The organism is Streptomyces sp. NPDC018031 (genome assembly GCF_044327625.1).
Taxonomy (GTDB): domain Bacteria; phylum Actinomycetota; class Actinomycetes; order Streptomycetales; family Streptomycetaceae; genus Streptomyces.
On the sequence record NZ_JBIRFT010000008.1, the window covers coordinates 1 to 57,671 of the forward strand.

Annotated in this window: 44 protein-coding genes (1 of these 44 running past the window's edge); 21 read left to right on the forward strand and 23 right to left on the reverse strand. The window is 75.0% G+C overall.

All coding sequences use genetic code 11. From position 1 onward, the window contains the following. Window positions 1-373 precede the first annotated feature (373 nt). Window positions 374-1,393, forward strand: a complete 1,020-nt coding sequence (gene trpS / locus ACH4B3_RS19500; RefSeq protein ID WP_398464195.1) for a tryptophan--tRNA ligase — start codon at window positions 374-376, stop codon at window positions 1,391-1,393. Window positions 1,394-1,478: 85 nt separating this feature from the next. Here the strand turns inward: trpS and ACH4B3_RS19505 are convergent, their stop codons facing one another. Next, window positions 1,479-2,453 carry a GlxA family transcriptional regulator gene (locus ACH4B3_RS19505; protein ID WP_398464197.1) on the reverse strand — a complete coding sequence of 325 codons (975 nt, stop codon included), beginning with the start codon at window positions 2,451-2,453 and terminating at the stop codon, window positions 1,479-1,481. A gap of 844 nt (window positions 2,454-3,297) precedes the next feature. Here ACH4B3_RS19505 and ACH4B3_RS19510 point away from each other — a divergent pair. Beyond that, window positions 3,298-3,921, forward strand: a complete 624-nt coding sequence (locus ACH4B3_RS19510; protein WP_398464199.1) for a cysteine hydrolase family protein — start codon at window positions 3,298-3,300, stop codon at window positions 3,919-3,921. A 681-nt stretch (window positions 3,922-4,602) separates the two neighbouring features. On the opposite strand, the gene proC is transcribed toward ACH4B3_RS19510, so the two are convergent. Continuing rightward, the gene (gene proC, locus ACH4B3_RS19515; protein ID WP_398464201.1) at window positions 4,603-5,412 is read right to left on the reverse strand and encodes a pyrroline-5-carboxylate reductase; all 810 of its coding nucleotides are present in this window, start codon (window positions 5,410-5,412) and stop codon (window positions 4,603-4,605) included. A 408-nt stretch (window positions 5,413-5,820) separates the two neighbouring features. Here proC and ACH4B3_RS19520 point away from each other — a divergent pair, with 408 nt between their 5' ends. Together ACH4B3_RS19520 and ACH4B3_RS19525 are read left to right on the forward strand one after the other, a co-directional pair. Next, window positions 5,821-6,225, forward strand: coding sequence for a hypothetical protein (locus ACH4B3_RS19520; protein ID WP_398464203.1), 405 nt, complete (start codon window positions 5,821-5,823; stop codon window positions 6,223-6,225). Window positions 6,226-6,872: 647 nt separating this feature from the next. Further along, the gene (locus ACH4B3_RS19525; protein ID WP_398464205.1) at window positions 6,873-8,378 is read left to right on the forward strand and encodes a SulP family inorganic anion transporter; all 1,506 of its coding nucleotides are present in this window, start codon (window positions 6,873-6,875) and stop codon (window positions 8,376-8,378) included. A gap of 172 nt (window positions 8,379-8,550) precedes the next feature. Here ACH4B3_RS19525 and sigJ read toward each other — a convergent pair whose 3' ends face one another. Together sigJ and ACH4B3_RS19535 are read right to left on the reverse strand one after the other, a co-directional pair. Beyond that, window positions 8,551-9,456, reverse strand: a complete 906-nt coding sequence (gene sigJ / locus ACH4B3_RS19530; protein ID WP_398464207.1) for an RNA polymerase sigma factor SigJ — start codon at window positions 9,454-9,456, stop codon at window positions 8,551-8,553. 584 nt (window positions 9,457-10,040) lie between these two features. Further along, on the reverse strand, window positions 10,041-10,559 hold the full coding sequence (locus ACH4B3_RS19535; protein ID WP_398464209.1) for a hypothetical protein: 519 nt from the start codon (window positions 10,557-10,559) through the stop codon (window positions 10,041-10,043). A 346-nt stretch (window positions 10,560-10,905) separates the two neighbouring features. Between ACH4B3_RS19535 and ACH4B3_RS19540 the strand changes: the two genes are divergently transcribed. Then, window positions 10,906-13,071, forward strand: a complete 2,166-nt coding sequence (locus ACH4B3_RS19540) for a PQQ-binding-like beta-propeller repeat protein (protein WP_398464211.1) — start codon at window positions 10,906-10,908, stop codon at window positions 13,069-13,071. A gap of 235 nt (window positions 13,072-13,306) precedes the next feature. Here ACH4B3_RS19540 and ACH4B3_RS19545 read toward each other — a convergent pair whose 3' ends face one another. Beyond that, window positions 13,307-13,708 carry an SH3 domain-containing protein gene (locus ACH4B3_RS19545; RefSeq protein ID WP_398464213.1) on the reverse strand — a complete coding sequence of 134 codons (402 nt, stop codon included), beginning with the start codon at window positions 13,706-13,708 and terminating at the stop codon, window positions 13,307-13,309. A 237-nt stretch (window positions 13,709-13,945) separates the two neighbouring features. On the opposite strand from ACH4B3_RS19545, the gene ACH4B3_RS19550 reads away from it, so the two are divergent. After that, on the forward strand, window positions 13,946-16,162 hold the full coding sequence (locus ACH4B3_RS19550) for a serine/threonine-protein kinase (protein WP_398464214.1): 2,217 nt from the start codon (window positions 13,946-13,948) through the stop codon (window positions 16,160-16,162). A gap of 94 nt (window positions 16,163-16,256) precedes the next feature. Here ACH4B3_RS19550 and ilvD read toward each other — a convergent pair whose 3' ends face one another. The 4 genes from ilvD to ACH4B3_RS19570 all read right to left on the reverse strand — a co-directional run bounded on the left by ilvD (window position 16,257) and on the right by ACH4B3_RS19570 (window position 20,689). After that, complete coding sequence (gene ilvD, locus ACH4B3_RS19555) at window positions 16,257-18,098, reverse strand: dihydroxy-acid dehydratase (RefSeq protein WP_398464216.1); 1,842 nt, start codon at window positions 18,096-18,098, stop codon at window positions 16,257-16,259. Between the two features lie 178 nt (window positions 18,099-18,276). After that, the gene (locus ACH4B3_RS19560; protein WP_398464218.1) at window positions 18,277-18,912 is read right to left on the reverse strand and encodes a TetR family transcriptional regulator; all 636 of its coding nucleotides are present in this window, start codon (window positions 18,910-18,912) and stop codon (window positions 18,277-18,279) included. Beyond that, entirely contained in the window at window positions 18,909-19,757 is an 849-nt protein-coding gene (locus ACH4B3_RS19565) for a sugar phosphate isomerase/epimerase family protein (RefSeq protein WP_398464220.1), read from the reverse strand. Before ACH4B3_RS19565 ends, ACH4B3_RS19560 begins: the two co-directional genes overlap by 4 nt. Beyond that, a complete protein-coding gene (locus ACH4B3_RS19570) occupies window positions 19,757-20,689 on the reverse strand; it encodes a Ppx/GppA family phosphatase (protein WP_398464222.1) in 933 nt (310 codons plus the stop codon). Before ACH4B3_RS19570 ends, ACH4B3_RS19565 begins: the two co-directional genes overlap by 1 nt. 118 nt (window positions 20,690-20,807) lie before the next feature. Between ACH4B3_RS19570 and ACH4B3_RS19575 the strand changes: the two genes are divergently transcribed. Beyond that, window positions 20,808-21,746 carry a hypothetical protein gene (locus ACH4B3_RS19575; protein ID WP_398464224.1) on the forward strand — a complete coding sequence of 313 codons (939 nt, stop codon included), beginning with the start codon at window positions 20,808-20,810 and terminating at the stop codon, window positions 21,744-21,746. A gap of 347 nt (window positions 21,747-22,093) precedes the next feature. On the opposite strand, the gene ACH4B3_RS19580 is transcribed toward ACH4B3_RS19575, so the two are convergent. After that, window positions 22,094-23,878, reverse strand: a complete 1,785-nt coding sequence (locus ACH4B3_RS19580; RefSeq protein ID WP_398464226.1) for a sigma-70 family RNA polymerase sigma factor — start codon at window positions 23,876-23,878, stop codon at window positions 22,094-22,096. A 376-nt stretch (window positions 23,879-24,254) separates the two neighbouring features. Between ACH4B3_RS19580 and radA the strand changes: the two genes are divergently transcribed. Both radA and disA read left to right on the forward strand, forming a co-directional pair. Continuing rightward, window positions 24,255-25,724 carry a DNA repair protein RadA gene (radA, locus tag ACH4B3_RS19585; RefSeq protein ID WP_398464228.1) on the forward strand — a complete coding sequence of 490 codons (1,470 nt, stop codon included), beginning with the start codon at window positions 24,255-24,257 and terminating at the stop codon, window positions 25,722-25,724. A gap of 160 nt (window positions 25,725-25,884) precedes the next feature. Continuing rightward, window positions 25,885-26,943 carry a DNA integrity scanning diadenylate cyclase DisA gene (gene disA / locus ACH4B3_RS19590; protein WP_398464635.1) on the forward strand — a complete coding sequence of 353 codons (1,059 nt, stop codon included), beginning with the start codon at window positions 25,885-25,887 and terminating at the stop codon, window positions 26,941-26,943. Window positions 26,944-27,066: 123 nt separating this feature from the next. On the opposite strand, the gene ACH4B3_RS19595 is transcribed toward disA, so the two are convergent. After that, entirely contained in the window at window positions 27,067-27,879 is an 813-nt protein-coding gene (locus ACH4B3_RS19595; RefSeq protein WP_398464229.1) for a hypothetical protein, read from the reverse strand. Between the two features lie 173 nt (window positions 27,880-28,052). Here ACH4B3_RS19595 and ACH4B3_RS19600 point away from each other — a divergent pair, with 173 nt between their 5' ends. Next, window positions 28,053-28,754: a phosphatase PAP2 family protein gene (locus tag ACH4B3_RS19600; RefSeq protein WP_398464231.1), complete on the forward strand. Its 702-nt coding sequence runs from the start codon at window positions 28,053-28,055 to the stop codon at window positions 28,752-28,754. A 215-nt stretch (window positions 28,755-28,969) separates the two neighbouring features. Here ACH4B3_RS19600 and ACH4B3_RS19605 read toward each other — a convergent pair whose 3' ends face one another. Together ACH4B3_RS19605 and ACH4B3_RS19610 are read right to left on the reverse strand one after the other, a co-directional pair. Beyond that, window positions 28,970-29,698, reverse strand: coding sequence for a response regulator (locus tag ACH4B3_RS19605; RefSeq protein ID WP_398464233.1), 729 nt, complete (start codon window positions 29,696-29,698; stop codon window positions 28,970-28,972). A 250-nt stretch (window positions 29,699-29,948) separates the two neighbouring features. Then, the gene (locus ACH4B3_RS19610; protein ID WP_398464234.1) at window positions 29,949-31,988 is read right to left on the reverse strand and encodes a sensor histidine kinase; all 2,040 of its coding nucleotides are present in this window, start codon (window positions 31,986-31,988) and stop codon (window positions 29,949-29,951) included. 320 nt (window positions 31,989-32,308) lie between these two features. On the opposite strand from ACH4B3_RS19610, the gene ACH4B3_RS19615 reads away from it, so the two are divergent. The 5 genes from ACH4B3_RS19615 (at window position 32,309) to cseC (ending at window position 37,452) form a co-directional block, all read left to right on the forward strand. After that, window positions 32,309-33,343, forward strand: coding sequence for an A/G-specific adenine glycosylase (locus ACH4B3_RS19615; RefSeq protein ID WP_398464236.1), 1,035 nt, complete (start codon window positions 32,309-32,311; stop codon window positions 33,341-33,343). 478 nt (window positions 33,344-33,821) lie between these two features. After that, entirely contained in the window at window positions 33,822-34,382 is a 561-nt protein-coding gene (locus ACH4B3_RS19620; RefSeq protein WP_398464238.1) for a SigE family RNA polymerase sigma factor, read from the forward strand. Then, window positions 34,370-35,227, forward strand: coding sequence for a hypothetical protein (locus ACH4B3_RS19625; protein WP_398464240.1), 858 nt, complete (start codon window positions 34,370-34,372; stop codon window positions 35,225-35,227). The genes ACH4B3_RS19620 and ACH4B3_RS19625 overlap by 13 nt, the downstream gene beginning before the upstream one ends. 8 nt (window positions 35,228-35,235) lie before the next feature. Next, a complete protein-coding gene (gene cseB / locus ACH4B3_RS19630; protein WP_398464242.1) occupies window positions 35,236-35,943 on the forward strand; it encodes a two-component system response regulator CseB in 708 nt (235 codons plus the stop codon). Between the two features lie 213 nt (window positions 35,944-36,156). Continuing rightward, a complete protein-coding gene (gene cseC / locus ACH4B3_RS19635) occupies window positions 36,157-37,452 on the forward strand; it encodes a two-component system sensor histidine kinase CseC (protein WP_398464244.1) in 1,296 nt (431 codons plus the stop codon). A gap of 124 nt (window positions 37,453-37,576) precedes the next feature. Here the strand turns inward: cseC and ACH4B3_RS19640 are convergent, their stop codons facing one another. Next, complete coding sequence (locus ACH4B3_RS19640) at window positions 37,577-38,410, reverse strand: M23 family metallopeptidase (protein WP_398464246.1); 834 nt, start codon at window positions 38,408-38,410, stop codon at window positions 37,577-37,579. 1,595 nt (window positions 38,411-40,005) lie between these two features. Between ACH4B3_RS19640 and ACH4B3_RS19645 the strand changes: the two genes are divergently transcribed. Genes ACH4B3_RS19645 through ACH4B3_RS19655 form a run of 3 tightly spaced genes read left to right on the forward strand, consistent with a single transcriptional unit; the run spans window position 40,006 to window position 46,808 of the window. Then, the gene (locus tag ACH4B3_RS19645) at window positions 40,006-43,077 is read left to right on the forward strand and encodes an NACHT domain-containing protein (protein WP_398464248.1); all 3,072 of its coding nucleotides are present in this window, start codon (window positions 40,006-40,008) and stop codon (window positions 43,075-43,077) included. Window positions 43,078-43,107: 30 nt separating this feature from the next. Beyond that, a complete protein-coding gene (locus ACH4B3_RS19650) occupies window positions 43,108-43,452 on the forward strand; it encodes a trypco2 family protein (protein WP_398464250.1) in 345 nt (114 codons plus the stop codon). After that, a complete protein-coding gene (locus ACH4B3_RS19655; protein WP_398464252.1) occupies window positions 43,449-46,808 on the forward strand; it encodes an NACHT domain-containing protein in 3,360 nt (1,119 codons plus the stop codon). The genes ACH4B3_RS19650 and ACH4B3_RS19655 overlap by 4 nt, the downstream gene beginning before the upstream one ends. Before the next feature lie 106 nt (window positions 46,809-46,914). Here ACH4B3_RS19655 and ACH4B3_RS19660 read toward each other — a convergent pair whose 3' ends face one another. Beyond that, on the reverse strand, window positions 46,915-49,434 hold the full coding sequence (locus ACH4B3_RS19660) for an ATP-dependent Clp protease ATP-binding subunit (protein ID WP_398464254.1): 2,520 nt from the start codon (window positions 49,432-49,434) through the stop codon (window positions 46,915-46,917). A 450-nt stretch (window positions 49,435-49,884) separates the two neighbouring features. Here ACH4B3_RS19660 and ACH4B3_RS19665 point away from each other — a divergent pair, with 450 nt between their 5' ends. Then, complete coding sequence (locus ACH4B3_RS19665) at window positions 49,885-50,478, forward strand: SCO3374 family protein (protein ID WP_398464256.1); 594 nt, start codon at window positions 49,885-49,887, stop codon at window positions 50,476-50,478. Here the strand turns inward: ACH4B3_RS19665 and ACH4B3_RS19670 are convergent. The 7 genes from ACH4B3_RS19670 to ACH4B3_RS19700 form a co-directional block, all read right to left on the reverse strand. After that, on the reverse strand, window positions 50,409-50,744 hold the full coding sequence (locus ACH4B3_RS19670; RefSeq protein ID WP_398464258.1) for an Lsr2 family protein: 336 nt from the start codon (window positions 50,742-50,744) through the stop codon (window positions 50,409-50,411). The two genes, ACH4B3_RS19665 and ACH4B3_RS19670, sit on opposite strands and share 70 nt — an antisense overlap. 249 nt (window positions 50,745-50,993) lie before the next feature. Next, the gene (locus ACH4B3_RS19675) at window positions 50,994-51,512 is read right to left on the reverse strand and encodes an amino-acid N-acetyltransferase (RefSeq protein WP_398464260.1); all 519 of its coding nucleotides are present in this window, start codon (window positions 51,510-51,512) and stop codon (window positions 50,994-50,996) included. A 22-nt stretch (window positions 51,513-51,534) separates the two neighbouring features. Next, entirely contained in the window at window positions 51,535-51,930 is a 396-nt protein-coding gene (locus ACH4B3_RS19680) for a BlaI/MecI/CopY family transcriptional regulator (protein WP_398464262.1), read from the reverse strand. Between the two features lie 176 nt (window positions 51,931-52,106). Beyond that, complete coding sequence (locus tag ACH4B3_RS19685; RefSeq protein ID WP_398464264.1) at window positions 52,107-52,286, reverse strand: hypothetical protein; 180 nt, start codon at window positions 52,284-52,286, stop codon at window positions 52,107-52,109. Between the two features lie 148 nt (window positions 52,287-52,434). Next, complete coding sequence (locus tag ACH4B3_RS19690; protein WP_398464265.1) at window positions 52,435-53,394, reverse strand: hypothetical protein; 960 nt, start codon at window positions 53,392-53,394, stop codon at window positions 52,435-52,437. A 101-nt stretch (window positions 53,395-53,495) separates the two neighbouring features. Beyond that, entirely contained in the window at window positions 53,496-55,208 is a 1,713-nt protein-coding gene (locus ACH4B3_RS19695; RefSeq protein WP_398464266.1) for a hypothetical protein, read from the reverse strand. Between the two features lie 329 nt (window positions 55,209-55,537). Beyond that, complete coding sequence (locus tag ACH4B3_RS19700; protein WP_398464267.1) at window positions 55,538-56,137, reverse strand: TetR/AcrR family transcriptional regulator; 600 nt, start codon at window positions 56,135-56,137, stop codon at window positions 55,538-55,540. A 119-nt stretch (window positions 56,138-56,256) separates the two neighbouring features. On the opposite strand from ACH4B3_RS19700, the gene ACH4B3_RS19705 reads away from it, so the two are divergent. After that, window positions 56,257-56,718: a nuclear transport factor 2 family protein gene (locus ACH4B3_RS19705; protein ID WP_398464269.1), complete on the forward strand. Its 462-nt coding sequence runs from the start codon at window positions 56,257-56,259 to the stop codon at window positions 56,716-56,718. Continuing rightward, window positions 56,718-57,329: an anthrone oxygenase family protein gene (locus tag ACH4B3_RS19710; protein ID WP_398464271.1), complete on the forward strand. Its 612-nt coding sequence runs from the start codon at window positions 56,718-56,720 to the stop codon at window positions 57,327-57,329. Before ACH4B3_RS19705 ends, ACH4B3_RS19710 begins: the two co-directional genes overlap by 1 nt. A gap of 159 nt (window positions 57,330-57,488) precedes the next feature. Here ACH4B3_RS19710 and ACH4B3_RS19715 read toward each other — a convergent pair whose 3' ends face one another. Next, a protein-coding gene (locus ACH4B3_RS19715; protein WP_398464273.1) for a type III pantothenate kinase crosses the window boundary here: on the reverse strand, window positions 57,489-57,671 show its final stretch. The gene runs 615 nt beyond the window's last position; only the last 183 of its 798 coding nucleotides appear in the window; its start codon lies off the right edge, out of view — the gene reads right to left on this strand; it ends in the stop codon at window positions 57,489-57,491.

Below are 57,671 nucleotides of genomic sequence, written 5' to 3' on the forward strand. Positions count from 1 at the left end.
GAGCTTTTCGTTCCGGAATTCGGCATGCCGAAGTCGTTCCCGATTGAGGGCCGTGCAGTAGTGGTTTGCCGCCGGTGCGGCTCGAGGCGCTGCCCCGTCGGTCCTCGCGGACCCCGTGACAACTCGAAGAACACTACATCACGCCTGGACGCGCTTCAAACCTGTGGCCGCGAACTTCTTCGGCGCGTAGGGTCGGCGGCATGACGAAGCATGCGCACACCCTCCTGTGGTGGGCCGCCTGACGGCGGCCGACCCACGCGCATGCACTGACACGGCCGCCGCTCCGGCGGCCGTTCGCGTATCCCCCCGCAGCCGGCCCCCCGGGTCGCGGCGGCCCCGAGACGGATCGAATCGGGAGACTGCGATGGCAGGGATGGCGGAGCGCCCACGGCGGCGGATCTTCAGCGGGCTCAAGCCGACCGGGCACCTCACCTTGGGCAACTACCTCGGCGCGGTGCGCCGCTGGGTCGAGGAGGACCAGTACCGGGCGGACGCGCTGTTCAGTGTGGTGGACCTGCACGCGCTGACGGTGGAGCACGACCCGGCGCGGGTCCGGCGCCTCACCCGGCAGGCCGCGACGCTGCTGCTGGCGGCGGGGCTGGACCCGGCGCACTGCACCCTGTTCGTGCAGAGCCATGTGGACGAGCACGCACGCCTGTCGTACCTCATGGAGTGCACGGCGAGCGACGGCGAGATGCGCCGGATGATCCAGTACAAGGAGAAGACGGCGCGGGAGACGGACCACGGCCGCGGGGTGCGGCTGTCCCTCCTCACCTATCCGGCGCTGATGGCCGCCGACATCCTGGCCTACGGGACGGACGAGGTGCCGGTGGGCGAGGACCAGACCCAGCACGTCGAACTCACCCGCGACCTCGCGCTGCGGTTCAACCAGCGGTACGGGCCGGTGTTCACGGTGCCCCGGGCGACCCGGCCGCGGGTGGCCGCCCGGGTGATGGACCTGCGCGACCCCACGTCGAAGATGGGCAAGTCGCACGCCGAGACGAGCGGCATCGTCTACCTGCTGGACGAGCCGGACGTGGTCCGCAGAAAGGTGATGCGGGCGACCACCGACAGCGGCGCGGCGGGCGATGTCCGGTACGACCGGGAGAGCCGGCCCGGGGTGGCGAACCTCCTGGACATCCTCGCCGCGTGCACCGGCGGCGAACCCGGGACGCTGGCCGCCGGCTATTCCTCCTACGGCGCACTGAAGAAGGACACGGCGGACGCGGTGGTGGAGACCCTGCGCCCGTTGCGCGCGCGGCACGCGCTGCTGTGCGCCGACCCGGGCCAGGTCGAGGCGGTGCTGCGGGCCGGCGCGGAACGGGCGCGGGAACTGGCCCGGCCCAGGGTGGACGCCGCCTACGCGGCGGTGGGACTGCTGCCGCCCGGGTGAGGACGCCCGGGGGCCGGGCCCGGGGGCCGGCGGGCCGGCCGCGGGCCACCGGGGACCCGGCGGGAGTCAGAGAGGGGCACGGGAGTCAGAAGGGGCCGGCGTACCGGGTGCCCGCCGAGAACGCGGCCCGGTAGTCGCGCGGGGTGGTGGCGAGCCGGGCCGCGAAGTGCTGCCGCATGGTGATCTCGCTGCCGAAACCCGCCCGCCGGGCCACCTCCGGGACGGCCAGATCGGTGCGCTCCAGCAGCTTCTGGGCGGCCGCGAGGCGCTGCTCCAGCAGCCAGCGGAGCGGCGTGGTGCCGGTGGTGGCGGTGAAGTGGCGGGCGAACGAACGCGGGGACATCGCCGCCCACTCCGCGAGCCGGGCGACGGTGAGCGGCTCGTGCAGGTGGCGGAGCGCCTTCTCGCGTACCGCCGCGAGCGCGTCGGCGCCGCGGTCCTCGACGGCTGTGGGTCGCTCGATGAACTGGGCCTGGCCCCCGGTGCGGAACGGTGCGGTGACCATGGCGCGGGCGATCGCCGCCGCGGCCTCCGCGCCGTGGGCGACCCGGACCAGATGGAGGCAGAGGTCGATGCCCGCGGCGGTGCCCGCCGAGGTCCACACCCCTCCGTCCTCGATGAACAGGGCGTCCGGCTCGACCCGCACCGCGGGATGCAGCTCCCGCAGCCGGTCGGTGAGGTACCAGTGGGTGACGGCACGCCGCCCGTCCAGCAGGCCCGCCTGGGCCAGCACGAAGGCACCGGCGCAAAGCGCCGCCACCGGGGTGCCGGCGGCGTGCGCCCGGCGCAGCGCGGCGAGCACCGGCTCCGGCGCCCGGACCGCCGGCTCCTCCACACCCGGCACCAGGACCAGGTCGGCGGTGGCGGCCCAGTCGAGGGTGCGGTCGGGGGTGAGGCCGAGTCCCCCGCGCATCGCAACCGGCGCGGGGTCGGCGGCGACCCGGCGCAGCTCGAAGGCGGGCACGCCCCGGCTGCCCCGGTCGCCGCCCCAGACCTCGGTGATCACCGAGACGTCGAAGGAGCGGATACCGGGGAAGGTCATCAGGGCCACGCGGTACATGGGCCGGAGTCTGGCAGGAACCGGGAGGGGCCGGGAGGGCCGGGTGCAGTACGGGACCGCCGGACGCGGGGCGGGGCCGGGACCCCTGAAGCCGAGGCCCCGGCCGGGGGGCGCGCGGGGCGGGGCCGGGACCCTTGAAGCCGAGGCCCCGGCCGGGGGGCGCCAAGTGCGTGTGCGCTCCCCCCGCGCGCCCCATACGCCTCGCGCGCGACTTCCCCGAGAGGAGCGGACGTCGCTAGCTTCAACGTTAAAGGAACGCCGCCAGGGGAGCTACATGGCTGAGTGTCCGAAATGTGGACGTGAGAAAGCTGCGTTCAGCGAGTGGGACTGCGGGTACTGTGCCGGTCAGGAGATCGGCGCCGCCTACCACAGAGGCGGGTTACCCGAAATCGAGAGGGTGACCGAGCAAAAGCGCGCGCAGAACGCGAGCGCGGGAGGCGGCTGCCTCGTTGTGCTCTTCACCGGCGGTGCGATCACAGCCGCCATGGAAATGATGCAACGCCTGGCCTGAACGCGCGCAAAGCCCGCGGATAGGCTTCACGGCCGCTGGCGGACCTCCGCGGCGGGGGCACCGGGCCGGGGCCGGGCGCCGGAAGGAGCCGGACGGCCGGAGCGGCCGGGGCGCCGGGGAGGGCCGGGGCGCCGGCTTCCGCTCACCGGCCCGTCCGCGCGGTTGCCGCGCCGGCCCGTCCGCGCGGTCGCCGCATGCCAACCGGTCCGCACGGTGTGCCGCGCGCCGGTCGGTGTCCCGTGGCTGCGGCGGCCGGAAGCCTGGCAGTAATCCATCGTTCCTCGGCATTGCTGCCACTGTGCGGCCGGGGCGGGTCTCGCCAGGATCATGGGCATGGAGACCGTGGAGAGTGCGCTGAGCGCCGGGTTGGACGAGAACGCCGCGCTGGTCGTGGTGGATGTGCAGAAGGGGTTCGAGGAGGAGTTCTGGGGGCGGCGGAACAATCCGGAGGCGGAGCGGAACATGGCCCGTCTGATCGACGTCTGGCAGGCCACCGGCCGCCCGGTCGTGTTCGTCCGCCATGACTCGCCGGCCGGCTCCGGCTCGCCGCTGCGGCTGGGGCACACCGGCAACGACTTCAAGGACTTCGTGGCCGAGCGCCGGGGGCGGGGCAGCGGGCCGGAGCTGCTGGTGACCAAGTCGGTGAACTCGGCCTTCTACGGGGAGCCCGACCTGGACGCCTGGCTCAAGGGCACCGTCGGCGGCGGGCGCCGCGGGCAGATCGTGGTGGCGGGGATCCAGACGAACATGTGCAACGAGACCACCGCGCGGATGGGCGGGAACCTCGGCTACCAGGTGTTCTTCCCGCTGGACGCGATGCACACCTTCGACCTGGCCGGGCCGTTCGGCTGGACCGCCACCGCGGACGAGCTGACCCGGGCCACCGCGGTGAGCCTGCACGGCGGACGCTTCGCCCGGGTGGTGACCACGGAGGAACTGGTGGCGGCGGCCCGCTGACCGAGGCACGGCCCGAGCACCGCGGCCGATGCACGGCCGGATGTCCCGGCCGACGGACGGCCCGCGCCTCCCGGCCAACGGCCCGCCGGGCACCCGGGCCGAGGGGCGCGAGTGGCCTGGGCCCGCCCGCGGGGACGGCGGTCGGCCCATCCGGGCGGCGGCCTCGGTGGGCCGGGCCGCTGTGGGCCGGGCCCCGGCAGGCCGGGCCACGGCGCGGGCCACGACCCGTGCCGCGTGGTCCCCCGGCGGGCCGGGGTGCCGTGGCCGGATCCGCCCGGCGGAGCGGATCCCGGAGGCCGGGCCGGGCCGGACGGCGGGGGGATGGCGGTTCGCGCCGAGCGGCGGGGACGGGCGGCGGGCCGCACCGGCACGGGGGCGGGTGGCGGGGGACCCGCCCGCGGACGGCGGCGCGGCCCGCCCTCGCAGACAGGCTGCCGGCCCGCCCTCGCCCACGGTCGGCCGACCCAGCCTCGCAGACGGGCGGCCCGGCCGAGCCGGATGGGGGGCCGGGTCGGATGGGGGCCGGGGTCGGACGGGGGGGGGTCGGGCCGGACGGGGGCTCGGGCAGGGTTGGCCCCGGGCCGGGAGCGGACCACCGGGCCGGGAGCGGCCACCGGGCCGGAACGGCCACCGCGCGGGAGCGGGCCACCGGCCGGAGCGGCCACCGCGCCAGGGGAGGGGTCAGCCGGTGCCGGAGGCCAGTTCCCGGCTGCGGTCCCGGGCCGCTTCCAGGGCCGCGATCAGCGCGGACCGCACCCCGTGGCGTTCCAGTTCCCGGATGGCGTTGATGGTGGTGCCGGCCGGGGAGGTGACCGCCTCGCGGAGTTTGACGGGGTGTTCACCGCTGTCCCGCAGCATCACGGCGGCGCCGATCGCCGCCTGGACGATCAGGTCGTGCGCCTTGTCGCGCGGCAGCCCGAGGAGGATCCCGGCGTCGGTCATGGCCTCGACGAGGAAGTAGAAGTACGCCGGACCGGATCCGGAGAGCGCGGTGGCGGCGTCCTGCTGGGCTTCCGGCACCCGCAGCGTCTTGCCGACCCCGCCGAAGATCTCCTCGGCGTGGGCGAGGTGCTCGGCGGTGGCGTGGGTGCCCGCCGAGATGACCGACATGGCCTCGTCGACCAGCGCCGGGGTGTTGGTCATGACCCGCACCACCGGGGTGCCGGCGGCGAGCCTGGCCTCGAAGAACCCGGTGGGGATGCCGGCCGCGCCGGAGATGACCAGGCGGTCCGCCGGGACGTGCGGGGCGAGTTCGTCGAGCAGCGCGCCCATGTCCTGCGGCTTGACCGTGAGGATGAGCGTGTCGGCGGACTTGGCGGCCTCGGCGTTGGAGACGGTCTCCACGCCGTAGCGGGTGCGCAGTTCCTCCGCGCGCTCCGCCCGGCGGGCGGTGACCAGCAGGTCGGAGGGCGCCCAGCCGCCTCGGATCATTCCGCTGAGCAGGGCCTCGCCGATCTTTCCCGTGCCGAGCACGGCGACCTTCTGCGTCATGGTGTCGCTCACCTCATCCGCTGCGGTGCGTACCCCTCGCCGGGGGTGCGGTACGTGACGCCCCGGCCCGTCCGTACGGCGTCATCGGCGTCCGTGACGTCCTGTCTCCTGTGACATCGGCGGCGTCGCCCTCATCCTCGCATCCGGCGGCGGGCCGCCGCCGGAGCGGGGTGGCCCCGGGCCGCGGCCCGTCCGCCCCCCGTCCGACGTGGCGCGCGCCGGTCCCGCCACCCGGACGGGCGAGTCGGGCCCAGGCGTCCGCATCGCCCGCGGGGGTACCGGAGCGACGCGGATCCCGTCCCTTCCGGTGACTTCTCGTTCACAGTTTGGTTACGCAACGACTTGCACAATGCAACGGCCTTCTGACCAGAATGGCGTTGGAGTCGATGCGCGCCGGAGGGGGTGACCATGACGACGATCGGGCGAGTCGGTCGTGCACTGATCACCGCCGTCGCACTGTTCCTCGCCGTCTTCCTCGCGATCGACACCGCCGCCGCGAACTCCCCACTCCTGACGGGCGGTACGAGCCGTTCCGCCGTCGGGGCGGGCACCGCTCTGGAGGCCGCCACCCACCGGGCCGTCCCGGACGCGGGGCTGCTGCATCCCGGTGACGAGAACTGCGAGGGCCGCCGTGTCGGGCGTGCCCCGGCCGGCGCACCCGCCGCCGTCGGCAAACCCGCATGTGTGTGCGATTGCGACGCCAACTTCGCGGCCGGCACCACCTCCCTCACCGGGCCGTCCATAAAGCACCACTCCGTACCGGTGTCGAGATCAGGCGAACTCGCCATCGCGCTCCAGACCTTCCGCTGCTGACGGCGTGGCCGGGCCGCCGCGGCCGACCGATGTCCGCGCGGCACCCGGCCGAGGGCCGGCACAGCCGGATTCCAGGACGCGCACTTCTCCCCGCGCACGCCGGGGCGCCCCACCCACCCCGGCGTGACCGGCCGGGCACCGGCAGGCGCTCCGTACCGGACCCGTCGGGTACGGACGTGCTCCGGTTTCCGCCACGCCCCTGATCACCCGCCTCCCCGGGCACCGCTGCCCGCCTCGCGCGCGAGGCGCGGACGGGATGGCCACGGGGCCGGGCGCGCACCGTGCCCCGGACCCACCGGGCGGAGGCGGACGGGGAACCCCGGTGCCACGGCGGTGGCCGCGCACCGGGGCGACGCGGCGTCCCCGGAACACCGACCGCTGCGCGTACCGCCACCCGGCCGGCTCCGCACCCCCGGCCCGCCGTTCCTCCCTCGCTCACACCCCTTCGGCCGACCACCCGCTCGGCCCGGCTCGGCTCAGCCCGCCCGTACGACGAGGTACGGCCGGTGCCGCCGGTGACGGCCGCGCATGATCCTCACCACCCGCACCGCCCGCCCGTGTACGGAACAGCGCACGGGTGACTCCCGATCGAAGCTGCGATGCGCCGCGTCCGGACCATTCCGCCGGACGCACTGGAGGCGACCTTCATGCCCAGCAAGCCCCGAACTCTCCTCGACCGATTCCGCGGAGCCGGTGGTGCCGGCACACTCCGCGCCGACTTCACCGCATCCCTCGTCGTGTTCCTCGTCGCGGTGCCGCTGTGCGTCGGTGTCGCGGTGGCCTCCGGCGTCCCCGCCGAACTCGGCCTGATCACCGGCATCGTCGGCGGCCTGGTCACCGGCCTGATGCCGGGCAGCAGTCTGCAGGTCAGCGGGCCGGCCGCCGGGCTGACCGTGCTCGTCTACGAAGCGGTGGACGAGTACGGGGTGGCAACGCTCGGCGTGCTGGTCCTGGCCGCCGGGGTACTGCAACTGGCGATGGGCCTGCTGCGGCTGGGCCGCTGGTTCCGGGCCATCTCGGTGGCCGTGGTGCAGGGCATGCTCGCCGGCATCGGGCTGGTGCTGATCGCCGGTCAGCTGTACGCGCTGGCCGATGCCAAGGCTCCCAGCAGCGGCGTCGACAAGATCACCGGGGTGCCGGAGCTGATCTTCGACTCGGCCCGCTCCCAGTCCGGCCTGGAGGCGCTGGCGGTGGGCGTCGGCACCGTGGCGGTGCTGGTGCTGTGGCCCCTGTGGCGGCGCGGCGCGAAGGTGCTGCCGGCGCCGCTGGCGGCCGTCGCGCTCGCCACGGTGGCGGTCGCCGCGCTGGACCTGTCGGTCGCCCGGGTGGAGGTGCGGGGACTGCTGGACGCGGTGCAGCCGCCGGGCGGCGACGCGTTCGCCGAACTCGCCGGCATCGGCGTGCTCGGCACCGTGGTGGCCTTCACGCTGATCGCCTCGGCGGAGAGCCTGTTCAGCGCGGCGGCCGTGGACCGGCTGCACGACGGGCCGCGCACCGACTACGACAAGGAGCTGATCGCGCAGGGGGCGGGCAACACGGTGTGCGGGGTGCTCGGCGCGCTGCCGATGACCGCGGTGATCGTCCGGAGCGCCGCCAACGTGCGGGCGGGAGCGAGGACCAAGGCCTCGCGGGTGCTGCACGGCGGGTGGCTGCTGGTGTTCGCGGTGCTGTTCCCCGCCGCGCTGGGCGTGATCCCGGTCTGCGCGCTCGCGGGCGTCCTGGTGCACGCGGGCTGGAAGCTCATCCCGGTGCGTGACCTGGTGCCGCTGTGGCGGGAGCACCGGGGCGAGGCGGTGGTGCTGATGTCCACCGCCGGGGCGATCGTGGTGACCAACATGTTCGAGGGCGTGCTGATCGGCCTGCTGATGGCGGTGGCCAAGACCGCGTGGGAGACCTCGCACGTGCACGTGGAGGTGACCGGGCTGGAGGGCGACGGGCCGGTACAGGCGCGGATAGTGGGGAACGCGACGTTCCTGCGGCTGCCGAAGCTGCTGGACGAACTGGAGGCCCTGCCGAACGACCGCGAGGTCCAGCTGGACATGCGCGGGCTGCGCCATGTCGACCACGCCTGCCGTACCGCGCTCACCGCCTGGGCCGAGCGGCACAACGCGGTGGTGGAACAGCCGCTGCACAGCCCGGGGGTCGCGGCGTAACGCACGGCCCGGCGGGCGGCCGGTCTGCCGGGCCGTACCGGTCCGGCAGACCGTGCCGTGCCGCGCCGCGTGCCCGCGCCGGCGGACCGTGCCGCGTGGCAGGCCGTGCCCGGGCGCGGTGGGAAGGTCTCCGGCGCGCCCGGGCGGGGTCACAGCTCGTCGAGGTGGCGGTTCACAGCTCGTCGAGGTCCAGGTGGCGGAGCTTCTCGGGGTTGACCACGACGTCGATCTCGGTGATCCGGCCGCCGTCGCCCAACGTGAACGCGATGATGCCCGCCCGCGGTCCGTCCGGCTCCACCCAGACGAGGCCCGGCGCTCCGTTCACGTCCCGGACCGTCAGCCGCGTCCGCCCCGGGGTGTAGCGGCGCCCCAGGGCCCGGGTCAGCCGGGCGACGTTGTCCTGGCCGACCACCGGGCGGCGGGCCGCCCCCCTGACCTTGCCGCCGCTGTCCGCGAGCCAGACCACCCGCGGGTCGAGCACCCGCATCAGCCCCTCGATGTCCCCGCCCACGACGGCGCTGAGGAAGGCGTCCACCGCGCGGCGGTGCTCCGCCCGGTCCACGTTCCGCCGGGGGGCCTCGTCCCGGACGTGCCGGCGCGCCCGGGACGCCAGCTGCCGCACCGCCTCCGGGGTCCGGCCCACCACCTCGGCTATCTCCGCGAACGGCACCGCGAACACGTCGTGCAGGATGAACGCGGTGCGCTCGGCCGGGGTCAGCCGCTCCAGCACCGCCAGCAGCGCCATGCCCACCGATTCGTCCAGGGTGACCCGGTCCTCCGGGGCCGCCGGGCCGATGGCGTGGACGGGACCGGCACCGTCCAGCACCGGCTCCGGCAGCCAGGGGCCGACGTAGGTCTCCCGGCGGGCGCGCGCGGAGCTGAGCTGGTCGTAGCAGATCCGGCTGACCACGGTGGTGAGGTAGGCGCGCGGCTCCTCGGCCGCCCCGTCGGGCAGCGCGTGCCAGCGCAGCCACGCCTCCTGCACCGCGTCGTCCGCGTCGGCGACGGAGCCGGTGATGCGGTACGCCACCGCCCACAGGCGGCCCCGGTGTGCTTCGAACTCGGCCGGCTCGGCCATGGTCACGGTCCTCTCGTGCGGGCGGGTCTGCGCTCTCCCGGTGGGGGACGGGACAGCCGGCCGGATCGTGACATCCGCGGTCGGCCGCGGTGGCACCCGCCCCGGCCGCCGCGGCGGCCTACCTGCCCGTTCGCCCGCGTCCCCGCCCCGGACACCGGACACCGGACACCGGCGGCGTCCCGCCGTCGCGGGGTCGCAGGGTCGCGGGCGACGCGCGCGGCGCGGTGCAACGGTGGCACGGCGGCACGGTGGCATGGCGGAACGGTGGCGCGGTGGCGCGGCGGGACAGCAGGGCTGCCGACGTGGCCGGGGCGACCGCGGTCACCGGGACAGCCGGGGGCCGGAGGCCCGGGGCCCCGCGGGCACCGGAAGTTTGCCAGGGCCGCGAGGCACCGGAGTGCCAGGGGCGCGGAGGCGCCCGGACCGCTAAGGGGCCGGAGTCCGGGGGCGCCGGGGCGCCGACGTGCCGGGGCGACCGCGGGCACCGGAACCGCACGGGGCCGGCGGCCCGGGGCCGCCAGGGGCACCGGAGTGCCGGGGCCGCGACGGCACCGACGTGCCGGGGCCGAACCGTCGGGGGTGCGTCAGCGGCGCTTCCGTTTGCGGGTCTGTTCCCCCGCCCCGCGCCCGGCCGGGTTGCCGGTACGGGCGGCACGCCGACGCTCGTGGGCGGCGCGCTCAGCCTCGTACTCGGCGCGCAGCAGTTTCTCCCCGGGCGCCTCGGTGAGGCTGCGCACGAAGTAGGCGAGCAGCACTCCGACGAAGCCGATCGCCCGGATGCTGCGCATGGACTTCTCGGCGGCCTCGTCCGCGAGCGGCTCCGGGCGCTGCCGGAACCCGGTCCAGGTGCGTCGGAACGCCAGCGCGCTGCAGATCGCGAAGGCGGCGACGAGCAGGGTGTTCACCAGGCCGCCGGCCTCGGCGATCGTCACGCCCTGCACGGCGAACCGCAGCACCAGGGCTCCGGCCGCCGCGGCGGCCAGCGAACCGGCGGCGACCGCCACCCGGCGTGCCGCGTATCCGCCGTCGTGGTGCACCCACGTCGTCCCGAAGAACCGGAGGGGTTCCGGCTGGGGCCCGTCCGGTCGCTGGTCCTCGCTCATGGCTCCGATTATTCACCCGCCTCCCGGGGCGCCGGTCGCCCGCCCGCGGGGCGCGTCCGGACACCGGCCGGCCGGCGGCCCGGCCCTCCTGCCCAGGCCCGGCTGGGCCCGGCCCTCATCCCCGTACCCGGCTCGGCCCGACCCCCGTACCCGCACCCGACCCGGCCCGGCCCCCGTACCCGCACCCGGCTCGGCCGGCCCCCGTACCCGCACCCCACCCGGCCCGTACCCGCCCCGCCCGTCGTGCGCCACTCGGCCCGGACCGGTCTGCGGCCTCCTGGGTGCCCCCCTTAACCTGGACACTCGCTGGGTGTACGGGGGGCCTGGGGCGCGGGGAGGAGAGAGGGTGCCGCTGAACTCCGGGGATCCGGAATCGATAGGCGACTACCGGCTGGAGGACCGTCTGGGCTCCGGCGGTATGGGGGTGGTCTATCTGGCACGCTCGTCGTCCGGCCGTCGGGTCGCGGTGAAGGTGGTCCACGAGCAGTTCGCGCAGGACGAGGAGTTCCGGATCCGGTTCCGTCAGGAGGTGGCGGCGGCCCGGCAGGTCAGCGGCGCGTTCACCGCCCCGGTGGTCGACGCCGACCCGGACACCGACCGGCCCTGGATGGCGACCCTCTACGTCCCCGGGCCCACCCTCGCCGAGCGGCTGTCCCAGGACGGCCCGCTGGACTCCGTCCAGCTGCGGGGGCTGGCCCTGGGGCTGGCCGAGGCGCTGCACGACATCCACCGGGCCGGGGTCGTCCACCGCGACCTGAAGCCGGCGAACGTGCTGATGGCCCAGGACGGGCCGCGGGTGATCGACTTCGGGATCTCGCGCGCCGGGGACAACCAGGCGCTGACCGTCACCGGCCGGGTGATGGGCACACCGCCGTTCATGTCCCCCGAACAGCTGTCCCGGCCGCGCGAGGTGACCCCGGCCTCGGACGTGTTCTCGCTCGGGGCCCTGCTGGTGTACGCCGCGACCGGACGCGGCCCGTTCGACGCGGACAGCCCGTACATGACCGCCTACCAGGTCGTGCACGAGCCGCCCGCGCTGGACGACCTGGCCGAGCCGCTGCGCCTCGTCGTCGCCGACTGCCTGGCCAAGGATCCGGCCGCCCGGCCCGGGCTGCCCGAGCTGTCCCGGCGGCTGCGCGACCTCCCCGGCCACGGCAGCCCGCGCGCCGGGGGCGCGGACGCCTCCGGGGGCACCGGCGCCAGTGCCGCGGCACCCGCCGAGTACGAGCACACCAGCGCGGGCCGGCGACGGCGGCGCACGATGCTCGCGGCCGGGGTGGCGGTGGCGTCGCTCGCCGCGGTCGTCGGCGGCGTCCTGGTGTACACCTCGTCCGGTGACGGGGTGCGGACCAGCGCGAACGCCGCGGCCCGGGACGTGCCGGTGCCCCGGGGATGGCACCCGTGGCAGCTGGACCTGTCCAAGGCGGCCGGCACCAAGCCGTACGACAGCGACCTGTCCCCGCGCTGCCTGGCCGCGGACACCACGCTGTACTGCGGTGGTACCGGCTTCCGCACGCTCCGGGTCGACGGGCTCGCCGGGCGGGTCGACTGGCGGGCGAAGGGCCTGCTGCTGGAGTCGCAGGCCGCCGACGACGAGAGCAGCCTCGGGCCGGCCAACAGCGCCCCCTTCGCGACCGGCGACGGGCTGGTGTACCTCCACGACAGCCCGCAGGAGGAGTACCAGCGGCTGGTCGCGCTGGACGCGGACTCCGGCGAGGTGGTGTGGTCGCACCGGGTCAGCAGCGCCGCGAACTCGGCGCTCGTGGGCGACCTGGTGATCAGCAACGATCCGAAGGACGAGGCGGTGGTCGCCCGGGACGCGGCGACCGGCGAGGAGCGCTGGACCACCCCGATGCCCGAGGGCGCCGACTGCGCGCCGGTACAGGCCCCCACCGACGGCGTCCCGTACGCCGGCTGCCTGACCGAGGCCGACGACTCCGACTACGCGGTCCTCCTCCTCCGGTTCGACAAGAAGGACGGCGACGCGCACCGGGTCGGGCGGCCCGGGGAGGTGGACGAGCCGCTGGGGGTGCACGACGGGGACCTGCTGTTCCTGCCCACCGTCGACTCCGAGCTGGACCGCCACGACCGGCTGGTCCGGCTCGACCCGCGCACCGGGAAGCGGAGCGAGGTGAAGCTGCCGCCGGACACCATCGGCCGGGCCACCCTCGTCGGTGACCGGCTCTTCTTCGTCCAGGAGAGCGGGCGCGTCACCCTGGTCGACCCGGCCGACGGCGAGCAGGTGTGGTCCACCCCGACCTCGGTGGAGCGGCTGGGCCCGCCGACCGTCGCCGAGGAGTCCGGAGCGGTGTACCTGGGCACCGCCAGCGGCCGGCTGCTGGCGCTGGACGTGGGGTCGGGCGACGAGTTGTGGCAGACCCCGGCCCGGAGCGCCTCCACCGGCTGGATCGATCCGCCGGGGGTGCTGGTGGTGCGGGGCATGGTCACCGGGTTGACCAGCAGCGGCACGGTGTTCTCGCTGGACCCGCGGCATCCGGACGCGACGCCCTGACCCGGGGCGCCGTGCCCTGACCTGGGCGCCACGCCCCCGATCCGGGACGCCGCTCCCCGTTCCCGGCACTTCGGCGCCCGGCGCGGGTCTCCCGAGCCCGGACGCCGACCTCCCGGCCCCAGGCCCGGCCCGGAGCGGCGGCCCTGACCCGGGGCGCCCTGCCCTGACCTGCCCCAGGGCGGTCCGCCGGGCCGGGGGCGCCCGGAGCATCTGGTGTCCCGGCCCGGCGGCGCGGTCAGCTCTGGCAGCGCACCGCGACGAAGCCGTCGCTGCCGGTCTTCACGTACGCGTCCGACACGTACTGGCCCGGCGCGATGTTGTCCCAGATGTCCGTCGTGCCGTACGGGCCGCTCACCGTCTCCCCGCGCCGCTGGCAGCGGATCGGCACCCGCACGTCGTACGGCAGCACCTTGACCAGCGGGCTGGTGGTGCTGGGGCCGCGCCGGACGTTGAGCCGGCAGCCGGGCGCCACCGGGTAGGTGACGGTGCCGGCCGCCGCGGTGGTGCCGACCTCGGTCGCCTCGTCCGTGCCGGCCGCCGCCGGGTCCCCCGGCTGCGCGATCTGCGTGGCGTCCGTGCCGTCCGCGGTGTTCGCGGTGTTCGCGGCTTCCGCCACGACCGTCTCTTCCATGGCCATCAGGCCCCTCCCCCGTCGGATATCCGAAGTCCCGCGTTTTGTCCGGGACATGCGCAGGCTAGCAAGCTCCACCGGCTCTGACCCCGCATCGACTAGGCTCCCTGCGTCGCGATCGCGGCCGAATTCACGGGGGTGGGGGGAATGCCGCCGCTGCGTAGCGCGGGGACAGGCCCGGAAGCGGAAGATCCGGAATACGCCGGACAGTACCGGCTCGAAGCGCGCCTCGGCTCGGGTGGCATGGGCGTCGTGCACCTGGCCCGCTCGGATTCCGGGCTGCGTCTCGCGGTGAAGGTCGTGCACGCGGATTTCGCCGCGGACCCCGAGTTCCGGGCGCGGTTCCGGCAGGAGGTGGCGGCCGCCCGGCGGGTCAGCGGGGCGTTCACGGCACCGGTGGTGGACGCCGACCCCGATGGCGAACGGCCGTGGATGGCGACGCTGTACATCCCCGGGCCGACCCTCGCCGAGCATGTGAAGCGGAACGGCCCGCTGGAGACGGACGAGGTGCTTCAGTTGGCGGCCGGGCTCGCCGAGGCACTGCGCGACATCCACCGGGCCGGCGTGGTGCACCGCGATCTCAAGCCGAGCAACGTGCTGCTCGCCGCGGACGGGCCGAAAGTCATCGACTTCGGTATCTCCCGGCCCGCCGACAGCGATCTGCGCACCGAGACCGGCAAGTTGATCGGCACCCCGCCGTTCATGGCGCCCGAGCAGTTCCAGCGGCCCCGTCAGGTGGGCCCGGCCGCCGATGTGTTCGCGCTCGGCTCGGTGCTGGTGCACGCGGCGACCGGCAGCGGGCCGTTCGACTCGGAGAGCCCCTACATCGTGGCGTACCAGGTGGTGCACGACGAGGCCGATCTGGCGGGCGTGCCGGACGATCTGGTGCCGCTGCTCAGCCGCTGCCTGGCCAAGGACCCCGAGGCCCGGCCCACCCCGGACGCGCTGATGGCGGCGCTCCGCGCGGTGCGCGGCCCGTACGCCCCGGCGCCGCGCGGCCCGCTGCCCCGGGTGCCGGCGCAGCGGCACGGCGGGAGCGGCGCGGCGGGCGGCGCGGGCCCGCTCGGCGGTGAGCGGGGGGCCGGAGCCGACCGGCGGGGTCCGGACCGTTCCGGCCGGCCCGGCGTCGGGCCGTCCGCCGCGGCGGACGGCGGCGCGGACGGTCGTACGGACGGCGACGGGGACGGCGGCGGGGCGGCCGGCCGGCGGGCGGGCCCGCGTCGGTTCGGCCGGCCGCGGGCGGCGCGCGGCTGGATCGTGCTGGGCCTGGTGCTGGCGGTGCTGCTGGGCGCGGGCACCGTCTGGACACTGCGGCAGTTCGACGCGCTCCAGCCGGCCGCCCGGAAGCCGGCGGCCGGTGAGGCGCGAGAGGACCGGCCGGCCTGGCGGGTCGACTTCGGCGCCACCGACGACGAGCCGGACGGCAGGCCGCTGTCCGCCTACTGCTCCTCCGGGCGCGGGGCGCTGTACTGCGCGGGGGCCGGCATCCGCGCCGCGCGGCTGGACCCGGCCGACGGGACGGTCGTCTGGTCGCTGCCCACCGACGGGCCGTCCGGTCCGGACGACGGCGCGCCCACCCCGCCGGTGCTCGCCGGCGGGCTGGTCCAGGTGCTCTCCCCGGACGGCACCCGGCTGGAGGCGCTCGACCCGGTGACCGACCGGGTCCGCTGGGACCGGGACGTGTCCGCCTTCGGCGGCCGGGTGTACCGGGCGGGCGGCACCGTGCTGCTGGTCGCGGTGGACGGCACGGTCACCGCGGTCGACGCGGCCACCGGGAAGGAACGCTGGCGGCACCGGATGGACGGGCACCAGCTTCCCGGGTTCTTCGCGGACGCCGCCGGGCGCACCGCGTACGCCAGCAGCGTGGCCGGCGACGGCTCCCGCACCCTGGTCACCGCGATCGACCCGGTGCGGGGCACCACCCGCTGGCAGCGCCGGCTGACCGGCAACCTCACCCCGGCGGGCACCGGGCCGGCCGGGGTGCTCCAGCTGACCAGCGCCGACCCGCAGAGCCGCACCGACGCGGTGGTGCGGTACGACCCGCGCGACGACACCGAGCGGCGGGCCCCGCTGGTCGCCCCGGTGTCCGCGATCAGCGTCGCGGCCCGTGGCGACGTGGTGTACCTGCTGTCCGGCGACGGCGGGCTGCTGGCCGTGGACACCCGGCGCACGGACGCGGCGCGGGCCCAGCTGTGGCGGCTGGAGACCTCGGTGGGCAATGCCTCGCCGCTGCTCGCCACCGCCGACCGGGTGTACTTCTCCTCGGCCGACGGCCGGCTGCTGGCGGTGGACGCGGTGGAGGGCGAACTGCTGGGGCAGACCCCGCTGCGGCCCGGCAGGGGCGATCAGGGCCTGGCGGACACCCTGCCGGCGCCGGTCGCGGCGGGCGGCCGGGTGTTCGGGGCCGCCCCGGACGGGTCGGTCTTCGCCGTGGACGAGCGGGCGCCCCGCGAGTGGTAGCGGCGACCGGGCCCGGGCACGGCCGCGGGGCGGGACCGGTCTCCCGGTCCCGCCCCGCGGCTCCACGGCCGGCCCCCCGGCCGGTACGGCGTGGTCAGCCCAGCTTGCTCACGTCCCGCACCGCGCCCTTGTCCGCGCTGGTCGCCATCGCCGCGTAGGCCCGCAGCGCCTGGGAGACCTTGCGGTCGCGGTTCTTCGGCGCGTAGACGCCACCGAGCGCCTCGCGGCGGGCGCGCAGCTCCTCGTCGGGCACCTTGAGCTCGATGGTGCGGCCGGGGATGTCGATGCGGATCAGGTCGCCGTCCTCGACCAGCGCGATGGTGCCGCCGGACGCCGCCTCCGGGGAGGCGTGGCCGATGGAGAGGCCGGAGGTGCCGCCGGAGAAGCGCCCGTCGGTGATGAGCGCGCACTTGGCGCCGAGCCCGCGGCCCTTGAGGAAGGACGTCGGGTAGAGCATCTCCTGCATGCCCGGGCCGCCCTTGGGGCCCTCGTAGCGCACCACCACCACGTCGCCCTCGGTGACCCGCTTGGTGAGGATCGCGTCCACCGCCTCCTCCTGGGACTCGACCACCACGGCCGGGCCCTCGAAGGTCCAGATCGACTCGTCCACGCCCGCGGTCTTCACCACGCAGCCGTCCTCGGCCAGGTTGCCGTAGAGGATGGCCAGGCCGCCCTCGGTGGAGTAGGCGTGCTCGATGTCGCGGATGCAGCCGTTGGCGGCGTCGGTGTCCAGGCTCTCCCACCGCTCGGACTGCGAGAAGGCGGTCGCGGAGCGGACGCAGCCGGGCGCGGCGTGGAACAGCTCGACCGCCTCCGGCGACGGGGAGCCGCCGCGGACGTCCCAGTTCTTGAGCCACTCGTCCAGAGACGCCGAGTGGATGGTGTGCACGTCCTCGCGGAGCAGTCCGGCCCGGTACAGCTCGCCCAGGATGGCCGGGATGCCGCCCGCCCGGTGGACGTCCTCCATGTGGTAGGTGCCGTTCGGGGCGACCTTGGACAGGCAGGGCAGCCGGCGGGAGAGCCGGTCGATGTCCTGCATGGTGAAGTCCAGTCCGGCCTCCTGGGCGGCGGCCAGCAGGTGCAGGATGGTGTTGGTGGAGCCGCCCATGGCGATGTCGAGCGCCACGGCGTTCTCGAAGGCGGCGCGGGATCCGACGCTGCGCGGCAGCACGGTCTCGTCGTCCTGCTCGTAGTAGCGGCGGGTGATCTCCACGACGGTGCGGCCCGCGTCCTCGTAGAGCGCCTTGCGGGCGGTGTGGGTGGCCAGCACCGATCCGTTGCCCGGCAGCGACAGGCCGATCGCCTCGGTGAGGCAGTTCATCGAGTTGGCGGTGAACATGCCGGAACAGGAGCCGCAGGTCGGACAGGCGGCCTCCTCGATGCGGGCCAGGTCCTCGTCCGAGACGGCCTCGTTGACCGCGTCCGCCATCGCGCTGACCAGGTCCAGGCCGGTCCGGACGGTGCCGTTGACCAGCGTCGCCTTGCCGGCCTCCATGGGGCCGCCGGAGACGAAGACGGTGGGGATGTCGAGCCGCATGGCGGCCATCAGCATGCCCGGGGTGATCTTGTCGCAGTTGGAGATGCAGATCAGCGCGTCCGCGCAGTGCGCCTCGACCATGTACTCGACCGAGTCGGCGATCAGGTCGCGGGAGGGCAGCGAGTAGAGCATGCCGCCGTGGCCCATGGCGATGCCGTCGTCGACCGCGATGGTGTTGAACTCGCGCGGGACGCCGCCCGCCGCCTTGATCGCCTCGGAGACGATCCGGCCGACCGGCTGCAGGTGGGTGTGGCCCGGCACGAACTCGGTGAAGCTGTTCGCCACCGCGATGATGGGCTTGCCGAAGTCCTCGCGCGCTACGCCGGCCGCGCGGAGGAGGGCTCGGGCGCCCGCCATGTTGCGGCCATGGGTGACAGTGCGGGACCTCAGCTGGGGCACGGTGCTCCACTCCCTCGGGTGTGCGGGTCGTCCGGCCGGCCGTCGGCGCAGCTGCGCTGCGGCGGCGGTCCGGTCACGTTTCGGCTGCCATCGAGCCTACGCCCCGAATCCAAGATCTGGACGTGATGTCCGGATGCCGGGACGGAAAAGTCGAGGGGTGGGCGCCCCGGCGCCCGGCTCAGTTCTCCGTGAGGTAGCGCTGGACGGTCGGTCCCACCATCGCGATGATGTCGTCGATCTCCGCGGAGGCGATCGGCTCCATCCTGATCACGTACCGCAGCACGGCGATCCCGACCAGCTGCCCGGCGGCGAGCTGCGCGCGGAACTTCGGCTCCGGCACATCGGCCAGCTCCTCCGCCATCCGCTCCAGGATCCGCCGCTCGATCAGCGAGCGCAGCACCCCGGCCGCGGTCTCGTTGGTCAGCGCGGAGCGCAGGACGGCGAGCATCGGGGCCCTGGTGTCGGGGCTCTCCCACACCCCGAACATGGCCCGGGCCATCCGTTCCCCCGCGCCCTCCCGCTCCCCGGCCGCGACCGCGTCGGGCACCGACAGGGCGGAGGCCATGGTCAGCTCGATGGCCGCGGCGAACACCTGCTCCTTGGTGCCGAAGTAGTGGTGCACCAGCGCCGGGTCCACCCCGGCCGCCTTGGCGATGCCGCGCACCGAGGTCTTGTCGTAACCCCGCTCGGCGAACTCGGTGCGGGCCGCCGCCAGGATGCGGTCCCGGGCGCCGGGCCCCTCGGCGGCGCCGGTCCGGGCGGGCCGGCCGCGGCGGCGCGGGGCGGTGGCCGGGGCCTCCTCCGGGGCGCTCACCGGTCGGCCCCGTTCGTCGCGCTGGCCAGGTGCAGCCGGGTGAAGGCCAGCGCCTCGGCCAGGTCGGCCTCGCGCTCGGCGGACGACATCGCCCGGCGGGTGTTGACCTCGACCACCACATGGCCGGCGAAGCCGCCGGCCGCGAGCCGTTCGAGCAGTTCGGCGCAGGGCTGGCTGCCGCGGCCGGGCACCAGGTGCTCGTCCTTGGCGGAGCCGCCGCCGTCGGCGAGGTGGATGTGGGCGAGCCGCTCGCCCATCCGGTCGATCATGGCGAGGGCGTCGGTCCGGGCGGTGGCGGTGTGCGACAGGTCGACGGTGAAGTGCCGGTAGTCGTCGTTGGTGACGTCCCAGTCGGGGGCGTAGGCGAGCATCTCGCGGTCCCGGTACCGCCACGGGTACATGTTCTCGACCGCGAACTTCACCTCGGTCTCGTCGCACATCCGCCAGATGCCGCGGACGAACTCGCGCGCGTAGCCGCGCTGCCAGCGGAACGGCGGATGGACCACCACGGTGGACGCGCCGAGCCGCTCGGCCGCCGCCCGGGCGCGCTGCAGCTTCGCCCACGGGTCGGTGGACCACACCCGCTGCGTGATCAGCAGGCACGGAGCGTGCACGGCCAGGATGGGCACCTGGTGGTAGTCGGAGAGCCGGCGGAGGGAGTCCACGTCCTGGCTGACCGGATCTGTCCACACCATGACCTCGACCCCGTCGTACCCGAGGCGGGCGGCGATCTCGAAGGCCGTCGCCGTCGACTCGGGATAGACCGACGCCGTGGACAGGGCGACCTTCGCATCCGGGATGCGCACCACTGGCTCTGTCACGTGGGACAGCGTACGGCCGCTCATCAGGCGGAGGGCAGATGGTCGAGCCGGCGGAGGATCACACCCTCCCGCAGCGCCCAGGGACAGATCTCCAGTTCCGCCACTCCGAACAGGTCCATCGCGCCCTCGGCGACCAGCGCTCCGGCGGCCAGCTGGGGGGCGCGGCCCTCCGACACGCCGGGCAGGTCGGCGCGCTGCACCGTCGGCATCACGGCGAGCTTCGGGACCCACTCCTCAAGCGCCCGGATGCTCAGCTTCCGCTCGGTGTACAGGCCCTCCGCGGAGCGGGCGGCACCGGCGATCCGGGCCAGCTGCTTGAAGGTCTTGGATGTGCCGACCACGTGGTCGGGCGCGCCGAACCGGCTGACGTCGCCGACCACCCGGGCGATCTCCGCCCGCACGTGCCGGCGCAGCGCGCGCACGTCGGACGGGTCGGGCGGGTCGCCGGGCAGCCAGCCCGCGGTGAGCCGCCCCGCGCCCAGCGGCAGCGAGGCCGCGAAGTCGGGCTCCTCGTCCAGTCCGTAGGCGATCTCCAGCGAGCCGCCGCCGATGTCCAGCACCAGCAGCCGGCCGGCCGACCAGCCGAACCAGCGGCGGGCGGCGAGGAAGGTGAGCCGGGCCTCCTCCGCGCCGCTCAGCACGGTCAGCTCGACCCCGGTCTCCTCGGTGACCCTGGCCAGCACCTCGTCGGCGTTGCGGGCCTCCCGGACGGCGGAGGTCGCGAACGGCAGGACCTCCTCCACCCCCTTGTCCTCGGCCGCCAGCTGGGCGTCCTTGATCACCTCGATGAGGCGTTCGACGCCCTGCGGGCCGATGGCGCCGGTGCCGTCGAGCAGCTCCGCCAGCCGCAGCTCCCTCTTGTGCGAGTGGGCCGGCAGCGGGCGGGCGCCGGGGTGCGCGTCCACCACGAGCAGGTGGACCGTGTTCGAACCCACGTCGAGGACTCCGAGTCTCATGCCTGAACGCTACTGCGCGACCGTCGTCCACCCGTACGGGTCCCGTCGCCGGCCGCGGGACCGGTACGGGGGGCAGGCGGCGTCGGAGTACGGTGCCGGGCCCGCATACGCTTGAAGGGTGGCAAAGACGAAAAAGGCGAAGCAGGACAAAGCCTCCAAGAAGGAGTCCGCACGGCACTCCGCGCAGCCGTCCCGGCACCCGGCCGCCGGCCCGGGTGCCGCCGACACCTGTGACGAAGTCGGCATCGACTTCCCCCGCGCCTGGGTCGAATTCCCCGACCCGGCCGACGACGAGCAGGTCTTCCGCTGCGACCTCACCTGGCTGACCTCCCGCTGGACCTGCGTCTTCGGGCAGGGCTGCCAGGGCATCCAGGCCGGCCGGGCCGCCGACGGCTGCTGCACCCTCGGCGCGCACTTCTCCGACGAGGACGACGAGCGGCGGGTGGCCCGCGAGATGGCGCGGCTGACCCCCGAGCTGTGGCAGTTCCACGACGTCGGCCACGCGAGCGGATGGGTGCAGACCGACGAGGACGGCGAGCGGCAGACCCGCCGCCACGAGGGCTCCTGCATCTTCCAGAACCGGCCCGGCTTCCCCGGCGGCGCGGGCTGCTCGCTGCACCTGCTGGCGCTGCGGGAGGGCCGGGAGCCGCTGGAGACCAAGCCGGACGTGTGCTGGCAGCTGCCGGTCCGGCGCACCTACGAGTGGATCGACCGGCCGGACGACACCCGGGTGCTCCAGGTGTCGATCGGCGAGTACGACCGCCGGGGCTGGGGCCCGGGCGGCCACGACCTGCACTGGTGGTGCACCTCGGCGACCTCGGCGCACGGCGCCGGGAAGCCGGTGTACGAGTCGTACCGGCCGGAACTCATCGAGCTGATGGGCCCCGCGGGGTACGCCAGGCTGGCCGAGCTGTGCGAACAGCGGCTGGCCCGGCAGCTCCCGCTGTTCGCGCCGCACCCGGCGGACCCGGTGCCGGCCCCCGGCCCGGCGCACCCGGGCGACCCGGCCGGCCCGGACCCGGCGCACCCCGCGGACCCGCCGGCCCCGGGGCGGTAGCGGCCGGCCGGCCGCCGGGCCCGGACCGGTGAGCCGGTCGGCCGTCGCCCCCGGACCACGGTGGAGCCGGTCAGCTGTCAGCCCCCGACCGCGGTAGAGCCGGTCCGCTGTCGGCCCCCGAACCGGTGGGCCGGTCGGCCTTCGGCCCCCGAACCGGTGGGCCGGCCGGACGTCGGCCCCGGACCAGTGGGGCCGGTCAGCCTTCGGGCCCGGACCGGCAGGGCCGGTCGGCCTTCGGTGCCGGAGCGGTGGGCCGGCCGGACGTCGGCCCCGGACCGGTGCGGCCGGTCAGCCTTCGGCCCCCGGACCAGTGGGGCCGGACGTCGGCCCCGGACCGGTGCGGCCGGTCAGCCTTCGGTCCCCGGACCGGTGGGGTCGGACGTCGGCCCCGGGCCGGGGTCGCCGGGGCCGGTCGGTTCCGGATCCGGGCCGGGGGAGGTCGGGCCGGGCGTGGGCTCCGGACCGGGTGCCACCCCCCGTCCCTCGACCACCACCACCCCGCCGTGCGGTCCCACCGCCACCCGCGCGCTCCACGGGCCCGCGGGCTCCCGGTCGCGGTCCACCGAGACGGTGATCGCGGTGGTTTCGCCGGGATTCAGCACCCCCGCCGTGTGGCTGAGCTGGAGCCACTCCGCGTCCGCCGACGCGGACCAGCCGACCGGCGCCCCGCCGGACGCTGTCAGGGTGATCACGGTGACCTCGCCGCGCGGCTGGGCGTCGACGGTCAGCCGGCCCGGTCCGGGAGCCGGCCGGTCCGGGGCCGGGGCGCCCGGCCGGTCCGCGCGCGCCCCCGGTTCCCCGGGCGCCTGCGGGGACCCGCCCGGCCGGCCCGCCGGGCCGGCGGCCCGCCGGTCGGTACCGCCGCCGAACACGTCGACCGTGACGTCGGCGCCGGGGCGCCCGGTGCCGGATCCCGGCCGGTCCGCCCCGCGCTCGGCGCCGCCCGCCCGCTCGTAGGGCCGGCCGCCCGGCCCGGCCCCGTCCCCGGCGCCGGCCTCCTCACGGGCGGAGACCGCGTCCGGGTCGTGCCCCTCGCCGGTCAGCGGGGCGCCCCGGTAGGCCGCCCAGAGCGCCAGCACCGGCGCCGCCACCACGGTGGCGACCACCGTGGTGGTCATCGCCCGGCTGCGCAGCCGGCGCCGCCGGGCGGCCCGGTCCTTGGGGTCCAGCGGGAACCCGAACCGGTTGAAACGGGGCTCGCCGGCCCGCGCCGGGCGGGCACGCAGGGCGCGGACCAGCGCGGCGTGCACCGCCGGGCGGGGAGCCTCCAGCACCGGCAGCGCGGCGGGCGCGGCGGCGTTCCCCGGCCACGGCCCGCCCGCCGTGGCCCGCTCCGCCCGGCGGCGGCACTCCGGGCAGTCATCCACGTGCCGTACCAGTTCGCGGCGGAGGGCCGCGGAGAACAGCACCTCGCTGTCACCCGCCAGCCGGGCCACCACCGGGCAGTGGCCGAGTTCCACCACCGCGAGCGCGGCCCGGGTCCGCTCGACCTCGCAGGCGGCGCCGGCGAGCAGCGTCCGCGCCTCGTCGCGCTCGCGGCCGAGCACCGCCGCGACCTCCCGGGGCGAGAGCTGGTGGCGGACCGCCAGCTCCAGTGCCTCGCGCTGCTCCGGGGTGGTCCCGGCGGCCTCCGGCCAGGCGAGGGCGGACAGTTCCCGGCGGCGCCGCTCGGCGGTCCCGGCCGGCGGTCCGCCGGGGGAGCCGGCGGCCGGACCGGTGGCGGCCGCCACCCCGCCCGCGGTACCGCCCGGGGCGTCGCCGCCGGGCTCGGCGTCGGGGGACCCGGTGCCGGGCTCCCCGGACGGGCCCCCGGCCGGCTCGGCGAGCTTGCGCAGACAGGCCCAGCGGGCGACGGCGTACAGCCAGGGGCGGCGCAGCTCGTCGTCGACCGGGACCCGCCGTCCACGGCCGCGGTCCCGCTGCCGCTCGGCCACCGCGAGGGCCTCGCCCAGCGCGGCGGTGGCGGCCTCGTGGTCGCACAACACGGACAGGCAGTACGTGAAGAGGCCGTCCAGATACGGCTCGTAGCGCGCCGGAGGGCGCTGGGGTCGCGTGGCGGCGGAGCGCGCGGAACGGCGGTGCGCCCGGTGTGCGCCGGTGGTGTGCGTTGGGTGCTCAGACCGTGTGCTCATCACCCGGTGACGGTAGGGGGACGATGCAGACACACTCGCACCTCTCGGGCAGGTTTAACCCCTATGGGTGACCCGCTCCCCCGAAAGGGGACACTTTTCCCACTCTTTCCGCCGCAACCTTGCCGATGCGGTCGCCTTCCGCCCGCGCACTGTGCTCCCCGGTTCGCGCCCTTCCCGCCCCCGGCGCGCCGGTCCGCGCCTGCCCGCTCCCCCGCGCCTGCCCGCGTCCTGCCCGCTCCCCCTCTTTCCCTCCCGCCCTCGCTCTCCCTCCCGCCCTCCCTCGCTCTCCCTCGCTCTCCCCTCCACCGCGGCCGGTGACCCCGCCCGCCGCGGGCCCTCGGTGCCCGGTGTCGGTGCCCACCGCTAGCGTTGCGGCATGGCTGCCCGTACTTCCCGCTCGTCCGCCAAGGACCGGCCCTCCTACCGCTGCACCGAGTGCGGCTGGACCACCGCCAAGTGGCTCGGCCGCTGCCCCGAGTGCCAGGCGTGGGGCACGGTCGAGGAGTTCGGCGCGCCCGCGGTGCGGACCACCGCGCCCGGCCGGGTCACCTCCGCCGCCCTGCCCATCGGCCAGGTCGACGGCCGCCAGGCCGCCGCCCGCGGCACCGGCGTGGACGAGCTGGACCGGGTGCTCGGCGGCGGGCTGATCCCCGGCGCCGTGGTGCTGCTGGCGGGCGAACCCGGTGTCGGCAAGTCCACCCTGCTGCTGGACGTGGCCGCCAAGGCGGCGACCGAGGACCACCGCACGCTCTACATCACCGGGGAGGAGTCGGCGAGCCAGGTGCGGCTGCGGGCGGACCGCATCGGCGCGCTCTCCGAGCACCTCTACCTCGCCGCGGAGACCGATCTGTCCGCGGTCCTGGGCCACCTGGACTCGGTCAGGCCGTCGCTGCTCGTCCTGGACTCCGTGCAGACCGTGGCCTCTCCCGAGATCGACGGCGCGCCCGGCGGCATGGCCCAGGTCAGGGAGGTCGCCGGGGCGCTGATCCGGGCCTCCAAGGAGCGCGGCATGGCCACCCTGCTGGTCGGCCACGTCACCAAGGACGGCACCATCGCCGGCCCGCGGCTGCTGGAGCATCTGGTGGACGTGGTGCTGCACTTCGAGGGCGACCGGCACGCCCGGCTGCGACTGGTACGCGGCGTCAAGAACCGGTACGGCGCCACCGACGAGGTCGGCTGCTTCGAACTGCACGACGAGGGCATCACCGGGCTGGCCGACCCGTCCGGTCTCTTCCTCACCCGCCGCGACGAACCGGTGCCGGGCACCTGTCTGACGGTCACCCTGGAGGGCCGCCGCCCGCTGGTGGCCGAGGTGCAGGCGCTCACCGTCGACTCGCAGATCCCCTCGCCCCGCCGCACCACGTCCGGCCTGGAGACGTCCCGGGTGTCGATGATGCTCGCCGTGCTGGAGCAGCGCGGCAAGATCAGCGCGCTCGGCAAGCGCGACATCTACTCGGCCACGGTGGGCGGGGTGAAGCTCTCCGAGCCCGCGGCCGACCTGGCGGTGGCGCTCGCCCTGGCCAGCGCCGCCAGCGACACCCCGCTGCCGAAGAACCTGGTCGCCATCGGCGAGGTGGGCCTGGCGGGCGAGGTCCGGCGGGTGACGGGCGTGCAGCGCCGGCTCGCCGAGGCGTCCCGGCTGGGCTTCACCCATGCCCTGGTGCCCGCCGACCCGGGCAGGGTGCCGCCCGGCATGCGGGTCACCGAAGTCGCCGACATAGGGGACGCGCTCCGGGTGCTGCCCCGCCGGCGTTCCGCCGCCAAGGCCCCCGAGGCGCGGCCGGAGGGCGCCGGGGACGGACGCGTACGCCGGGACGCCCCACGGGAGGCGGTCGAGCGCCGGTAGACTTTGCCCTGGTCTCGCCCGTCAACGAAGTATTGCCGTCAGGCTCGGATACGCGCAGCAGGACGGCTGGGGCGGTCCGCGGCACCGAATGACCTGGCGACGGAGGAGTGCAGTGGCAGCAGGCGACCGGGCGGCAGCCCCTGGCAAGGCCGACGGTCTGATGCGCGCCTCCCTGAGCGCGGTCGCCCCCGGCACCGCGCTCCGCGACGGCCTGGAGCGGGTCCTGCGCGGCAACACCGGCGGACTCATCGTGCTCGGCATGGACAAGACCGTGGAATCGCTGTGCACCGGCGGTTTCGTGCTCGACGTGGAGTTCAGCGCGACCCGGCTGCGGGAGCTGTGCAAGCTGGACGGCGCGATGATCCTCGACAAGGACATCACCAAGATCGTGCGGGCCGGGGTGCAGCTGGTCCCGGACGCTTCGATCCCGACCGAGGAGACCGGCACCCGGCACCGCACCGCCCAGCGGGTGTCCATCCAGACCGGTCTGCCGGTGGTGTCGGTCAGCCAGTCGATGCGGCTGATCGCGCTCTACGTGGACGGTGAGCGGCGGGTCCTGGAGGAGTCCGCGGCCATCCTGTCCCGCGCCAACCAGGCGCTGGCCACCCTGGAGCGGTACAAGCTCCGGCTGGACGAGGTGGCCGGCACCCTCTCCGCCCTGGAGATCGAGGACCTGGTCACCGTCCGGGACGTGACGGCGGTGGCCCAGCGCCTGGAGATGGTGCGGCGGATCGCCACCGAGATCGCCGAGTACGTGGTCGAGCTGGGCACCGACGGCCGGCTGCTCTCGCTCCAACTCGACGAGCTGATCGCGGGCGTGGAGCCGGAGCGCGAGCTGGTGATCCGGGACTACGTGCCCGAGCCCACGGCCAAGCGCACCCGCACCGTCGCCGAGGCGCTCGCCGAGCTCGACCGGCTCAGCCACCCCGAGCTGCTGGAACTCCCCATCGTGGCCCGTGCGCTGGGCTACAGCGGCTCCCCCGAGACGCTGGACTCCGCCGTTTCCCCGCGCGGTTTCCGGCTGCTGGCCAAGGTGCCCCGGCTGCCGGGCGCCATCATCGAGCGGCTGGTCGACCACTTCGGCGGGCTGCAGAAGCTGCTCGCGGCGAGCGTGGACGACCTCCAGACGGTCGACGGGGTGGGCGAGGCGCGGGCCCGCTCGGTGCGCGAGGGGCTGTCGCGGCTCGCGGAGTCCTCGATCCTCGAACGGTACGTCTGACGCCGGGCGGTGCGCCGCCCGCGGCGCCGGCGTCCGGCGCGCCACCCGGGCCGGCGTCGAGGCTGTCGTCGAGGCCGGGGGCGGCCTCGGAGCGGTGCCGGGAGGCGCCGCCCGGCACGGGCGTCAGTCCTTCTTCAGCACGAACGACACCTGCGCCGCGCCCAGCCCGCTCACCTTCGCCTCCACCAGGTAAGTACCGGACGCGGCGGCCGTACCACCGCTGGGCGGCGCGCAGTTCTCCGCGCTCCGCTTCCGGTCCCACTCCAGGGTGCGCTTGATCTGCCCGCCCGCGGGCACCTCGACGAACGCCGCCGTGCTGCCCTTCGGGCAGTCGTCGGTGGCCCAGACGTGGTCGTTGTCGGCGTCGGTGATGGTCAGCGATGCCGAGACCCGGCCGAAGTCCACCTTGCAGGGCGCGTCCGAGGAGTTCTTGACGATCATTTCGAAGACCGGCTTCTCGTCCGGCGCGTAGGAGTTCTTCGCCTTCCCGTCCCGCACGCTGCGGACCGACAGCTCGACGTCGCCCGCCTTGCAGGCCGCCAGCGCCGAGTCCGCGGGCACGACCCTGCCGTCGCCGGTCCCGATGCCCCGGCCGGCCGTGCCCTCCCCTGCGCTGCCGCCGGTCCCGGCCGAGCCGCCGTCGGCGTCGCCGTCCTCGCCGTCCGAGCCGGTGCCGTCGTCGTCGGCCTCGTCCCGGCCGCCGGGTCGCCCGCTGTTCACCGGCGTGGACGAGGACGGTCCGGGCGTGATGGTGCTCGCGGCACCGCCGCCACCGGGGCCCTTGCCGTCGTCCTTCTTCCCGCCGTCCGAACCGCCCAGGCTGAAGGCCCAGACGACCAGGAGCACCAGGAGCGCGAGCAGGAGCAGCGCAACTGCCCTCCGTCGCCAGTAGATGGAGGAGGGAAGCGGCCCGATCGGATTGCGCAGAGATCCCACGCGGAAACTCTACGAGAGATCCGTCGCACGACCAGCCAGTACCCGCCGTACGGCACCCGTACTTTTCTCATCATCGGACGGGACAGTGTCCGTCACGTCTGACTTTCGTCAGATACCCGTGCTGTCGATCGCCCGATGTGGTGAGTCGGTAACGGTCCATAACGTCCGGGTCCATGACGAGCAGTGATCTCTACCGCCACATCACGGACGCCGCCCACGAGTCACCGGGCTGGTTGCACAGCGTGGCCGAATTCGGTACCGACGCCGGGCTGGTCGTACTCCTGGTGGTGGTCGCGGCCGCCTGGTGGCGGGCCCGGCTCGACTCCGCCCGCCAACTGGCCCTGACGCTCCTGGTTCCGGTCGGCACCGCGCTCGCGTACGGCATCAGCGAACTGGCCAAGACGGTCGTGGACGAGGAGCGTCCGTGCCGGGCGGTCCCGGACGCGGCACCGCCGATCGCGGCCTGTCCGGAGCCGGGCGACTGGTCCTTCCCCAGCAACCACGCGACGCTGGCCGCCGCGCTGGCGGTGGGCGCGGTGCTCGCCTGGCGGCGCACCGCCCCGCTGGTCCTGCCGCTCGCCGTCCTGCTGGCCTGCTCCCGGGTCTTCGTCGGCGTGCACTACCCGCACGACGTGGTGGCGGGGTGCGTGCTGGGCGGCCTGGTGGCGTACGGCTGCACCCGGCTGGCGGCGGCGCCGGTGACGGCCCGGGTGGAACGGATCCGGGGCGCGGCCGGCCCGGTGCCCGGCCACCGGGCCGGGCGGGCCTCCGGGGCGGGCCGCCCGCTGCGGCTCCTGGTGGGCCCCGGCCCCGCACCGGTCGGGGCCGGCCACCGGGCCGGCCCCGACCGCCTGTCCGCCGGCGGCCGCCGCTGACCCCCGGCGACATCGCTGACCCCGGCGATCGCCGCTCACCTCGGCGGCCGTCGCTGGCCCGGCGAGGTCGCTGACCCCGGCGGCCGTCGCTGGCCCCCCGGCGCCAAGGGCCCGGCAGGGTCCGGGAGCCGTCGGGGACCAGTGACGACGGGGGCCGGGGACCGTCAGGGACCAGGGACCGTCAGGGACCAGGAGCCGTCAGGGACCAGGGACCGTCAGGGGCCGGGGTCGGGTTCGACGACCAGGCCCGCCTCGTACGCGACGATCGCCGCCTGCACCCGGTTGCCGACCCCCAACCGGTCCAGGACCGCGCTGACATAGCCCTTCACCGTGCCTTCGACCAGATGCAGCCGCCGGGCGATCTCCGCGTTCGGCAGTCCGGCGCCCACCAGGGCCAGCACCTCCCGCTCGCGCGCGGTGAGCACCTCGGTACGGGCCCGGGCCGCCGCGCCCCGGGCGAGCCGCTCGCCGCCCAGCTGGGTGATGACGTACCGGGCCACCGCGGGCGACAGGAACGCCCCGCCGCCTGCCACCGCCCGCACCCCGGCGATGAGTTCGTACGGGTCACCGGACTTCAGCAGGAATCCGGTGGCGCCGCCGCCCAGGGCCCGGGCCACGTACGCGTCCTCGGAGAAGGTGGTCAGCATCGCGACCGCGGTCCCGGGGGCGGTGCGCGCCAACTGTTCGCAGGCGGCGAGCCCGTCGAGCCTCGGCATCCGGATGTCGAGCAGCGCGACGTCGGGCCGGTGGGCCCGCACGGCCTCCACCGCCGCCCGCCCGTCCGCCGCCTCCGCCACGACCTCGATCCCGGGGTCGGCGGCGAGGATCGCGCGTACCCCGGCACGGATCACCGCCTCGTCGTCGGCGAGCAGCACCCGGATGGTGTCCCCGGGCGCGGCCGCCGTCCCCGTCGCCGCGGTCACTGCCGCCTCCGCCTGGTCCATCTCCCCTTCTCCTTCCCTCCAGTGGTCCGCCTCCGCCGCCGGGCCCGCTCTCGTCACCGGTCCCGCCGCGGCCCGACCCCGTCCCGTCGCGGGCGCGTCCCCGGTCCCGTCGCGGGCGCGTCCCCGGTCGCCCGCCTCCGCCGCCGGTCCGCGCGCCGCCGTCACCACGGCCGGCCCGGCCGTCGGTCCGGTCCGGGGCCCGGTCCGTGCTCCGGACCGTGTTCCGGTCCGGGGCCCGGTCCCCGTGGTCCTATCCACGGTCCGGCCCGCGGCCGGGTCCGTACGGCGGCGGGTGCTGCGGCGCCGGCCGCTCGTCGGGCGGCGGGGCGGTGCGCGGGGGCACCCCGACCCCGGGCACCACGTCCTTGGCGACCAGCCGGCCGCCCCGGAAGCAGAGCCGGAAGTGGTCCACGCTCACGAAGAGTTCGTCACTGGCACGGTAGTAGTCGCAGCGCGATCCGGGCGGCCGGGCCGGCGCCCGTTCCAGCGGCGGATCGGTGGCGACCCGGTCCGGCAGCACGGGTTCGATCTCCGCGTACGGCTCGCCGACCCGGAGCGCGGCGTAGTCCCGCGGATCGAGCACGCAGTGGGTCCGGGTGTACGCGTACCAGCCGACCGCCGCGGTCACCACCAGCGCCGCCAGCCCGCCGCCGACCGAGAGCGAGCGCACCAGCCCCCGGCGGCTGGCACGGCGCGCCCGGGCGAACTCGCGCACGGCTCCCGGGCCGGCCTCGCCGTCGCCGCCGGGCGGCGGGTCATCCGGGTACCGCGCCCCCGCGACCGGGCGCGGGGGCACCTCGGCCGGGTCCCGGTGCCCGGCGCCGGGGTCCGCCGGGTGCCCGGCCGGATCCGCGCCGGGTCCGCCGGCCCCGGGCGGGTCCTTCTCCCCGGCCGCCGAGTGCGGCAACCGCGCCACCACCTCGAAGCCACCGTCCCGGGGGCCCGCCGAGAAGGACCCGCCCACCAGGGCCACCCGCTCCCGCAGCCCGAGCAGCCCGGTCCCGGACCCGGACCCGGCGCCGGAGCGGCGGCCGGCCGCCCCGGCCGCCTGCGCCGGGCGGTGCCCGCCGGACGTCACCACCGTCACCACCGTCTCGTCCCGTCCGGCGCGCCCCCGGCCGCGGGCGGCGGGAGCGGGCCGCCCGCGGTCCGGGGCGGCGCGTTCGCCGATGCTCACCGTCACCTCGGCGCCCGGCGCGTGCTTCGCCGCGTTGGTCAGGGACTCCTGGACGACCCGGTAGGCGGCGCGCTCCGCCATCGGCGCCAGTGCGGTGCGCCCGGTACATCCGGTGCGCACCAGCCGCACCGGCAGCCCGGAGTCCGCCGCCCGCTCGACCAGGGCCTCGATGCTCTCCCCCGCCGGGACCAGCGGCGGGTCCTCCGGCCCGGCGGGCGGCGCGACGCCCGGCGGGCGCGAGGGGCCGCCGCCGGACCTGCCTGCCGCGGCCGTGCCGGTGCCGGCCGGCGGCGCGGTCGCGTCGCGCAGCACCCCGATGATCTCCCGGAGCCGCTCCGTCGCGTCGGCGGCGGCGACCCGCAGCTCCCGCGCGGCCGCCCGGTGTGCCGCGTCCAGCCCCGGGGCGACCTGGAGCGCGCCCGCCCGCAGCGCGATCAGGCTCAGGTCGTGGCCGAGGGAGTCGTGCATGTCCTGGGCGATCCGGGCGCGTTCCCGCAGCCGCGCCCGGTCGACGATGATCCGCTGCTCGCGTTCGAGCTGCGCGGCGCGGCTCCAGCCGGCCGCCACCAGGGCCCTGCTCTGCCTGCGGTGGCGGCCGGCGAGCCACGGGAAGGCGGCGCCGAAGAGCAGGGTGGCGACGAGCACCAGCCAGACGATCACCGGGTCGGGGGCGTCCACCGCGCGCACCGAGCCGGCCGCCGCGACCGCCGTGAAGGCGAGCAGCGCCGGACGGGCGGTCGGCGCCCGGTGCCCGGCCAGGTATCCCAGCACGGCCAGGGCGGGCGTGTAGGAGACGCTGAAGAGAGCCGGGTCGGCGGCGAGGCCGACGCCGGCGATCAGCAGCAGGGCGGGCACCGGCCACCGCCGGGACAGCGGCACCGCGGCGCCGAGCACCAGCAGTCCGCCCGCCGTGTGCCACCAGGGCAGCGGCACGCTCCGGCCGGCCCAGTCACCGAGCACCACGAACCCGGCCAGCACCGTCCACAGCAGTCCGTCGCGGACCGCCTGGCCGCGGGTACGGCGCGCGCGGCGCCCGTACCGCCGCCGCCCGCCCGGGTCCTGTTCGAGCGGTGGCTGCCCGATCAGGGCCTGCCCGCCCGGGGCCTCCCCCACCGGGGCCCGCGCACCCGGGGCCCGCCCACCCGGGGCCTGCCCGAGCGGTGGCCGCCCGCCCGGCGCCTGTCCGCGCGGCTCGGGGCCGGGCGGATCCTCCCGTCGCACGCCCGTCACCCCGGCGGCCTCCCGGGTGCGGGCCGTCCGGTGCGGGCGGCGGGTCGGGTGGAATCGTCTCACCGGCCCGACGCTACAAGCGTCCGCCGGCCGCCACCCCTGCCGAAAGTCAGGTCCCGGGGGACGGCCTTCCGGGCGGGCCCGGCGCGTCCGCCACGGGGTTTTCCGGAGCGGGCGCTCACCGTGCCAGGATCGTCAGTGCCATGACTGCCACCTCCTCCGCCGCCTCAGCGGCCGCCCCCGCCACCGCACCCGACGCCCCGGCCCCCGACCGCACCGCGCCCGGACCCGACGCCCGCCCGGTCGCGTCGGTGCCCGCGTCCGCCCGCCCCTCCGAGGAGCCGGCCGGGGCCGCGGACGGGCCCCACGCCGGCCTGCACCGGTCCGTCATCGAATGGTTCGACGCGCACGCCCGCGACCTGCCGTGGCGGCGCCCCGAGGCCGGCCCGTGGGGCGTGATGGTGAGCGAGTTCATGCTCCAGCAGACGCCGGTCAGCCGGGTGCTGCCGGTGTACGAGCAGTGGCTGGCCCGCTGGCCGCGCCCGGCCGACCTCGCCGCGGAACCGCCCGGGGAGGCGGTCCGGGCCTGGGGCCGGCTCGGCTACCCGCGGCGGGCGCTGCGGCTGCACGCGGCCGCCGCCGCCATACAGGAGCGGCACGGCGGCGACGTACCGCGCGAGCACGCGGAGCTGCTGGCGCTGCCGGGGGTCGGCGAGTACACCGCGGCGGCCGTGGCGTCGTTCGCGTACGGACAGCGGCACGCGGTGCTGGACACCAACGTCCGCCGCGTCCTCGCCCGGGCGGTCGGCGGCACGCAGTACCCCCCGAACGCCACCACCGCCGCCGAACGGCGCCTCGCCCGCGAGCTGCTGCCCGACGACGAGCCGACCGCGGCCCGCTGGGCCGCCGCCACGATGGAGCTGGGCGCGCTGGTCTGCACGGCCCGCACTCCGGACTGCGCGCGCTGCCCGGTCGTCACCCGGTGCGCGTGGCGGCAGGCCGGGTCACCGGCGCACGACGGCCCTCCGCGCCGCGGCCAGACCTACGCCGGTACCGACCGCCAGGTGCGCGGCAAGCTGCTGGCCGTGCTCCGGGAGTCGGTGCGCCCGGTGCCGCAGGCGGCGCTGGACCGGGTGTGGCACGAGCCGGTGCAGCGGGCCCGCGCGCTCGACGGGCTGGTCGCGGACGGGCTGGTGGAGCCGCTCGCCGACGGCCACTACCGGCTGCCGCTCGGCTGACCCCGGGCACGGGCCGCCGCGCCGGGCCACCACTCCCCCGCCCGTCGCCCCGCCCGGCACCGCCCGGCCGCCGGCAGGCCCCGGCGGACGGCAGGCCCCGGCGGGCAGGCCCCGGCGGGCAGGCCCCGGCGGGCAGGCCCCGGCGGGCGGGGCCCGGCCCGCGGCCGCCCCGGGCCACCCTCCGCCGCCACCGTCGCCCGCCCGGTATCGCCGTCCTGTGACAAGGCTGTGACAGAGCAGCCACCTGACCAGCACACTCCGCCGTTCCACGGCCGGTTGTTACACAACCTATGGCTGGCTGTGCCGCCTCCGCAGGGCTGGCGTACGGAATGCCGCAACAGCCCCTCCGTAGCGTCCTCCTCGCGTCGCCGACCAGACCGCGGCCCCAGCGAAGGGGCGGGTTCGGACGGCGGACGGGGCGCGCCGCACGACCGGCGGCGCGGTACGTGGGGAACACAGTGGAATGGAGGGCTGCGAGATGGCCAGCAGCGGCAAGGTTCTGGATTTCGAAGAGTACGTACGGAACCGGCAGGACGCGCTGCTGCGCAGTGCCCGCCGCCTGGTCCCGGACCCGATCGAGGCCCAGGACCTGCTCCAGACCGCTCTGGTCCGCACCTACGGCCGCTGGGACGGCATAGCCGACAAGTCGCTGGCCGACGCGTATCTGCGCCGGGTGATGATCAACACGCGGACGGAGTGGTGGCGGGCCCGTAAGCTCGACGAGGTGCCGACCGAGCAACTGCCGGAGGCCCGGGTCGAGGACAGCACGGAACAGCACGCGGACCGTGCCCTGCTCATGGACATCCTGGGAGTCCTCGCGCCCAAGCAACGCAGCGTCGTCGTGCTGCGACACTGGGAGCAGATGAGCACGGAGGAGACGGCGGAGGCCCTGGGAATGTCCACCGGCACGGTCAAGAGCACGCTGCACCGGGCGCTCGCCCGCCTGCGCCAGGAGCTGGAGAGCCGTGACGCGGACGGCCGTGCCCTGGGCCGAGGAGCCGTCCGCGACGATCGGGGGCAGGAACGGTGCGCGGCCTGACCAAGGCCACTCCCAGCAGAACCGCTCTGAGCAGGACCGCTCTGATCTCGGGCGGTGCTGTCGCGGCCCTCGCGGCGGCCGGCGGCTTGGCGCTGGTCGGCTGCGGCGCGGGCAGCGAGGGCGTGCGCAAGGAGGGGAAGGCGGAGACCCAGCAGGTCGCCACCTCCGCTCCGGATTCCTACAGCAATTCGACGAACGACGCCTCGCCCTCGGCGAAGCCCAAGTCGGAGACGGGCCCCCGGCCGGCGAAGGTGAACCCCGTCCAGCTGGTGAAGTCCGACCCGAAGGTGAACGCCGGACTCAAGGCGAACCTCAAGCCGTGCACCGACGACGGGGACGAGTACCCGGTGGACGTGGCCTACGGGGCGCTCACCGGGAAGTCGTCCACCGACGTCGTGGTCACCGTGATGAACTGCAAGGACGGCGCCGGCATCGGCTCGTACGTGTACCGCAAGAGCGGTGACCGCTACGAGAACGTGTTCACGGACGAGCGGGGCCCGCTGTTCGCCGGTATCGACGGCAAGGGCCGGCTCACGGTCACCCAGCTGGTGTACACCTCCAGTGACACGGTGTGGCCCTCCGGCGAGGACCTGATCGTCTTCGAGTGGTCGCCGGCCAAGGAGAAGTTCACCGAGGCGTCGCGCACCCGCACGGACTACAGCGAGACCACGGGCGACGAGCCGGGCGAGGCACCGGACGACGAACCGGCCGTCAGCCCGGACGAGCAGCCGGCGGCCGGCGCGGACCCGGACGCGGACGTCGACGCGGGACCGGACGACGAACAGGCGGTCGGCACGCAGCCGGCCGCCCTCCGGCCCGTGGCCGGTGCGACAGAGGAAGGCTGACGGCGGCGGTGCCCGAAACCCATGTGCTCTTCGTGGAGGACGACGACGTCATCCGGGAGGCCACCCAGCTCGCGCTGGAGCGCGACGGCTTCGTGGTGACGGCGGCCCCCGACGGGCTGACCGGCCTGGAGGAGTTCCGGGCGAACCGGCCCGACATCGCCCTGCTGGACGTGATGGTGCCGGGTCTGGACGGGGTCAGCCTGTGCCGGCGGATCCGCGACGAATCCACCGTTCCGGTGATCATGCTCTCCGCGCGGGCCGACTCCATCGACGTGGTGCTGGGCCTGGAGGCCGGCGCCGACGACTATGTGACCAAGCCGTTCGACGGCGCGGTCCTGGTGGCCCGGATACGGGCGGTGCTGCGCCGCTTCGGCCACGCCAGCGGGCCGGGCGGAGTCGCGGCCGCCCCGGAGGCGGACGGGCCCGAGGACGAGGTTCTGCGCTTCGGCGACCTGGAGGTCGATCCGGAGGGCATGGAGGTGCGCAAGGCCGGCGCACCGGTGTCGCTGACCCCCACCGAGATGCGGCTGCTGCTGGAGTTCTCCGCCGCGCCGGGCACCGTGCTCTCCCGCGACCGGCTGCTGGAGCGGGTCTGGGACTACGGCTGGGGCGGCGACAGCCGGGTGGTGGACGTCCATGTGCAGCGGCTGCGCCACAAGATCGGCCACGACCGGATCGAGACCGTCCGCGGCTTCGGCTACAAACTCAGGCCCTGACCCGCCGCACCCCGGCCAGGGCGCACCGCACGCGGCACGCCCGGCCCGCGCCCCCGCACCACGCATGCCCCTGATCCCCGTCCCCCGCGCACCCGCACCGCACCCGACGCCCCCGATCCCGATGCCCCGGGCCCGGCACCGACCCGGCACCCCGCCCGGAACCGACGCGCCGACCGACGCGCCGGCCCGACGCCCCGATCCCCTGAAGAGACGATGAAGAAGCTCGTGTTCCGCTCCGGCCTGCGCTGGAAGGTCAGCCTGGCCATCGCCGCCGTCGGTGCCCTGGTCGCGATCGCGCTGAGCCTGGTGGTGCACAACGCCGCCCGCGTCTCCATGATCGACAGCAGCCGGGACGTGATGGACGAGCGGGTGATGGTCGCCCAGAAGTGGTACGAGAAGAACGGCACCGAGTTCAACGCCAAGCTGGACGACCCCGCCCTGCCCGAGCAGCTGAAGAAGGAAGCCGCCCGCGGACTGCGCGCCACCTACGTGGACGACTCCGGCCCCGGCGCGCCCGAGGTGTGGGCCTCGGTCCCGCTCCGCAACGGCAAGGTGCTCTCCGCGCACGGCCGCTTCGAGGACCGCTACGAGGTGCTCCGGGACCTGGACCGGGCCCTGATCATCGGCTCGGTGGCGGTGGTGCTCGGCGGCACCGCGCTCGGCGTGCTCATCGGCGACCAGCTGTCCCGGCGGCTGCGCAAGGCCGCGATGGCGGCCCGCAAGCTCGCCCAGGGCGACTCCGAGGTCCGGGTCCGGGAGGCGATCGGCGGCCGGGTACGGGACGAGACGGACGACCTGGCGCGGGCCGTGGACGGCATGGCCGAGGCGCTCCAGCAGCGGCTGGAGGCCGAGCGCCGGGTCACCGCGGACATCGCCCATGAGCTGCGCACCCCGGTGACCGGGCTGCTCACGGCGGCCGAGCTGCTGCCGCCGGGCCGCCCGACCGAACTGGTGCGGGACCGGGCGCAGGCGATGCGCACCCTGGTCGAGGACGTGCTGGAGGTGGCCCGGCTGGACGGCTTCGCCGAACGGGCGGAACTCCAGGAGATCGACCTGGCGGAGTTCGTGGTCCGCCGGGTCCGGGTGGCGGCGCCGGACGCCCGGGTGATCGTGGTGCGGGAGGACCGGGTCAGCACCGACCCGCGCCGACTGGAGCGGATCCTGGGCAATCTGCTGGCCAACGCCGCCAAGCACGGCAAGCCGCCGTTCGAGGTGACGGTGGAGGGGCGGGTGCTGCGGGTGCGCGACCACGGGCCCGGCTTCCCGGAGTCGCTGCTCAAGGAGGGGCCGAGCCGCTTCCGCACCGGCAGCAAGGACCGGGCCGGCGGCGGGCACGGCCTGGGGCTGACCATCGCCGCCGGCCAGGCCCGCATCCTGGGCGCGCGCCTCACCTTCCGCAACGCCGAGCCGACCGCCGAGGGGAAGGAAGGCGCGGTCGCGGTGCTCTGGCTGCCCGAGTCGGCGCCCACCAACACGGGCAGCTTCCCGGTCATCGACGTACCGGACTGACCCGGCGGACGCCCGCGAGGGGCGGGCCCCGCAGGGCCCGCCCCTCGTCACACACGTCACACCGCGTCACCGGCTCCGGCTGCGGAGTCCGTGGGCGCGCTCCGTGTCCCGGCGCAGGGCCGGATCACACACCCGCGCCGTGGCCGCGCAGGAAGTGCACCGGCTCCACCGCGGTGCCGTAGTTCGGGGTGGTGCGCACCTCGAAGTGCAGGTGCGGACCGGTCGAGTTACCGGTGTTGCCGGACAGGCCGATCTGCTGGCCCTTGCCGACGGTCTGGCCCACGTGGACCTGGATCTTCGACAGGTGGGCGTACTGGGTGTAGACCTGGGCGCCGTGCCGGATGACGATCGCGTTGCCGTACGCGGGGCCGTCACCGCCACCGTTCGGACCGGCCTTGACGACCGTGCCCGCGTGGGCGGCCTTCACCGCGGTACCGGTCGGCACCACGAAGTCCTGACCACTGTGGTTGTGCGCCCAGTGGCTACCGGCGAGACCGAAGGTCGAGCCGAGGGTGTACTTGTTGAGCGGCGCGGTCCACGAGCTCGGCTTCGGCTTGGGCGCGGGCTTCGGGGCCGGCTTGGCGGCCGGCTTGGGCGCCGCCTTCTTCGCCACCGCGGCACGGTCGTCGCCACGCGTCGCCTTCTTGGCCTGTTCGGCCTTCTTGGCCCGCTCGGCCGCCGCCTTCTTCTCGGCCGCCGCCTTCTTCGCGGCGTCGGCCTTCTTCGCCGCCTCGGCCTTCTTCGCGGCCTCGGCCTGCTTGGCCGCGTCGGCCTTCTTCGCCGCGTCCGCGGCGGTCTGCTCGGCGGCGGCCACCGGGCGGTGGTCCGAGGAGGGCGAGTCCACGGCGAGCGCCACCCCGGCCCCCAGCGCGACCGTCGCTCCCATGCCCATGCCCACGACTGCGGCACGGGTGCGGACCGACGTGCTCGCGATACGGGTCGTGATGTGCTTCCTCATCAAGAACTACCTCTCGGACTGGCGTCAGAACATGAATCCATCCCGGCAGCCCGCCGGGACGTCCACACCTTGGTAACCCGCCATTGCCAGCCCGCCAAGAGGGGTTTCTACTAGCCGGACCCGTAGACGCGGGCAAGGGAACAAACCCGCTCCGAGGGAGCACCGGATGCCTTGGAAAGGAAATCCAAACCCCGCGGAAAACCGTCGGAAAACCGAAATTACACCTGCTCTGACCTGCGGAGATTTACAGAAAGCAGGAACTGTGTACCCCCTGCCCCGCAATGGTCCCGCAGCCTCCGGGCCATTGGTCCCGACCGCCCCCGCAAGCCATCTTCTAAAGTGTCTAGTAGATCGATTGGGCCTGTGCGGCATGTCACCGGCAAGCAAGATCGAATCTCTTTTTCGCGGGACTTGCGCCTGTCCGTTTCGGGACCAACGGCCCGGCCGCCGGGCGCGCCCGGCGCTCACTCCGGGGCCACCGCACGGTGACACTCCGCGTCCGCCGCCCGGGGCACGCCCCCGGACGCGACTCGATACCGCCACCCCCGGTGACCGCCCCATCGCTCCCCGCGGACCACGGCCCCGGCCCCGCCTCGCCCCGACGGGCCGGGGGACGCGCGCCGCCCCCGCCCCCGTCCCCACGCCACGCCACGCCTGACGGCTGTCGCTCGACCCCGGGGTACGCCGCCCCTGTGGCCCTCTCTCACTCCCGGGGTACGCCGCCCTGTGTCCCTCATCTGCGGGGGTACGCCGCCCCGCGGCCCTCTTCCCGGGGTACGCCGCCCCGCGGCCCTCCTTCCCGGGGTACGCCCGCCCCGCGGCCCCCTCTCACCTCTGGGGGATACGCCCGACGGCCGTCCCTCGCCCCGGGGCGCACGGCGGCCCTCGGCCAGCCCCCCGACGGTCGGCCAGGGCGCCTCGCCGCCCCTGCCACCGCGGTCAGCCGGCCGGCCCCGCCCCGCCCGGTCCGGCCCCGCCCGGTGCGGCCCCGCGGTGACGACCCGCCCACCCCGCGGCGACCGACCCGTCCGCCCCGGCCGTCCCGGCCGTCCCGGCCGTCCCGGGGCAACCGACCTCCCGGCCCGAGGGTGGCGGCCGGCCGGCCCCGAGGGTGACCGGCCGCCGTGCCCGGGCCGACCGGGCCCGGCCGACCCGGCCCGAGAGGCCGGGCGCACCCTCCGCGGCGGTACGCGCCCCGCGCGGCGCCCCTCCGCGGGGCGAACGGCGCCCGGCCCCGGGGGACTTGGCCGGCCCCGGCCGGACCCCCCTCCGGTAGCCTGTGGCCGGCAGCCGCCGACGCCACCGCGCTGGTGCGCGGCCACCCGCCGCTACCCGCCGCAGCGGATCCGCGGAGGCGGCGGCGGACGCGTCCGGAGGGCACCACTAGACACGCGGGGACGCGGGCCTCACCCCCGGCACCCGCTCGCCACCCACCGGGGCAGACGGCGTGCGGGCGCTCGGCCTCGGGGCGGCCGGGCACCGCGGGGGACGGGCGGACCACGCGGTACCCGCCCCCTCCGGCTCGGGCGGCCCCGCCCGGCCCGGCACGGCGGGCCGAAACAGTCCGGACACACCACCACCGGGGGGACCGTCGGATGGATCCCGCAGTCATCGGCGCTCGTCTCGCGTCCAGCGCCGTCACACCGCTGATCAGGAAGCTGTTCGTGGCGGAGGGGCCGGGGGCCGGGCTGGTCGACAAACCGGTCCGCATCTCGGCCCTGGTCTCCTTCCCCAAGGAGAAGCGCACGCTGACCGAGCGGGACCTGCGCAAACACGCCCGGCGGCTGGTGGAGCGGGCGGTGGACGCCGCCGGCCCCGGGGAGCGGCCGTGCCCGGCGGACGAGGACCAGGCCGTCGCCGACGCGCTCGCCCGCACCCTGACCGTGCTGGGCGACCTCGACATGGACGATGTGCAAGCGGTCCGGCTGGGCCACCGCACGCTGGTCCTGCGGCTGGTCAACCAGGCCCTCGACCAGGGGCTCGTGCTGGATCTGAGCTGGGACGCGACCGAGTTCTACCGGAGCCTGCTGGAGACCGCCTGCCTGCACATCCTGCACTTCTTCACCCAGCGCTCCACCTTCGTCGCGCGCACCCTGTTCGAGCAGACCCGGCAGCTCGACGAACTCACGGCCAAGATCGACCTGGTGCTGGAGCGCACCCCGGCGCACGCCTCCGGCGACGCCCGCTTCGAGGCGCGCTACGCCGAGTACGTCACCACCAAACACGGCACGCTCAGCATCGTCGGGCTCGACCTGGACCGCACCCAGGCCAGCTGGGCGCTGGACACCGCCTATCTGAGCCTGCACACCGTCGCCCGGGACGAGGCCGCCGCGGGCGACGTGCTCGTCGCCGACGGGCCGCCGCGCCCCGCGGAGCAGGCGCTCGCCGGGCACGGCCGGGTGCTGCTGCGCGGCGTGGCGGGTTCGGGCAAGACCACCCTGGTGCAGTGGCTGGCGGTCAGCGCCGCCCGGTCCCGGCCGCCGGCCGGGATGGAGCAGCTCGCCGGGCGGGTCCCGTTCGTGATCCCGCTGCGGACCGTCGTCCGGGGCGGGCCCCTGCCCGCGCCCGGCGGGTTCCTCGCCGCCGTGCACAACCCGCTGCACGGCGCCCAGCCCGACGGCTGGGCCGACCGGGTGCTCACCGCCGGGCGCGGGCTGCTGCTCGTCGACGGCATGGACGAGATCCCCGAACGCGACCGCGAGCGCGCCCGGACCTGGCTGGGCGATCTGCTGATCGCCTACCCGGACAACCTCTGGCTGGTCACCTCGCGCCCCACCGCCGTCGCCGACGCCTGGCTCGCCGACCTGGACTTCGCCGAACTGGAACTCTCCCCGATGAGCCGCGACGACATCGCCGCGTTCATCGAACGCTGGCACGACGCGGCGCACGCCACCTGCCGCACCGACGAGGAGCGGGAACGGCTCCCCGGCTACCGGGCCGCCCTGCTGACCGCCGTGCGCACCAAACCGGACCTCGCCGGGCTGGCCACCAACCCCCTGATGTGCGGGCTGATCTGCGCCCTGCACCGGGCGCGCCGCGGCTATCTGCCGCCCGGCCGGAAGGAGTTGTACGACGCGGCGCTGCTGATGCTGCTGGAGCGCCGCGACCGGGAACGCGACATCTTCACCTCGGCCGATGTGCAACTGCCCGCCGAGACGCAGATCCAGTTGCTCCAGCGGCTGGCCTACTGGCTGATCCGCAACGGCCAGGCGGAGATGGGCACCGAGCAGGCCGAACGGATCCTCGCCGAGGCGCTGCCGTCGGTGGCCGCCGCCCAGGTGCTCGGAGCCGCCCCGCAGGTCCTGGCCCATCTGCTGCTGCGCAGCGGGCTGCTGCGCCGGCCGTCGTGGAACACCGTCGACTTCGTCCACCGCACCTTCCAGGACTACCTCGGCGCCAAGGCCGCCGTGGAGCACGGCGACTTCGGGCTGCTGGTCAACAACGCCCACGACACCCAGTGGGAGGACGTGGTGCGGATGGCGGTGGCGCACGCCCGGCCCCGGGAGCGCGCCGAGCTGCTCACCCGGCTGCTGGAGCGCGCCGCCGCCACCCCCGGCCTGCGCACCCGGCTCCATCTGCTCGCCGCGGCCTGCCTGGACCACGCGCCGGACCTCGACCCGGCGGTACGGGACCGGGTCAAACGGCAGGCGGCCCGGGAGGTGCCGCCGGCCGACGCCGCCGAGGCCCGCGCCCTCGCCGAGATCGGCCCGCTGACCCTGGAACTGCTGCCGCCGCGCGGCGAACTCGACGGCGGTCACCCGGACGCCGCTGCGGACGCCCCGGCCGGTGCGGAGGAGGAGGCGCACGCGGCCGCCGAGGCGTGTGTGATCACCGCCAGTCTGATCGGCACCGACGCGGCCATCCCCTATCTGCGCGACTTCGCCGACCACCCCCATCTGCCGGTGCGTTCCCAGCTGTCCTCCAGCTGGCGGCGGTTCGACACCGCCCGCTACCACGCCGAGGTGGTCGCCCGGCTCGCCCCGGACGACCTGTACTTCACGGCCGAGACCGCCGAGCACGTCCGGCTGCTGCTCGCCGACGGCCGGCACCGCCTGATGCTGCGCGGGGACTTCACCGCCCAGGACCTCCGCGGCCTGCCGGCGGGCCGGCTGACCCACCTGCGGCTCGACCGCAACCCGGACCTGGCCGACCTGACCGCCCTGGACCACCTGACGGGGCTGCGCGCCCTCGTCCTCACCCGGTGCGGCGCGGTCACCGACCTGACCCCGCTGGCCGGCCTCGGCGGCCTGCACAGCCTGGACTGGGCCCCGCCGCCACCGCGCGGGCTGCCGCACGGGCTGGCGGCCCTCACCGGCCTGCGGCAACTCCGCCTCACCCTGCCCGGCCCCGCGCTGCCGCCGGTGCTGCTGCCCCACGTGACCTGGCTGGAGCTGGACGTGTACCACCCGGAGCTGGACGCGGCGCGGGTCGCCGCCTGTTTCCCGGCGCTGCGCCGGCTGCGGGTCGTCTTCCGCAGCAGTCCCGAACCGGGCCGGCTGGACCTGGCCCCGCTGGGCGCCCTGCCCGCGCTGGCCGCGGTGAGCGTCGCCCGCGCCGAACGGCTCACCGGCGCGGAGGCCCTGCCGCCGGCCGCCGCCCTCACCGTCCACCAGCGTCCGCCCCGGCGCTCCATCGGACTGCCCACCGAGCCGGCCGACTACCCCTAATCTGTCGGTACATCACATGAAGGGGTGGACATGAGCGACCCATCCGACAGCATCGAACTCGCCGACGCGGTACAGGCCGTACGGGACGGACTGCTGACCGCCGCCCAGCGGGCGGCCGACCAGGACGTCGTGTTCGAGGTGGGCGACATCGCGATGGAGTTCACCGTCGAGCTGCGCCAGGAGACCAAGGGCGGCGGCCGGGTCAGGGCACTGGTGGTGGACGCGGGGGCGGACCGCACCCGGGCGGAGACCCGCACGCACAAGGTGGGCTTCACCCTCCGGGCCAAGGACGCCCGGACCGGCGGGCCCTGGCAGGTGGGCAACCGCCGCCCGGCCGGCACCGGTCTCTTCGGGCAGGGGCAGGGCGGCTCGTGATCCGCGGCCCGCTCCCGGCGGCGGACCGGGTGGTGGCGGTCTTCTCCGGGGGGCTCCAGGGCAGCGGTGTGCTGCTGAGCCGTCTGACGGTGCTCACCTGCGCGCATGTGCTGGGTGACACCGAGGACACCACGGTGGCCCATCCGTCCGGCGGCGGGCCGGTCCCGGTGGAGGTCGTGTGGTCCGATCCGGCGGCGGACCTGGCCCTGCTCGGCTTCCGGTCCAGACCCGGCGTCGCGCCCGCGGGACCTCCGGGGCGGTGGAGCCGGCTCCGCCTCGGGCAGGTCGCCACCCGCTCCCCGCTACCGGACTGCGAGGTCATCGGCTTTCCCGACGTCCAGCGCCAGGCGGGCGACCTCGACCTGGACCAGTTCGAGGGCACCGTGCTGCCCGGCGCGGGCCGGCTGCGCGGCGTCCTCACCTTCGAACTGGCCCGCCCCTCGGCGGCGGAACCCCCCGCCGACGGCGCGGCCTCGCCGCTGGAAGGGCTCTCGGGGGCACCGGTCTTCGCCGGGGAGGTGCTGCTGGGCGTGGTCCGGCAGGTGCCGCGCGGGCGCAACCACGTGCGTCTGGAGTGCGTGCCGGTCACCGCTCTCCTTCCGACCGCCCCGGGACAGGCACCGCCCCAGAACTTCGACGACACCTTCCGGCAGCCGGAGCCCGCCCCCCGCTGGGAGGAGGTCACCGCATCCCACGCCGGCGACCAGGCGTACGAGGAGGAGTACGCCCGAGCGGTGCGCAACCACTACCGCAGGAGCAAGATCTTCGGCATCGACGGGCTGGACACCAACGACACCACCTGGGACATGGACACCGCCTACCTCAGCCTGGAGGCGCAGCCGCCGGTGGCCGCGCGGGGCCCGGGGGAGGGCCCGCCCGGCTCCCCCGGCACCGGCCAGCCGCGCCGGGTCGACGAGCTGCTCTCCGACCGCCCCCGCACCCTGCTGCGGGGCGAGGCGGGCGCCGGGAAGACGACGCTGGTGTGGTGGCTCGCCGCGCACGCCGCCGAGCACACCCTCGGCCCCGAGCTGGCCGAGCTCAACGGCCTGGTGCCGTTCGTCGTCCCGCTCCGCGAACTCCGCAGCAAGGGGCTGGACTTCCCGATCCCGTCCCAGCTGGCCAAGGTGGCCCGGCTGGCCGTCGACGACCCGCCCGACGGCTGGGCGGGCCGCGTGCTGAAGGCCGGCCGCGGGCTGCTCCTCATCGACGGGCTGGACGAGGTGCCCGCCGCCGAACGGGAGGACGCCCGCGACTGGCTGGCCGCCTTCCTGCTCCAGCACCCGCAGACCCGCTGCATGGCCACCGTCCGGCCCGGGGCGGTGGACAACGACTGGCTGCGCTCGGAGAAGTTCGAGGAGCTGACCCTGCTGCCGATGCGGGACACCGACATCCGGTCCTTCGTCGCCGCCTGGCACCGGACCGCCCGCAAGGAGTGCGCCGGCTACCCCGACCCGCAGCGGGCCCGGGAGGAGCGGGACGAGCTCCGGGAGCTGGAGACGGACCTGCTCCAGCAGTTCGCCCGCAACCCGGCACTGCAGACCCTCGCCCGTACCCCGCTGCTGTGCGCGGTGATCTGCGCCCTGCACCGCCGGCGCGGCGGGATGCTGCCCGACACCCGCTGGGAGCTGTACCGGGCCACCCTCGCCATGCTGCTGGGCGCCCGGGACAAGCGGCGCAAGGTCTGCAACCCCGAGGGCATAGCGATGGGCCCCGAGGAGCACCAGGAGCTGTTGCAGGCGATCGCGGTGTGGCTGGTGCGTACCGGTCAGAACCAGCTCACCCCCGCCGAGGCCGAGCGCCGGATCGCGCAGGCGCTGCGGGCCCTCCCCCAGGTGGGCGAGCAGGGCGGCCCGGCGACCGTGCTCAAGCACCTGCTCAACCGCAGCGGGCTGCTCCAGGAGCGCTCGGACGACGCGATCCAGTTCATCCACCGCACCTTCCAGGACTACCTGGCCGCCAAGGCGCTCATCGACGGCGGCGGGCCCAAGGAGCTGCTGAACCACGCGCGGGACGAGCAGTGGCAGGACGTGATCCAGCTCGCGGTGGGCCACTGCCGGCCGGCCGAGCGCGTCGAACTCATCCGGGGCCTGCTCGACCAGGGCGACCAGGCCGCGGAGGCGGAGCAGCGGGAGTCCCTGCACCTGCTGGCGGCACACTGCCGCATCGGCGTCACGGTGCTCGACGGCGAGGTGCAGCGGGCCGTCGACGACCGGGTCCGGTCGATGCTGCCGCCGCACGTGGTGAGCGACGCGGTACCGCTCGCCTCGCTGGGCCCCTATCTGCTGCCCTTCCTGCCGGGTCCCGACGGGCTCCCCGCCGCGGTGGCGCGGGCGGTCGTCGATCTGATCGGGGCGGTGGGCGGCCGGGAGGCGGTCCCCTACGCCCGGCGCTTCACCAACTGCGCGGCCGCTGGTGTCCGGGAAATGCTCTGCGGGAGCTGGTCGCGCTATCCGGCCGCGGAATACGCCACCGAGGTGCTGGCCCGGATGCCGCTCGAATCGGAAATGCTGAACGTCCGTACCCGGGAGCAGCTGTCGCAGCTCGGAGTTCTCGGCCGGGTCGGCAGCATCGCGCTCATGTCCAGCGCGTTCCGGCCGGAGGAACTCACCCGCCATTTCACTTCGTCCGTGGCCGTCCGCCGCCTGATGATCGTGGGCAACACCCGAATCCGGGATCTCGGCTTCCTCCGGACACAGCGGGAACTGTCGCATCTCTACCTGACCCGCTGCCCGAGTCTGCGGGACATCTCCGCGGTGGCGGAGCACCGCCTGAGATCGCTGAGCCTCGATGTGCCGCTGGCGCTCACGGCCCTGGCACCCGTACGGCGGATCCCCGGCCTCGGCACTCTCGACATCCGGCTGCGCCAGGAGAACGGCGAGGTGGGACTTCCCGAGGCACACCCGGATGTCACCCGACTGAAAGTGACCGCGGACCATCCCTTTCCGCTGGACTCCCTCACCGAATGGCCCGCGCTGAAGCACCTCGAACTCGATGTGCGTTTCGAACCGCTCTCCCGGCTGGGCACGCTGGCCCCGGCGTCCCAGGTCTCGGAACTCACGCTTTCGCTGCGTCAGCCGCCCGACTTCGCACCGGTGGAACCGCTGCCCCGGATCACGTCGCTGCAACTGCTGCTCCGGCACCCCGAACCCGTCGGGTGGCTGGGCGAGATCGGCCGGCTCTTTCCCGGTCTCACCGCGCTGCGTCTGGTCGTTCCGCGGACCAGCGGCGTGACCATTCCGCTGGACCTCACACCGCTCGGCGCGCTCCCGGATGTACAGGTGCGACTGGACGCGCACGCGGAACTCACCCTCATCGGGGAGGAAGCCCTCGGCGACCGACTCACGGTGCGCCGCTGAACGGCCAGAAAGCGCGAAGAAAAGGGGGCTGCCCCGGACCCTTCCGTTCGGAAAGGGTCCGGGGCAGCCCCGGTGAATCGTCCGCCCGGCGCCGGCCGGGGGGAGATCACTCCTTGTTCAGGTTCGGCCCGCCACCGGCGGCCGACTCCACCGGCGGGGTGTCGGGCAGAGCCGCCTTCTCCTCGCCGCGGAAGGTGAACTTCTTCTCCTCACCCTCGCCCTCGGTGTCCACGACCACGATGTGACCGGGGCGCAGCTCACCGAAGAGGATCTTCTCGGAGAGCGTGTCCTCGATCTCGCGCTGGATGGTGCGGCGCAGCGGACGCGCACCCAGCACCGGGTCGTAGCCCTTGGTGGCGAGCAGCTTCTTGGCGTCGCCGCTGAGCTCGATGCCCATGTCGCGGTCCTTGAGCCGCTCGTCCACCTTGGCGATCATCAGGTCGACGATCTGGATGATGTCTTCCTGCGACAGCTGGTGGAACACCACGGTGTCGTCGACACGGTTGAGGAACTCCGGCCGGAAGTGCTGCTTGAGCTCTTCGTTGACCTTCGCCTTCATCCGCTCGTAGCCGGTCTTGACGTCGCCCTGGGCGGCGAAGCCCAGGTTGAAGCCCTTGGAGATGTCCCGGGTGCCGAGGTTCGTCGTCATGATGATGACGGTGTTCTTGAAGTCCACGACCCGGCCCTGGGAGTCGGTCAGACGACCGTCCTCCAGGATCTGCAGCAGCGAGTTGAAGATGTCCGGGTGGGCCTTCTCGACCTCGTCGAAGAGGACCACGGAGAACGGCTTGCGGCGCACCTTCTCGGTGAGCTGGCCGCCCTCTTCGTAGCCCACGTATCCGGGCGGGGAGCCGAAGAGCCGCGAGACGGTGTGCTTCTCGCTGAACTCCGACATGTCGAGCGAGATGAGCGCGTCCTCGTCGCCGAAGAGGAACTCGGCGAGGGTCTTGCTCAGCTCGGTCTTGCCGACGCCGGAGGGGCCCGCGAAGATGAACGATCCGCCGGGGCGCTTGGGGTCCTTCAGACCCGCACGGGTGCGCCGGATGGCCTGGGAGAGCGCCTTGATGGCGTCCTTCTGGCCGATGACGCGCTTGTGCAGCTCGTCCTCCATGCGGAGCAGCCGGGAGGACTCCTCCTCGGTGAGCTTGAAGACCGGGATGCCGGTGGCCGTGGCCAGGACCTCGGCGATCAGCTCCTCGTCCACCTCGGCGACGACGTCCATGTCGCCGGCCTTCCACTCCTTCTCCCGCTTGGTCTTGGCGGCGAGGAGCTGCTTCTCCTTGTCGCGCAGACCGGCGGCCATCTCGAAGTCCTGCGAGTCGATCGCGGACTCCTTCTCCCGGCGCACGTCGGCGATCTTCTCGTCGAACTCGCGCAGGTCCGGCGGTGCGGTCATCCGGCGGATGCGCATCCGGGAGCCGGCCTCGTCGATCAGGTCGATCGCCTTGTCCGGCAGGAAGCGGTCGGAGATGTAGCGGTCGGCCAGGGTGGCGGCCGCGACCAGCGCGGAGTCGGTGATGGAGACGCGGTGGTGCGCCTCGTACCGGTCGCGCAGGCCCTTGAGGATCTCGATGGTGTGCGGCAGCGACGGCTCCGCGACCTGGATGGGCTGGAAGCGGCGCTCCAGGGCGGCGTCCTTCTCCAGGTGCTTGCGGTACTCGTCGAGGGTGGTGGCGCCGATGGTCTGCAGCTCGCCTCGCGCCAGCATGGGCTTGAGGATGCTGGCGGCGTCGATCGCGCCCTCGGCGGCGCCCGCACCCACCAGGGTGTGGAGCTCGTCGATGAACAGGATGATGTCGCCACGGGTGCGGATCTCCTTGAGCACCTTCTTCAGGCGCTCCTCGAAGTCACCGCGGTAGCGGGAGCCGGCCACCAGGGCACCGAGGTCGAGGGTGTAGAGGTGCTTGTCCTTGAGGGTCTCGGGCACCTCGCCCTTGACGATGGCCTGGGCCAGGCCCTCGACGACCGCCGTCTTGCCGACGCCGGGCTCGCCGATGAGGACCGGGTTGTTCTTGGTGCGGCGGGAGAGCACCTGCATGACCCGCTCGATCTCCTTCTCGCGCCCGATGACCGGGTCGAGCTTGGATTCGCGGGCGGCCTGGGTGAGGTTGCGGCCGAACTGGTCCAGGACCAGGGACGTCGAGGGGGTGCCCTCGGCCGGGCCGCCGGCGGTGGCGGCCTCCTTGCCCTGGTAGCCGGAGAGCAGCTGGATGACCTGCTGCCGGACCCGGTTCAGGTCGGCGCCCAGCTTCACGAGGACCTGGGCGGCGACGCCCTCGCCCTCGCGGATCAGGCCGAGCAGGATGTGCTCCGTACCGATGTAGTTGTGGCCGAGCTGAAGGGCCTCGCGGAGCGACAGCTCCAGGACCTTCTTGGCACGGGGGGTGAAGGGGATGTGGCCGGACGGGGCCTGCTGGCCCTGGCCGATGATCTCCTCCACCTGCTGGCGGACCGCCTCGAGCGAAATCCCGAGGCTCTCCAGGGCCTTAGCGGCGACACCCTCACCCTCGTGGATCAGGCCCAGGAGGATGTGCTCAGTGCCGATGTAGTTGTGGTTGAGCATCCGGGCTTCTTCCTGAGCCAGGACGACAACCCGCCGCGCGCGGTCGGTGAACCTCTCGAACATCGTTAATCGCTCCTCAGAGCGGTCAGAAAGATCGGGGACGATCCCCTCCCTGTCCTTCCGCATGCTAGTCCCGCTCGGGGGGACAGCTCATTCCAACTGTCGACACCCGTCCGGATCACCCCCGCATTTGCAGGGATCCCCGGCCCCGAACAGCCGACAACTGCTCCAACTCGATGGTGCGAGACGATGTTCCCGCAGGCCAGGCATCTACGCTCGCCGTCAGTACGCCGATGGCGAACGCCGGACACCCGACACGCGGGGTCGCCCCCTCCCACTAGGACTGTCTTACCCGCAAGCAGTGACACTCCATGCGGATGACACCGGTTCCCTCCGCTACGGGCGAACAGCCTTGCGCCCCTTCACCCGCCGCGGACACCGGTCCGCGAACACGGAACGCTCACGTTCCGGCACACGGCGTAACCACACTTCCGGTGCGGAGTTGCTCCGGGCGTGACCGACTCCATCCGGCGGTGGTACGAACGGCGGCTCGGCTGGCCCACCACCGACGGCGACCCCGTCCAGCTGCTCACCGGGCTCCGTTTCGACGTGCTGGAGATACCGGCCGCAGCGGGCCGCGAGGTGCTGCGGCGGACCCCGCGCACCGGCCCGGTCGCGGTGGCCGGCCGGCGGATGCGGCTGCTGGTGGCCGCGGGCAGCGCGGAGGAGCTGCCGGGGCTGCTCGACTGGCTGGAGTGGGGCGGGGTCCCGCTGGACCTGGCCGCACTCGGACCGGGCGGCCGGATGCCCGCCCCCGCCCTCGGCGGCGGGTCGGACGGCCGGTCACACCGACCGGCGGGGCGGGAGCCGCAGGAGGCCGCCTTCTGGCTGCGGCCTCCCGAACCGGGGCGCGACCTGGAGCCGACGCTGCCGGTGGCAGGCCTCGGGGGCGATGGGGGCGCCCCCGATCTCGTACGGCTGGTGAGCGCGGCGGCCACGGAGTGCCACCGGGCCCGGCTGCTGGAGGCCCAGCGAATTCAGCCGTTGGCCTTTTCGTATGCCTCGCGCACGGTGGCGGGGACCCGGCCGCGGTCGTTGACCTCGTAACCGTTCTCCTTCGCCCACGCGCGGATCTTCGCGGTGTCCTGGCTGCTGCCCGCACCCGCACGCGTCCGGCTGCGGCCGGTCGCGGCGCGGCCACCGGTACGACGGCCGCTCTTGGTGAAGGGCTCCAGCGCCGAACGCAGCTTGTCGGCGTTCGCGGTGTTGAGGTCGATCTCGTAGGTCTTGCCGTCGAGCGCGAACGTCACGGTCTCGTCGGCCTCGCCACCGTCGAGGTCGTCGACAAGAAGGACCTGCACCTTCTGTGCCACGGGGGAATCCTTTCACTTAAAAACCGGGGGCTGCCCACTGCTCTCCAAGGAGCCCTCCCAAAGGAGCCCTCCCCGGACGCCCCCAGTAAATACAGTACGGGGCATTAGCAAACCGCTTTTGCCGGAAAAACACAAACCCCCGGGGAAGGTTCGTCCGATCCCTGGTACGGGAAGCCTCTCTTCCGGAGGTGGGTGATAGGAGCGATTCGGACATAGGGCCCGCGGCCACAGATGCAGAAGCGCAAGCGATCACAGTTGCAGAAGCATCCGGCTGTTGCCAAGGGTGTTCGGCTTCACCCGTTCGAGTCCGAGGAACTCGGCGACGCCCTCGTCATAGGAACGCAGCAGCTCACTGTAGACATCACCGTCGACCGGCGTCTCTCCGATCTCCACGAAGCCGTGCTTGCCGAAGAACTCGACTTCGAAGGTCAGGCAGAAAATACGCCGGACGCCCAGCCAGCGAGCGGTGCGCAAGAGCTTGTCGAGCACCGCATGGCCGACCCCGGTGCCCTTGGCGGCCGGATCGACCGCCAGAGTGCGGACCTCGGCCAGGTCTTCCCACATGACATGGAGCGCCCCGCAGCCAATGACCTCGCCGTCGGTGTCCCGCTCGGCCACCCAGAACTCCTGGATGTCCTCGTAAAGAGTCACCGTCGCTTTGTCGAGGAGGATGCGATCGGCCGCGTAGGCGTCGACGAGGCGGCGAACGGCCGGGACATCGCTGGTCCGGGCCCGGCGCACGGTGACTACTTTTGATAGAGCGGACATAGCCGGACGCTATCGCCCCGGCTCATCCGCGCCCTTCACCGGGGCTCTCCCCCGGCTGGTCGAGTTGTACGACGCGCATGGCATCGCGGAGTGCTTCCCGCTGCTGCTCGGACATCATCCCGAAGAACGCGACGAGCGCTGCTGCCGGGTTGTCACTGGCGGACCACGCTTCGTTCATCAGTGCGGCCGAGTAGGCGGCGCGAGTGGAGACGGCCTCATATCGATAGGCACGGCCTTCTGCTTCCCGCCGGAGCCAGCCCTTCTGATGAAGGTTGTCCATTACCGTCATCACCGTCGTGTAGGCGATGGACCGTTCCTGCTGGAGATCTTCCAGCACTTCTCGGACCGTGACCGGGCGGTTCCAGTTCCACACCCGCGTCATGACCGCGTCTTCCAGGTCTCCCAATGGCCGAGGCACACCAGAATAATAGTGGCAAGATGTCCCAAATGACCGTTAATTAGCGCGACAAACTCGGCAAGGCCGACAAAAAGACGTACGCCCGGTGAGGTAGTCGCACCTCACCGGGCGTACGCCCTCGCACCGGACGTGACCCGCGCCGGAGGACGGCGCGCGGGCCGCGGCGGGGCCGCGGCTCAGGAGCCGCTGCCGCCCGTGTTCCGGCCCGCCGCCTCGGCGCGGGACAGCGCGGCGTCCACCGCGGCGTCCTCCTTGCCCTTGTTCACGCCGCCCTGACTCTTCACGATCGTCACGATCAGCGCGCCGAAGGCAACCGCCATCACGATGGGCGGAATCAGCGCGGAGAGGTAATCCATGGCTGTCGGCCTCCTTCTGCCTGAGGCATCCAGATTACGGGGCCGCTCCCGGCGGCCGGCCCCGGGGCGGCCCGCCACCCGCGCCACGGGTGACGGGCGTCCGGTCCGGGGCCGTCCGCCGGCCCGCACCGGGGGTCCGCGGGCCGGCTCAGGCGGTGCGGACGGCGGCCGCGAGGGCCAGGCCCTCGGCGGGCGGGGCCGGGCGGCGCTTGGGCGGGAAGACCTCCGCCGGGGTCGGCACCGGGCGGCCCGGGCTGGGCGCGCCCCGGCCGGGCCCGCCCCGGTCCGGCGCGGCGGGCTTCTTGCGCGGCGCCGGCTTGGGGGTGCCCTGCGGCGCGGCCGGCTTGCCCGTCGCGCACCGGCCCGGCACCGGGGCGGCGCCACCGGGACGCGGGACGCGGTCACCGGGGCACGGCCGGGGGTCGCCCGGCCGGTGGCACGGGTCCCCGGGCCGGGCGGCCGGCAGGACGGGGCGGGCGGCCCGGAAGAGGGGGCGCCCGGGACCGCCGGGCGGCGGGGCGGCGTCCGCGGGGCGGCCGCCCGGCCCGTCGGCGCGGTCGGTGAGCCCGCCGGGCAGGGCCCGCAGGCGGCGCGCCGCGGTCCGGACCGCGGGCCGGGACCAGGGCAGCGGCGGCACCGGCCGGACGCCGTCCACCGCGCCGGTGCGGCGCGCCAGCCGGGCCCGGACGTGCTGCTCCGCCAGCCGCTCGCAGCGGCCCAGCAGCGCCCGGCGGCGGGCCGCCTCGGTGGCGCCGACCGGGGCCGCGGAGAGCCGGCGGAGCGCGGCGAGGTCCTCGGGGCGCGGCAGGTAACCGGCGGAGAGGGCGCCGCGGAGCCGGTCGAGGTAGCCGAGCGCGGCCCCGGGGAGGGCGTCGCGGTAGCGGGCCAGCTCGTCGAAGAGGAAGGCACGCAGCCGCCCGCCCTCGTGGACCGCCGCGTCCACGGCTTCGGCGAGACGCAGGCAGTCCCGGACCTCCTCGGCCCGGTCCGAGCCGGGCAGTGCGGGAACGGTGGTGGGCTGGAGGGCGATGGCGAGGGCGCGTCGGAGCACACGCAGCTCGTCCGCGCTGAACGCCATTCCGCCGCGGGGTCCATGTGGCGTGGGCATGGGCCGACTTTAAGTGCTAAGCGGACAAAATCGGCTTAGCACTTAAAGTCGGGCGTGGCACATCACCCGGCCGCGACCCCGGCCGGCCCGCGGCCGGCGGGTCAGCTGCCGGTGTCCGCGGCGGCCGCGCGGCGGCGGGTCACCACGACCGCGCCCGCGCCGAGCGCCACCGCGACCGCCGCGCCACCGGCGATCAGGCCGATGCCGCCGGCGCCGGTGAGCGCCATGGACCCGCCGCCGGAGGAGCCGGAGCCAGAGTCCCCGGCACCGCCGGTGGCGGTACCCGCGGAGCCCGCGGAATCCGAGCCGCCGGCGGAGCCGGACGAGCCGGAGCCGCCGTTCCCGCCGTTCCCGCCGGAAGAGCCGTCGTCGCCGGAGCCGCCACCGTCCGTGCCACCGCCGGTGTCCCCGCCGGTGTCCCCGCCCGGGGCGCCGTCGAAGGTGATCACGGCGGTGTCGTTGGCCGGGTTCGGGTCGTGCACGTCGAAGCCGTCCGGGCCGGGCACCAGCCGGACGACGCCCTTCGCCGTCCGGTCGGCATCCTTGGCGATCTTCACTTCGAGGCCGTAGGTCTGCCCCTCGCCCGGCAGCTCGGTGGGCGCCTCGGGGCACAGGTAGCGCCGGTGGCCTCCCTCGAACGGCTTGGTCCGGCCCTCGCCCAGATGGGTCAGGCAGGCTCCGGTGGTGTCCTGGTCCGGCTCCTCGTCGATGTGGTTCGACACCGCGGTGACGCCCTCGGGCAGGGTGATGTCGGCGTACAGCAGCGGCTTGCCGTCCCGGCGGTAGGCCGCGGCCGGGCCGTCGTTCTCCAGGCCGAACGCCAGGCCGCCCTGGGTGGGCACGTTCTTCACGGTCTTGATGACCCCGCCGCGGGCCCGGAAGTCGGCGTGGTTGCCGGTGCCGAACGAAACGCTGCTCTCACCGCCGTCCGCGAACTCCCCGCCGGTGACCGGGGTGAGCCCGACCGGGGCGCCGGTACCCGGGGTGCCGTTCGGGTCCCGGTGGGCGTCCACCGGGACCGCCTCGACGGTGTAGTCGATCCAGGGGGCGAGCGCCTTGCCGGTGACCTCGGCCGTCAGCGGGCGGCTCAGCCGGGCGGCCTTGCCGGGCTCGACGGCCGCCTCGACGGCGCACCACGCGATCTCGGATCCGTCCCACTCGACGTCGAACCGGCAGTTCTTCGGCCGGTCCGCGAACCGGAGCCCGGGGGCCCCGGTCAGTCGCACGTCGACCCGTTCGGTGACCAGGTCGCCGTCGTTGCGGACCGCCACCGGCAGCTCGACCGTGTCGCCGGTCTTCAGCCCGTCGCGGTCCGGGAGCTTGCCGGCGACCACCTTCGGCTCGCCGATCACGACCGTGGAGGACGCCTCGTCGCCGGTCGCCTCGTCGGCCGTCACCTGGTAGCCGAGGGTGCCGCGGGCGCCCAATTCGGCGCCCGCCTCGGCGGTGAGGGTGATGGGCTCCCACGGACCGTGCAGGTTGCCGTTGTCCAGACAGGTCACCACGGCGCCCGAGGTGGTGCACTGCTCGTTGTTCGCCTTGATGGTGGCGATGCCCTTCAGGCCGGTGGCGTCGATGACCAGCTTGGCGTTCCGGGGCAGCGGGAAGGTGGCGCCGCCGTCGGAGAACGAGTAGCCGACATACGGCTTGATGGTGGCCCCGCCGGCCACGTTGATCTGTGCGGGCGCGTCGATCTCCGCCCACGAGCGGGTCGGCTCCCCGTCGGCCACGGCCAGGGGCGCCCCCAGGGCGGCGCCGAGCGCCACCACCGCACCCACGGCCCCCGTCCGCACCGCGACGCTCCTGCGTCCCATCGGTCCCACACCCTTCCGTACCGCCGCGAACCACTCACCGGAGCCGCGGCGTCCGGACGCCGCGATGCCCAGAAGACACCTCAGGCGGCCCGATGGTTGCATCGCGGTGAACACCGGGACACCAAGAGGCACCGGGAGGCAGAGGGAGGCGATGAGAGGCCGGGGAGGTCAAGGGACGGCAGGGGGGAGCCACCGGCGCGCCCGCCCGGGACCGCGCCGTGCCGTGCCGCGGGGAGGACCGAGGAAAGGCCGCGGGCAGGGGCGCGGAAAGCCGCGGGCAGGGCGGCGGAAGGCCGCGGGGAGGGGGCGCGCCCCGGGTCGCGGCGGCCTTATCCGGGGGGCTGTCCGGTGGCGCCGAGGAGCCGGAGGACGGTGGCCCGGAGCGCGGCCCCGGCCTCGGGGTACGTCATCCGGCCGGAGCCGGCCTCCGCGCCGGCGGCGTACCCGAGGGCGACCGTCGCGGCCGCCAGCCAGTGCGCCGGGGGCCCGGGCGCGAACTCGCCCGCCTGCCGACCGCGTTCGACGAGCCGGACCAGCCGGTCGGTGACGGGGTCGTGGCGGGCCCGGTCGGCCCCTTCCGGGGTAATGGCCTCGGCCGCCTGGAGCAGCGGCGCGTTCTCCTCGAACGAGCGCCAGGAGACGTCGAGGAAGCGCAGCAGAGCGGTGGTGGCCGGTCCGTCGTCGAGAGCGGCGGCGTCCATGGTGGCGACGGCGGCGGCGGTGAGCCGGTCGACGGCGGCCGCGAGGAGTTCGTCCCGCGAGGAGAAGTGGGCGTAGACGGTCTGCCGGGTCACTCCGGCCGCCTTGGCGATCGCCTCCATGCCCGCGTCGGGACGCTGCCGCAGCAGGCGGGTGGTCGCGTCGAGGATGGCGGTCCTGCTGCGCTCGGCGTCGGCGCGGCGTCGACGCGGCTCTCCGGAAGGTGTCATCTCTTACAGCCTTGTCCATGTTGTCGCCGAGTCATATCTTACAGAGGCGTAAGAGATCGTAGCCGGGGTGCGGCGGCTCCGCCATGCCCGCTGCCCGGCACCGGCCGGATCGGAACCCCATGACGCCACTCACCGACACCACCCCCGAGCGGTTCATCGCGGACTTCTTCACCTCCCTCACCGAATCCACGGTCCGGGGCGACCCACCCGACTCGGTGATGGTCCGCCACTACACGCCGGACATCGTCCAGATCAGCGACGGGATCCGGCTCGACCACGACCGGCTCCTCGCCCATCTGCGACCGGTGCGCAAGAACCTGGTCGGCTGGCGGTTCGAGGTGCACGAGGCCGTCGCGGACGGCGGCGGACGGATAGCGGCCCGGCTCACGATCCACGCCCGGACGCGCAAGGGCGCGACGACCGCGACCGAGGTACACCTCTTCGGGGAGTTCACCGGCAGCGGGCGCATGCGGCGGTCGCACCAGCTCACCCGGGCCCTGCCGACGGCACCCGCCGACGCACCACCGGCCGAGGCGGTCGGGGCCGGGGCCGACACCGAGGACGAGGTCGGGGGCGGCTGATGCGCAGCCGTCCGGCAACCGCCCGGGCCCGCACGGAACCGTCCGCAGCGCGGGCGCGGGCCGCGGGCACCCGGCCCGCGCCGCCCGTCCGGCCCGTCCGGCTCGATCGGCGCGACCGGCTGGTTCTGGGGTTCTCCCTGCTGTCCACCGGACTGCTCGCCGGCGCCTTCGGGTACGGGGCCGCCAACCTCGTCCCCACCTTCGACGCCGTGCCGATCGGCACGCGCCTGGAGTTCCACAGCGCACTGATGAAGCGGAACAGCGTCACCATGCAGGCCGCGATGGCCGCCTCCGTCCTCGGCGCCCTCGCTCTCGCCGCCCTGACACGCGGCAGGGACCGCGTCCTCGCGGCCGCCGCGGGGCTGTCGGCCCTCGCGTCCTTCCTGATCACCCGCTTCGGGAACGTCCCGATCAACGGACGCATCAAACGGTGGGCCGCCACCGCGCCGCCGCCCGACCACGCGGAGGTACTGCGCCGCTGGGAGCTGTTCCACCACGCCCGCACCCTCACCGCCGTCGCCGCCTTCGCACTGCTCGTCCTGCTCGCCCTGCGGCCGGGCGCCACGCGCCCGCCGGCCCGGACGGACCCGGGCGGGGGCGCGGCCGAATGAGCGGTGACCCGCGGCGGCGGGCGGCGGGCCGTACCCGCGCCCGCCCGGCGGGCGGCCGCCGGCCCGGCACCGGGGCGGGTACGCGGTGGCGCGCCGGCCACCGGGACGGGTACGCGGGTGGCGCCGGGCGACGGGACGGGCGCGCGGTGGCTTCGGCCGCTACAGGCGGGAGACGTTGCGCTCGTACACCAGCCGCAGGCCGATGAGCGTGAGCCACGGCTCGTGCTCGTCGATCACCGAGGCCTCGCCGAGGACCATGGGCGCCAGGCCGCCGGTCGCGATGACCGTCACGTCGTCCGGGTCGTCCGCGAGTTCCCGCGCCATCCGGCGCACCACCCCGTC

Excerpts from the sequence above, each read along its gene's own strand:
- ACH4B3_RS19525 (WP_398464205.1), top strand. The coding sequence starts at position 6,873 with ATGCCCAGCAAGCCCCGAACTCTCCTCGACCGATTCCGCGGAGCCGGT.
- sigJ (WP_398464207.1), bottom strand. The coding sequence starts at position 9,456 with ATGGCCGAGCCGGCCGAGTTCGAAGCACACCGGGGCCGCCTGTGGGCG.
- ACH4B3_RS19565 (WP_398464220.1), bottom strand. The coding sequence starts at position 19,757 with ATGAGCGGCCGTACGCTGTCCCACGTGACAGAGCCAGTGGTGCGCATC.
- ACH4B3_RS19505 (WP_398464197.1), bottom strand. The coding sequence starts at position 2,453 with ATGTACCGCGTGGCCCTGATGACCTTCCCCGGTATCCGCTCCTTCGAC.
- ACH4B3_RS19700 (WP_398464267.1), bottom strand. The coding sequence starts at position 56,137 with ATGACACCTTCCGGAGAGCCGCGTCGACGCCGCGCCGACGCCGAGCGC.
- ACH4B3_RS19695 (WP_398464266.1), bottom strand. The coding sequence starts at position 55,208 with ATGGGACGCAGGAGCGTCGCGGTGCGGACGGGGGCCGTGGGTGCGGTG.
- radA (WP_398464228.1), top strand. The coding sequence starts at position 24,255 with ATGGCTGCCCGTACTTCCCGCTCGTCCGCCAAGGACCGGCCCTCCTAC.
- trpS (WP_398464195.1), top strand. The coding sequence starts at position 374 with ATGGCGGAGCGCCCACGGCGGCGGATCTTCAGCGGGCTCAAGCCGACC.
- ACH4B3_RS19685 (WP_398464264.1), bottom strand. The coding sequence starts at position 52,286 with ATGGATTACCTCTCCGCGCTGATTCCGCCCATCGTGATGGCGGTTGCC.
- proC (WP_398464201.1), bottom strand. The coding sequence starts at position 5,412 with ATGACGCAGAAGGTCGCCGTGCTCGGCACGGGAAAGATCGGCGAGGCC.
- ACH4B3_RS19510 (WP_398464199.1), top strand. The coding sequence starts at position 3,298 with ATGGAGACCGTGGAGAGTGCGCTGAGCGCCGGGTTGGACGAGAACGCC.
- ACH4B3_RS19640 (WP_398464246.1), bottom strand. The coding sequence starts at position 38,410 with ATGAGGAAGCACATCACGACCCGTATCGCGAGCACGTCGGTCCGCACC.
- ACH4B3_RS19535 (WP_398464209.1), bottom strand. The coding sequence starts at position 10,559 with ATGAGCGAGGACCAGCGACCGGACGGGCCCCAGCCGGAACCCCTCCGG.
- ACH4B3_RS19660 (WP_398464254.1), bottom strand. The coding sequence starts at position 49,434 with ATGTTCGAGAGGTTCACCGACCGCGCGCGGCGGGTTGTCGTCCTGGCT.
- cseC (WP_398464244.1), top strand. The coding sequence starts at position 36,157 with ATGAAGAAGCTCGTGTTCCGCTCCGGCCTGCGCTGGAAGGTCAGCCTG.
- ACH4B3_RS19545 (WP_398464213.1), bottom strand. The coding sequence starts at position 13,708 with ATGGCCATGGAAGAGACGGTCGTGGCGGAAGCCGCGAACACCGCGAAC.
- ACH4B3_RS19650 (WP_398464250.1), top strand. The coding sequence starts at position 43,108 with ATGAGCGACCCATCCGACAGCATCGAACTCGCCGACGCGGTACAGGCC.
- ACH4B3_RS19580 (WP_398464226.1), bottom strand. The coding sequence starts at position 23,878 with ATGAGCACACGGTCTGAGCACCCAACGCACACCACCGGCGCACACCGG.
- disA (WP_398464635.1), top strand. The coding sequence starts at position 25,885 with ATGCGCGCCTCCCTGAGCGCGGTCGCCCCCGGCACCGCGCTCCGCGAC.
- ACH4B3_RS19570 (WP_398464222.1), bottom strand. The coding sequence starts at position 20,689 with ATGAGACTCGGAGTCCTCGACGTGGGTTCGAACACGGTCCACCTGCTC.
- ACH4B3_RS19675 (WP_398464260.1), bottom strand. The coding sequence starts at position 51,512 with ATGTCCGCTCTATCAAAAGTAGTCACCGTGCGCCGGGCCCGGACCAGC.
- ACH4B3_RS19620 (WP_398464238.1), top strand. The coding sequence starts at position 33,822 with ATGGCCAGCAGCGGCAAGGTTCTGGATTTCGAAGAGTACGTACGGAAC.
- ACH4B3_RS19550 (WP_398464214.1), top strand. The coding sequence starts at position 13,946 with ATGGGCGTCGTGCACCTGGCCCGCTCGGATTCCGGGCTGCGTCTCGCG.
- ACH4B3_RS19615 (WP_398464236.1), top strand. The coding sequence starts at position 32,309 with ATGACTGCCACCTCCTCCGCCGCCTCAGCGGCCGCCCCCGCCACCGCA.
- ACH4B3_RS19705 (WP_398464269.1), top strand. The coding sequence starts at position 56,257 with ATGACGCCACTCACCGACACCACCCCCGAGCGGTTCATCGCGGACTTC.
- ACH4B3_RS19710 (WP_398464271.1), top strand. The coding sequence starts at position 56,718 with ATGCGCAGCCGTCCGGCAACCGCCCGGGCCCGCACGGAACCGTCCGCA.
- ACH4B3_RS19645 (WP_398464248.1), top strand. The coding sequence starts at position 40,006 with ATGGATCCCGCAGTCATCGGCGCTCGTCTCGCGTCCAGCGCCGTCACA.
- ACH4B3_RS19600 (WP_398464231.1), top strand. The coding sequence starts at position 28,053 with ATGACGAGCAGTGATCTCTACCGCCACATCACGGACGCCGCCCACGAG.
- ACH4B3_RS19605 (WP_398464233.1), bottom strand. The coding sequence starts at position 29,698 with ATGGACCAGGCGGAGGCGGCAGTGACCGCGGCGACGGGGACGGCGGCC.
- ACH4B3_RS19690 (WP_398464265.1), bottom strand. The coding sequence starts at position 53,394 with ATGCCCACGCCACATGGACCCCGCGGCGGAATGGCGTTCAGCGCGGAC.
- ACH4B3_RS19520 (WP_398464203.1), top strand. The coding sequence starts at position 5,821 with ATGACGACGATCGGGCGAGTCGGTCGTGCACTGATCACCGCCGTCGCA.